At 70.7% G+C, this 57671-nt stretch carries 49 protein-coding genes, 2 rRNA genes and 2 riboswitches (1 of these 53 only partly in view); of the genes, 35 read left to right on the forward strand and 16 right to left on the reverse strand.

The features are described 5' to 3' along the window. From BJY16_RS10540 to BJY16_RS10570, 7 genes are all read left to right on the forward strand, one after another. Positions 1-2223 (forward strand): 23S ribosomal RNA (locus tag BJY16_RS10540) (it extends 851 nt beyond the left edge of the window). A gap of 104 nt (positions 2224-2327) precedes the next feature. Continuing rightward, positions 2328-2444 (forward strand): 5S ribosomal RNA (gene rrf / locus BJY16_RS10545). A gap of 417 nt (positions 2445-2861) precedes the next feature. Beyond that, positions 2862-2952: riboswitch (ZMP/ZTP riboswitch) on the forward strand. A gap of 20 nt (positions 2953-2972) precedes the next feature. Then, complete coding sequence (locus BJY16_RS10550; protein WP_185039148.1) at positions 2973-4397, forward strand: glycine hydroxymethyltransferase; 1425 nt, start codon at positions 2973-2975, stop codon at positions 4395-4397. A gap of 374 nt (positions 4398-4771) precedes the next feature. Beyond that, positions 4772-6961: a discoidin domain-containing protein gene (locus BJY16_RS10555; RefSeq protein WP_185039151.1), complete on the forward strand. Its 2190-nt coding sequence runs from the start codon at positions 4772-4774 to the stop codon at positions 6959-6961. 139 nt (positions 6962-7100) lie between these two features. Next, positions 7101-8123, forward strand: coding sequence for a sugar ABC transporter substrate-binding protein (locus tag BJY16_RS10560; protein ID WP_185039152.1), 1023 nt, complete (start codon positions 7101-7103; stop codon positions 8121-8123). Between the two features lie 3 nt (positions 8124-8126). Continuing rightward, positions 8127-9146: an ABC transporter permease gene (locus BJY16_RS10565; RefSeq protein ID WP_185039154.1), complete on the forward strand. Its 1020-nt coding sequence runs from the start codon at positions 8127-8129 to the stop codon at positions 9144-9146. Beyond that, positions 9143-9973, forward strand: coding sequence for an ATP-binding cassette domain-containing protein (locus tag BJY16_RS10570; protein ID WP_185039157.1), 831 nt, complete (start codon positions 9143-9145; stop codon positions 9971-9973). The genes BJY16_RS10565 and BJY16_RS10570 overlap by 4 nt, the downstream gene beginning before the upstream one ends. Here BJY16_RS10570 and BJY16_RS10575 read toward each other — a convergent pair. Then, the gene (locus BJY16_RS10575) at positions 9965-10636 is read right to left on the reverse strand and encodes a response regulator transcription factor (RefSeq protein ID WP_185039160.1); all 672 of its coding nucleotides are present in this window, start codon (positions 10634-10636) and stop codon (positions 9965-9967) included. The genes BJY16_RS10570 and BJY16_RS10575 overlap by 9 nt on opposite strands. Next, complete coding sequence (locus BJY16_RS10580; protein ID WP_185039163.1) at positions 10633-11751, reverse strand: sensor histidine kinase; 1119 nt, start codon at positions 11749-11751, stop codon at positions 10633-10635. Before BJY16_RS10580 ends, BJY16_RS10575 begins: the two co-directional genes overlap by 4 nt. Before the next feature lie 111 nt (positions 11752-11862). Here BJY16_RS10580 and BJY16_RS10585 point away from each other — a divergent pair, with 111 nt between their 5' ends. Next, complete coding sequence (locus tag BJY16_RS10585) at positions 11863-12555, forward strand: ABC transporter ATP-binding protein (protein WP_185039166.1); 693 nt, start codon at positions 11863-11865, stop codon at positions 12553-12555. Beyond that, positions 12552-13268: an ABC transporter permease gene (locus tag BJY16_RS10590; RefSeq protein WP_185039171.1), complete on the forward strand. Its 717-nt coding sequence runs from the start codon at positions 12552-12554 to the stop codon at positions 13266-13268. The genes BJY16_RS10585 and BJY16_RS10590 overlap by 4 nt, the downstream gene beginning before the upstream one ends. Here BJY16_RS10590 and BJY16_RS10595 read toward each other — a convergent pair. Further along, entirely contained in the window at positions 13261-14406 is a 1146-nt protein-coding gene (locus BJY16_RS10595; protein WP_185039173.1) for a hypothetical protein, read from the reverse strand. The two genes, BJY16_RS10590 and BJY16_RS10595, sit on opposite strands and share 8 nt — an antisense overlap. 112 nt (positions 14407-14518) lie before the next feature. Here BJY16_RS10595 and BJY16_RS10600 point away from each other — a divergent pair, with 112 nt between their 5' ends. Genes BJY16_RS10600 through BJY16_RS10620 form a run of 5 tightly spaced genes read left to right on the forward strand, consistent with a single transcriptional unit; the run spans position 14519 to position 20479 of the window. Beyond that, complete coding sequence (locus tag BJY16_RS10600; protein ID WP_239177836.1) at positions 14519-16444, forward strand: putative bifunctional diguanylate cyclase/phosphodiesterase; 1926 nt, start codon at positions 14519-14521, stop codon at positions 16442-16444. Further along, on the forward strand, positions 16441-17340 hold the full coding sequence (locus BJY16_RS10605; RefSeq protein ID WP_185039178.1) for an ABC transporter substrate-binding protein: 900 nt from the start codon (positions 16441-16443) through the stop codon (positions 17338-17340). The genes BJY16_RS10600 and BJY16_RS10605 overlap by 4 nt, the downstream gene beginning before the upstream one ends. A 54-nt stretch (positions 17341-17394) precedes the next feature. Continuing rightward, positions 17395-18009 (forward strand): TetR/AcrR family transcriptional regulator, encoded by a 615-nt coding sequence (locus BJY16_RS10610; RefSeq protein WP_185039181.1) that lies wholly within the window; start codon positions 17395-17397, stop codon positions 18007-18009. Continuing rightward, on the forward strand, positions 18006-18911 hold the full coding sequence (locus BJY16_RS10615) for an ABC transporter ATP-binding protein (RefSeq protein ID WP_185039184.1): 906 nt from the start codon (positions 18006-18008) through the stop codon (positions 18909-18911). Before BJY16_RS10610 ends, BJY16_RS10615 begins: the two co-directional genes overlap by 4 nt. Next, positions 18908-20479, forward strand: coding sequence for an ABC transporter permease (locus tag BJY16_RS10620; RefSeq protein WP_185039187.1), 1572 nt, complete (start codon positions 18908-18910; stop codon positions 20477-20479). Before BJY16_RS10615 ends, BJY16_RS10620 begins: the two co-directional genes overlap by 4 nt. Positions 20480-20514: 35 nt before the next feature. On the opposite strand, the gene BJY16_RS10625 is transcribed toward BJY16_RS10620, so the two are convergent. The 4 genes from BJY16_RS10625 to BJY16_RS10640 all read right to left on the reverse strand — a co-directional run bounded on the left by BJY16_RS10625 (position 20515) and on the right by BJY16_RS10640 (position 25275). Then, on the reverse strand, positions 20515-22143 hold the full coding sequence (locus BJY16_RS10625; RefSeq protein WP_185039190.1) for a Na+/H+ antiporter: 1629 nt from the start codon (positions 22141-22143) through the stop codon (positions 20515-20517). A 72-nt stretch (positions 22144-22215) separates the two neighbouring features. Continuing rightward, on the reverse strand, positions 22216-22737 hold the full coding sequence (locus BJY16_RS10630; RefSeq protein WP_185039193.1) for a DUF4142 domain-containing protein: 522 nt from the start codon (positions 22735-22737) through the stop codon (positions 22216-22218). A 77-nt stretch (positions 22738-22814) separates the two neighbouring features. Further along, complete coding sequence (gene ahcY / locus BJY16_RS10635; RefSeq protein WP_185039195.1) at positions 22815-24290, reverse strand: adenosylhomocysteinase; 1476 nt, start codon at positions 24288-24290, stop codon at positions 22815-22817. Between the two features lie 130 nt (positions 24291-24420). Further along, on the reverse strand, positions 24421-25275 hold the full coding sequence (locus BJY16_RS10640; protein WP_185039197.1) for a hypothetical protein: 855 nt from the start codon (positions 25273-25275) through the stop codon (positions 24421-24423). A 50-nt stretch (positions 25276-25325) separates the two neighbouring features. On the opposite strand from BJY16_RS10640, the gene BJY16_RS10645 reads away from it, so the two are divergent. The 4 genes from BJY16_RS10645 to BJY16_RS10660 all read left to right on the forward strand — a co-directional run bounded on the left by BJY16_RS10645 (position 25326) and on the right by BJY16_RS10660 (position 29456). Beyond that, positions 25326-26279 carry a LacI family DNA-binding transcriptional regulator gene (locus tag BJY16_RS10645; protein ID WP_185039199.1) on the forward strand — a complete coding sequence of 318 codons (954 nt, stop codon included), beginning with the start codon at positions 25326-25328 and terminating at the stop codon, positions 26277-26279. 49 nt (positions 26280-26328) lie between these two features. Next, complete coding sequence (locus BJY16_RS10650) at positions 26329-26655, forward strand: YciI family protein (protein ID WP_185039201.1); 327 nt, start codon at positions 26329-26331, stop codon at positions 26653-26655. Beyond that, positions 26648-27799 (forward strand): RNA polymerase sigma factor, encoded by a 1152-nt coding sequence (locus tag BJY16_RS10655; protein WP_185039202.1) that lies wholly within the window; start codon positions 26648-26650, stop codon positions 27797-27799. Before BJY16_RS10650 ends, BJY16_RS10655 begins: the two co-directional genes overlap by 8 nt. Positions 27800-27872: 73 nt before the next feature. After that, positions 27873-29456: a methyl-accepting chemotaxis protein gene (locus BJY16_RS10660; RefSeq protein ID WP_185039203.1), complete on the forward strand. Its 1584-nt coding sequence runs from the start codon at positions 27873-27875 to the stop codon at positions 29454-29456. Here the strand turns inward: BJY16_RS10660 and BJY16_RS10665 are convergent. Continuing rightward, positions 29446-30483: a hypothetical protein gene (locus tag BJY16_RS10665; protein ID WP_185039204.1), complete on the reverse strand. Its 1038-nt coding sequence runs from the start codon at positions 30481-30483 to the stop codon at positions 29446-29448. The genes BJY16_RS10660 and BJY16_RS10665 overlap by 11 nt on opposite strands. A gap of 77 nt (positions 30484-30560) precedes the next feature. Here BJY16_RS10665 and BJY16_RS10670 point away from each other — a divergent pair, with 77 nt between their 5' ends. Together BJY16_RS10670 and BJY16_RS10675 are read left to right on the forward strand one after the other, a co-directional pair. Continuing rightward, entirely contained in the window at positions 30561-32546 is a 1986-nt protein-coding gene (locus BJY16_RS10670; protein ID WP_239177837.1) for a glycosyl hydrolase family 28-related protein, read from the forward strand. Positions 32547-32654: 108 nt separating this feature from the next. After that, positions 32655-33542, forward strand: a complete 888-nt coding sequence (locus tag BJY16_RS10675) for an NAD-dependent epimerase/dehydratase family protein (RefSeq protein ID WP_185039206.1) — start codon at positions 32655-32657, stop codon at positions 33540-33542. Positions 33543-33682: 140 nt separating this feature from the next. Here BJY16_RS10675 and BJY16_RS10680 read toward each other — a convergent pair whose 3' ends face one another. Then, entirely contained in the window at positions 33683-35179 is a 1497-nt protein-coding gene (locus BJY16_RS10680) for an MFS transporter (RefSeq protein ID WP_185039207.1), read from the reverse strand. A 67-nt stretch (positions 35180-35246) separates the two neighbouring features. Here BJY16_RS10680 and BJY16_RS10685 point away from each other — a divergent pair, with 67 nt between their 5' ends. Continuing rightward, positions 35247-36317: a Gfo/Idh/MocA family protein gene (locus BJY16_RS10685; protein ID WP_185039208.1), complete on the forward strand. Its 1071-nt coding sequence runs from the start codon at positions 35247-35249 to the stop codon at positions 36315-36317. A gap of 151 nt (positions 36318-36468) precedes the next feature. On the opposite strand, the gene BJY16_RS10690 is transcribed toward BJY16_RS10685, so the two are convergent. Then, entirely contained in the window at positions 36469-38091 is a 1623-nt protein-coding gene (locus BJY16_RS10690) for a rhamnogalacturonan lyase B N-terminal domain-containing protein (RefSeq protein ID WP_185039210.1), read from the reverse strand. A gap of 201 nt (positions 38092-38292) precedes the next feature. Here BJY16_RS10690 and BJY16_RS10695 point away from each other — a divergent pair, with 201 nt between their 5' ends. The 4 genes from BJY16_RS10695 to BJY16_RS10710 are packed head-to-tail and all read left to right on the forward strand — an operon-like array spanning position 38293 to position 41253. Then, positions 38293-38700, forward strand: a complete 408-nt coding sequence (locus BJY16_RS10695) for a TOBE domain-containing protein (protein ID WP_185039212.1) — start codon at positions 38293-38295, stop codon at positions 38698-38700. Continuing rightward, positions 38697-39434: a molybdate ABC transporter substrate-binding protein gene (gene modA, locus BJY16_RS10700; RefSeq protein WP_185039214.1), complete on the forward strand. Its 738-nt coding sequence runs from the start codon at positions 38697-38699 to the stop codon at positions 39432-39434. Before BJY16_RS10695 ends, modA begins: the two co-directional genes overlap by 4 nt. Next, entirely contained in the window at positions 39431-40219 is a 789-nt protein-coding gene (locus BJY16_RS10705) for an ABC transporter permease (RefSeq protein ID WP_185039216.1), read from the forward strand. The genes modA and BJY16_RS10705 overlap by 4 nt, the downstream gene beginning before the upstream one ends. Continuing rightward, complete coding sequence (locus BJY16_RS10710; RefSeq protein WP_185039218.1) at positions 40216-41253, forward strand: ABC transporter ATP-binding protein; 1038 nt, start codon at positions 40216-40218, stop codon at positions 41251-41253. Before BJY16_RS10705 ends, BJY16_RS10710 begins: the two co-directional genes overlap by 4 nt. Here the strand turns inward: BJY16_RS10710 and BJY16_RS10715 are convergent. Further along, positions 41216-41704, reverse strand: coding sequence for a MarR family winged helix-turn-helix transcriptional regulator (locus tag BJY16_RS10715; RefSeq protein ID WP_185039220.1), 489 nt, complete (start codon positions 41702-41704; stop codon positions 41216-41218). The two genes, BJY16_RS10710 and BJY16_RS10715, sit on opposite strands and share 38 nt — an antisense overlap. A gap of 18 nt (positions 41705-41722) precedes the next feature. Here BJY16_RS10715 and BJY16_RS10720 point away from each other — a divergent pair, with 18 nt between their 5' ends. Beyond that, complete coding sequence (locus tag BJY16_RS10720) at positions 41723-43090, forward strand: glycosyltransferase (protein ID WP_185039222.1); 1368 nt, start codon at positions 41723-41725, stop codon at positions 43088-43090. A gap of 186 nt (positions 43091-43276) precedes the next feature. Here BJY16_RS10720 and BJY16_RS10725 read toward each other — a convergent pair whose 3' ends face one another. Further along, positions 43277-43930 carry a biliverdin-producing heme oxygenase gene (locus tag BJY16_RS10725; RefSeq protein ID WP_185039223.1) on the reverse strand — a complete coding sequence of 218 codons (654 nt, stop codon included), beginning with the start codon at positions 43928-43930 and terminating at the stop codon, positions 43277-43279. Between the two features lie 180 nt (positions 43931-44110). Further along, positions 44111-44887: a S1 family peptidase gene (locus BJY16_RS10730; RefSeq protein ID WP_185039224.1), complete on the reverse strand. Its 777-nt coding sequence runs from the start codon at positions 44885-44887 to the stop codon at positions 44111-44113. A gap of 243 nt (positions 44888-45130) precedes the next feature. Here BJY16_RS10730 and BJY16_RS10735 point away from each other — a divergent pair, with 243 nt between their 5' ends. From BJY16_RS10735 to BJY16_RS10770, 8 genes are all read left to right on the forward strand, one after another. Further along, positions 45131-45895, forward strand: coding sequence for a sugar isomerase domain-containing protein (locus tag BJY16_RS10735; RefSeq protein ID WP_275408089.1), 765 nt, complete (start codon positions 45131-45133; stop codon positions 45893-45895). A gap of 137 nt (positions 45896-46032) precedes the next feature. Then, entirely contained in the window at positions 46033-47217 is a 1185-nt protein-coding gene (locus tag BJY16_RS10740; protein ID WP_185039228.1) for a glycosyl hydrolase, read from the forward strand. Positions 47218-47375: 158 nt separating this feature from the next. After that, positions 47376-47759: a YbaB/EbfC family nucleoid-associated protein gene (locus BJY16_RS10745; RefSeq protein ID WP_185039231.1), complete on the forward strand. Its 384-nt coding sequence runs from the start codon at positions 47376-47378 to the stop codon at positions 47757-47759. Beyond that, positions 47756-48061, forward strand: a complete 306-nt coding sequence (locus BJY16_RS10750; protein WP_185039233.1) for a type VII secretion target — start codon at positions 47756-47758, stop codon at positions 48059-48061. The genes BJY16_RS10745 and BJY16_RS10750 overlap by 4 nt, the downstream gene beginning before the upstream one ends. Continuing rightward, positions 48058-49083, forward strand: a complete 1026-nt coding sequence (locus tag BJY16_RS10755) for a hypothetical protein (protein WP_185039235.1) — start codon at positions 48058-48060, stop codon at positions 49081-49083. The genes BJY16_RS10750 and BJY16_RS10755 overlap by 4 nt, the downstream gene beginning before the upstream one ends. Positions 49084-49102: 19 nt before the next feature. After that, positions 49103-49705 (forward strand): DUF6346 domain-containing protein, encoded by a 603-nt coding sequence (locus BJY16_RS10760; RefSeq protein WP_185039237.1) that lies wholly within the window; start codon positions 49103-49105, stop codon positions 49703-49705. A gap of 59 nt (positions 49706-49764) precedes the next feature. After that, positions 49765-49972: riboswitch (cobalamin riboswitch) on the forward strand. A gap of 302 nt (positions 49973-50274) precedes the next feature. Further along, entirely contained in the window at positions 50275-52578 is a 2304-nt protein-coding gene (locus BJY16_RS10765) for a ribonucleoside-diphosphate reductase subunit alpha (protein ID WP_185046386.1), read from the forward strand. Then, on the forward strand, positions 52578-53573 hold the full coding sequence (locus tag BJY16_RS10770; RefSeq protein ID WP_185046387.1) for a ribonucleotide-diphosphate reductase subunit beta: 996 nt from the start codon (positions 52578-52580) through the stop codon (positions 53571-53573). The genes BJY16_RS10765 and BJY16_RS10770 overlap by 1 nt, the downstream gene beginning before the upstream one ends. Positions 53574-53747: 174 nt before the next feature. Here BJY16_RS10770 and BJY16_RS10775 read toward each other — a convergent pair whose 3' ends face one another. From BJY16_RS10775 to deoC, 3 genes are all read right to left on the reverse strand, one after another. Beyond that, complete coding sequence (locus BJY16_RS10775) at positions 53748-54524, reverse strand: peptidase (RefSeq protein ID WP_185039239.1); 777 nt, start codon at positions 54522-54524, stop codon at positions 53748-53750. After that, a complete protein-coding gene (locus BJY16_RS10780; RefSeq protein WP_373873474.1) occupies positions 54524-55819 on the reverse strand; it encodes a VWA domain-containing protein in 1296 nt (431 codons plus the stop codon). The genes BJY16_RS10775 and BJY16_RS10780 overlap by 1 nt, the downstream gene beginning before the upstream one ends. A gap of 137 nt (positions 55820-55956) precedes the next feature. Beyond that, positions 55957-56652 (reverse strand): deoxyribose-phosphate aldolase, encoded by a 696-nt coding sequence (gene deoC, locus BJY16_RS10785; protein WP_185039243.1) that lies wholly within the window; start codon positions 56650-56652, stop codon positions 55957-55959. Positions 56653-56722: 70 nt separating this feature from the next. On the opposite strand from deoC, the gene BJY16_RS10790 reads away from it, so the two are divergent. Beyond that, positions 56723-57442, forward strand: coding sequence for a GntR family transcriptional regulator (locus BJY16_RS10790; RefSeq protein WP_185039245.1), 720 nt, complete (start codon positions 56723-56725; stop codon positions 57440-57442). Positions 57443-57671: the final 229 nt, after the last annotated feature.

A 57671-nucleotide genomic window follows, 5' to 3' on the forward strand; every position in this document is an offset into this window, starting at 1 on the left:
TGTGGTTAGGGGTGAAAGGCCAATCAAACTCCGTGATAGCTGGTTCTCCCCGAAATGCATTTAGGTGCAGCGTCGCGTGTTTCTTGCCGGAGGTAGAGCACTGGATGGTCTAGGGGGCCCACAAGCTTACTGAAATCAGCCAAACTCCGAATGCCGGTAAGTGAGAGCGCGGCAGTGAGACTGCGGGGGATAAGCTTCGTAGTCGAGAGGGAAACAGCCCAGATCGCCAGCTAAGGCCCCTAAGCGTGTGCTAAGTGGAAAAGGATGTGGGATCGCATGGACAACCAGGAGGTTGGCTTAGAAGCAGCCACCCTTTAAAGAGTGCGTAATAGCTCACTGGTCAAGTGGTTCCGCGCCGACAATGTAGCGGGGCTCAAGCACACCGCCGAAGCTGTGGCATTCACACCTAGTGTGGATGGGTAGGGGAGCGTCGTGCAGCGGGTGAAGCGGCGGAGTGATCCAGCCGTGGACGCTGTACGAGTGAGAATGCAGGCATGAGTAGCGAATGAAGGGTGAGAACCCCTTCCGCCGGATGACCAAGGGTTCCAGGGCCAGGCTAATCCGCCCTGGGTGAGTCGGGGCCTAAGGCGAGGCCGAGAGGCGTAGTCGATGGATAACGGGTTGATATTCCCGTACCCGCAAAGAAACGCCCAAGACGAACCTCAATATACTAACTACTTGATCAATTCAATGGCTTCGGCCGGCGATGCGGGAGACTAGGACCTTGTTGGGTAGTAGTTTAGTGATGGGGTGACGCAGGAAGGTAGATGATCCCGGCCGGTGGTTGTGCCGGGGTAAGCGTGTAGGCCGTACCGTAGGCAAATCCGCGGTGCATATAGGCTGAGACGTGATGCCGAGCCGTTCTGGTGAAGTCATTGATCCTATGCTGCCGAGAAAAGCCTCTAGCGATGTTTCGAGCGGCCCGTACCCTAAACCGACACAGGTGGTCAGGTAGAGAATACCGAGGCGACGGGTGAACTGTGGTTAAGGAACTCGGCAAATTGCCCCCGTAACTTAGGGAGAAGGGGGGCCGGACGCGTGAAGCCACTTGCTGGTGGAGCGTGGTATGGCCGCAGAGAGCAGGGGGAAGCGACTGTTTACTAAAAACACAGGTCCATGCCAAGTCGTAAGACGATGTATATGGACTGACGCCTGCCCGGTGCTGGAACGTTAAGGGGACCTGTTAGCTCTTCGGGGCGAAGCGGAGAACTTAAGCGCCAGTAAACGGCGGTGGTAACTATAACCATCCTAAGGTAGCGAAATTCCTTGTCGGGTAAGTTCCGACCTGCACGAATGGCGTAACGACTTCCCCACTGTCTCAACCACAGGCCCGGCGAAATTGCAGTACGAGTAAAGATGCTCGTTACGCGCGGCAGGACGGAAAGACCCCGGGACCTTTACTATAGCTTGACATTGGTATCTGAATTCGATTGTGTAGGATAGGTGGGAGCCGGTGAAGCTCGGACGCCAGTTCGGGTGGAGGCGTTGTTGAAATACCACTCTGTTGGGTTTGGGTATCTAACTTGCGGCCCTGATCGGGTCGAGGGACAGTGTCTGGTGGGTAGTTTAACTGGGGCGGTTGCCTCCTAAAGGGTAACGGAGGCGCCCAAAGGTTCCCTCAGCCTGGTTGGCAATCAGGTGTTGAGTGTAAGTGCACAAGGGAGCTTGACTGTGAGACTGACGGGTCGAGCAGGGACGAAAGTCGGGACTAGTGATCCGGCACTTGCGTGTGGAAGCGGTGTCGCTCAACGGATAAAAGGTACCCCGGGGATAACAGGCTGATCTTCCCCAAGAGTCCATATCGACGGGATGGTTTGGCACCTCGATGTCGGCTCGTCGCATCCTGGGGCTGTAGCAGGTCCCAAGGGTTGGGCTGTTCGCCCATTAAAGCGGTACGCGAGCTGGGTTTAGAACGTCGTGAGACAGTTCGGTCCCTATCCGCCGTGCGCGTTGGATACTTGAGAAGGGCTGTCCCTAGTACGAGAGGACCGGGACGGACGAACCTCTGGTGTGCCAGTTGTTCTGCCAAGGGCACGGCTGGTTGGCTACGTTCGGAAGGGATAACCGCTGAAAGCATCTAAGCGGGAAGCTCGCTTCGAGATGAGGTATCCCACCACCTTGAGTGGGTAAGGCCCCCAAGAGACTATTGGGTTGATAGGCCGGAGATGTAAGCACGGTAACGTGTTGAGTTGACCGGTACTAATAGGCCGAGGGCTTAACCACCCTAAATTTTCTGCTTGCGTCCACTGTGTGATTCACAGCAAACGAACAACCACCCCGGTTGGTGAACAATCACCGGGTTGCTGGTTGGTTCTGCTGATGGCTGTTTCGGTGGTCATAGCGGAGGGGAAACGCCCGGTTACATTCCGAACCCGGTAGCTAAGCCCTCCAGCGCCGATGGTACTGCACTCGGGAGGGTGTGGGAGAGTAGGACGCCGCCGGACTTAACGTCGAGAAACGCCCACCCGGGGTTCCGGGTGGGCGTTTCTTTTTTGCTACCCAAAAACTGTGGGTGCGGTTGTTCGCGTGGGGGACGGTTCGGGCGGGGAGGGCCATTCGAAGGCCGTCAGGCTTGATACCTCCGAATGGCCCTCCCCGCCCGAACCTTGCCTACTCACCGGGACTGCCGCGACATCAAGGGCATCTTTGGGGAGGCCGTCCGGGGTTCGGGTGGTGCGTTGGTGCGTTGGTGCGTTGGTGCGGGTGGTGGTGGGGCCGGCGCATCCACGGGGAGGGGCGGCTTGCGTGGTGAGGGGCTGGGGTTTGAGTAAAGGTGCGGTTGTCTTGGGTCGGGGGTGTGGGGGCCAATTTGGGGGTGGTGGCTTTTGGGGGTTGGGGGTGGGGGGTGGGTGAGTATGCTTGGGGTGGGCCGTGACTGGCGCGTTCGGATGGGTGACCATTGGGGAGCGGCCTCGTCGAGATGACGACTTGCCGTGCGCCTGGGCCTTCTACCTGCGTGATAGGGAGGTCCTATGTCTGAGCTGAATGCTGAATCCACCGCGTTCCGGGCCGCGCTCGATGTGGTGCGGTCTGTTGAGCCGCGTATCGCTGACGCGATCGCGAAGGAGCTGACCGACCAGCGTGAGTCGCTGAAGCTGATCGCGAGTGAGAACTACGCCTCGCCGGCGGTTCTGCTGGCCATGGGTAACTGGTTGTCCGACAAGTACGCCGAGGGCACCATCGGGCGCCGGTTCTACGCCGGCTGCCAGAACGTGGACACTGTCGAGTCGGTGGCCGTGGAGCACGCCAAGGCGTTGTTCGGGGCGCCGTACGCGTACGTCCAGCCGCACTCCGGCATCGACGCGAACCTGGTGGCCTACTGGGCGATCCTGGCCGACCGAGTCGAGGTGCCGTACCTGAAGAAGTTCGAGAAGCGGCAGATCAACGACCTCACCGACGCCGAGTGGGCCGAGCTGCGCCAGGCCTTCGGCAACCAGCGGCTGCTGGGCATGTCGCTGGACGCCGGTGGCCACCTCACCCACGGGTTCCGGCCGAACATCTCCGGCAAGATGTTCGACCAGCGGTCCTACGGCGTCGACCCGGCGACCGGCCAGATCGACTACGCCGCGCTGCGGGAGACCGCCAAGGAGTTCAAGCCGGCGGTGATCGTGGGTGGCTACTCGGCGTACCCGCGCAAGGTGAACTTCGCGAAGATGCGGGAGATCGCCGACGAGGTGGGCGCGACCTTCATGGTCGACATGGCGCACTTCGCCGGTCTGGTCGCCGGTGGCGTGTTCACCGGGGACTACAACCCGATCCCGCACGCGCACATCGTCACCACCACCACGCACAAGAGCCTGCGCGGCCCGCGCGGTGGTGCGGTGCTCTGCCAGCCGGAGCTCTCCTCGCAGGTGGACCGGGGCTGCCCGATGGTGCTCGGTGGCCCGCTGCCGCACGTGATGGCCGCCAAGGCGATCGCGTTCGCCGAGGCCCGCCGGCCGGAGTTCGCCGACTACGCCCAGCAGATCGTGACCAACAGCCAGGCGCTCGCCGAGGGCCTGCGCAAGCGGGGCGTGCAGCTGGTCTCCGGCGGCACCGACAACCACCTGGTGCTGCTCGACGTGCACCCGTTCGGGCTGACCGGCCGGCAGGCCGAGCAGGCCCTGCTGGACAGCGGCATCGTCACCAACCGGAACGCGATCCCGTCCGACCCGAACGGCGCCTGGTACACCTCCGGCATCCGGATCGGCACCCCGGCGCTGACCAGCCGCGGGCTGGGCGTCGCCGAGATGGACCAGATCGCCGAGCTGATCCACACCGTGCTGGCCGGCACCACGCCGGACCCGGCGTCCAAGGCCAAGTTCACCCTGGACCCGGCGCTCGCCGAGGGCGTCTCGAAACAGGCCGCCGACCTGCTCGCCCCGTTCCCGCTCTACCCGTCGGTCAGCCTCGGCTGATCCGCCGGCGTTCCGAAACCCGTCGTGGCCGTGACCCGGCCACGGCGGGTTTTTTCGTTGCCCCGCACGGATGCTCCGGGTTCGTACCGAAAGCCTGTTTTAGCGAGACGAGCCGGAACCGGTTTCGGACAAGCTGTTATCGCCCGCCGTGAATCTCGTCGGTGACCCTCGCGGCAGTGGCCTGACCTGGGCGAACGATGTGGACGGCGGGAACAGGAGATCGATTTCGCGGTTGCTCGTTACCGGTTCCGGAACCTCGCAACATCCTGGACATCGATTGGTAACGACTCTTAGCGTCGTGGCCTGGGTGAGCGCTCTCCCATCTTCTAGTCCCCACGTGCTGTCCCCTCCCGTCCTCCCCCTAGGAGACCCCCATGAGACGCTCCCGCTGGCGGAGCGGCGCGATCGTCGGCGTGACCGCCGCCGTCGTCGCCGGTTATGCCGCGATCACCATGACCGGCGCCTCAGCCGCGGAGACGCTGCTGTCGCAGGGCAAGCCGGCCACCGCCTCGTCCACCGAGGCGCCCGGCGCCTACCTGGCCTCCGAGGCCGTCGACGGCAACGCCGGCAGCCGCTGGTCGTCCGCCTTCTCCGACCCGCAGTGGCTCCAGGTGGACCTGGGCAGCTCGCAGTCGATCAGCCGGGTCGAGCTGTTCTGGGAGACCGCGGCCGCGAAGGCGTTCCAGATCCAGGTGTCGGACAACGCGTCGAGCTGGACGTCGATCTACTCGACCACCACCTCGACCGGCGGCAACCAGAACCTGTCGGTCACCGGCGCCGGCCGCTACGTGCGGATGTACGGCACCCAGCGGACCACCGGCTACGGCTACTCGCTCTACGAGTTCAAGGTCTACGGCGGCGGCACCACCACGCCGACCTCGCCGACCCCGACGCCGACCGGCCCCACCCTGCCCGGTGGCGGCAGCCTCGGCGCCCAGGTGACCGTCTTCGACCCGAGCATGTCGAGCGCGACCATCCAGGCCCAGGCCGACGCGATCTTCAAGCAGCAGGAGACCAACCAGTTCGGCACCCAGCGCAACCTGCTGGCCTTCAAGCCGGGCACCTACAACGGCCTGAACATCCAGGTCGGGTTCAACACCTCGGTGATCGGTCTCGGCCAGAACCCGCAGGACGTGCGGATCAACGGGGACATCACCGTGGACGCCGGCTGGTTCCAGGGCAACGCGACCCAGAACTTCTGGCGGTCGGTGGAGAACATCTCGCTCTACCCGGTCTCCGGCGCCAACCGGTGGGCGGTCTCCCAGGCGGCCCCGTTCCGCCGGATGGACGTGCACGGTGACCTGAACCTGGCGCCGAACGGCTACGGCTGGGCCTCCGGCGGCTACATCGCCGACTCGCGGATCAGCGGTGTCGAGGGTCAGTACTCGCAGCAGCAGTGGTTCACCCGGAACAGCCAGATCGGCTCGAACTCCAACGCGGTCTGGAACCAGACCTTCGTCGGTGTGCAGGGTGCTCCGGCGAACAGCTTCCCGAACCCGCCGTACACCACGATCGGCAGCGCTCCGGTGATCCGGGAGAAGCCGTACCTCTACCTGGCCGGTGCGGACTACGCGGTCTTCGTGCCCAGCCTGCAGACCAACGCGTCCGGCGTGAGCTGGGCGAACGGCAACACGCCGGGTACCAGCATCCCGCTCTCGCAGTTCTACGTGGCCAAGCCGGGCGACAGCGCGGCGACGATCAACCAGGCGCTGGCGCAGGGTCTCAACCTGATCTTCCAGCCGGGCGTCTACCACGTGAACCAGACGATCAACGTGACCCGGGCGAACACCGTGGTGATGGGCCTCGGCTACGCGACCATCATCCCGGACAACGGCGTCACCCCGATGCAGGTGGCCGATGTGGACGGCGTGAAGGTGGCCGGCCTGCTCTTCGACGCGGGCACCACCAACTCGGCGAACCTGCTGGTGATCGGCCCGAACGGGTCGTCGGCGAACCACGCGGCGAACCCGACCACCGTGCAGGACGTGTTCTTCCGGATCGGTGGCTCGATCGCCGGCAAGGCGACCAACAGCCTGCTGGTGAACAGCAACAACACGATCATCGACCACATCTGGGCGTGGCGGGCCGACCACGGCAACGCCGGGACCTACGGCTGGACGATCAACACGGCCGACAGTGGGCTGATCGTCAACGGTCAGAACGTGACCGCGTACGGGCTGTTCGTCGAGCACTACCAGAAGTACGAGGTCATCTGGAACGGCAACGGTGGCCGCACCTACTTCCTGCAGAACGAGCAGCCGTACGACCCGCCGTCGCAGGCGGCCTGGCGCAGCGGGGCGAAGGGGTACGCCGCGTACAAGGTGGCCGACTCGGTGACCAACCACGAGGCGTGGGCGCTGGGCAGCTACTGCTACTTCAACGTGGACCCGAGCATCCACTCGGACCGCGGCTTCGAGGTGCCGGTGAACTCCGGGGTCAAGCTGCACAACCTGCTGACCGTGTCGCTCGGCGGCAACGGCGTGATCGACCACGTGGTGAACAACACCGGCGCCGCGGCGCAGGGCACCGCGACGGTTCCGGTCTACGTCACCAGCTTCAACTGACCGACTGATATCGATCGGGGGTCGCCATCGGCGGCCCCCGATCACTTTATGCAACAAGAACACAACGCCGTGTTGACATCGCCGAAGCCTCGGGCGTCTACTCCAAGGCAACGTTGTCCCTCGATGTAGCGGAGGCGACATGCGCAGGCTGATGGCGGTCGCCGGCTGCGTGACGCTGGTGCTGGCCGGCGCGGCCTGCAACCGCGGCACCGGTGAGCCGGTGGTCGGGTTGATCACCAAGACCGATACCAACCCGTTCTTCGTGACCATGAAGCACGGCGCCGAGCAGGCCGCCGACGAACAGGGCCTGGATCTGCTGACCTTCGCCGGGAAGGTGGACGGCGACAACGAGGCGCAGGTGCAGGCGATCGAGAACCTGATCTCCTACGGCGCCGAGGGCTTCCTGATCACGCCGAACGACTCGAAGGCGATCGTGCCCTCGCTGGACCGGGCGCACAAGGCGGGCATGCTGGTGATCGCGCTGGACACCCCGGTCGACCCGCCGGACGCCGCGGACGCCACCTTCGCGACCGACAACTACCAGGCCGGCAAGCTGATCGGCGAGTGGGCCAAGGCCAAGTTCGCCAAGGACGGCAAGCAGGCGAAGATCGCCATGCTCGACCTCAACCCGAACCAGGTCTCCGTCGACGTCAAACGCGACCAGGGCTTCCTCGAGGGGTTCGGGATCCCGAACGGCGACCCGAACCGGATCGGCGACGAGAACGACCCGCGGATCGCCGGGCACGACGTCACCGACGGCAACGAGGAGGGCGGCCGTACCGCGATGGAGAACCTGCTCCAGAAGGACTCGTCGATCAACCTGGTCTACACGATCAACGAGCCCGCCGCGGCCGGGGCCTACCAGGCGCTCAAGGCGGCCGGCAAGGAGAAGGACGTCACCATCGTCTCGATCGACGGCGGCTGCCCGGGCGTCGACAACGTGGCGAACGGGGTCATCGGGGCCACCTCGATGCAGTTCCCGATCAAGATGGCCCAGCTCGGCATCGAGGCCATCGCGCAGTACGCCAAGGACGGCACCAAACCGCAGAACACCGCCGGCAAGGACTTCGTCGACACCGGCGTCCAGCTGATCACCGACGACCCGCAATCCGGCGTGGAGGCCAAGGACTCCGCGTGGGGCAAGCAGAACTGCTGGGGGTGAGCCTTGAGCACGACGTCCACCGCGGCCGGGTTCGACGTACGCCGGCACGACTCGTTCGGGTTGCGGCTGCAGCACACGCTGCACGGCAACCCGGTCCTCGGGCCGCTCGCCGTACTGATCCTGGCGATCATCGCCTTCTCGATCGTGAACACCCGGTTCTTCGCCGCGGCGAACCTGTCGCTGGTGCTCCTGCAGGTCACCGTGATCGCCACGATCGCGCTGGGGCAGACGATGATCATCTTGACCGCCGGGATCGACCTGTCGGCCGGCGCGATCGCGGTCTTCTCCTCGGTGCTGATGGCCCAGTTCTGCGTCAAGGGCGGGATGCCCGGGGTGCTCGCGCTGCTGCTCGGCTTCGCCTGCGGCACCGCGATGGGCGCGATCAACGGGGCGCTGGTGACCCGGATCAAACTGCCGCCGTTCATCGTCACGCTCGGCACGCTGACCATCTTCTTCTCGCTGAACTCGGTGGTCAGCAACAGCGAGACGGTGCGCGGCTCGGACATGCCCGGCCTGATGACCTGGACCGGTGACGCCATCGCGCTCGGGAGCTTCCAGCTCAGCTACGGCTCGATCATCATGCTGCTGCTGTTCGCCTTCTTCTGGTACGCGCTCGGGCGGACCGCGTGGGGCAAGCACGTCTACGCCACCGGGGACGACGTGGAGGCGGCTCGGCTGGCCGGCATCCGTACCGGACGGGTGCTCTTCTCGGTCTACACGGTGGCCGGACTGCTCTACGCGATCGGCGGCTGGATCCTGATCGGCCGGCTTGCCTCGGCCAGCCCGAACGTCGGCACCGAGTACAACCTGGACTCGATCACCGCGGTGGTGCTCGGCGGGACCAGCCTGTTCGGCGGGCGCGGCGGGGTGATCGGCACGCTGATCGGCGCGCTGATCGTCGGGGTGTTCCGCAACGGCTTGCAGCTGGCCGGCGTCGCGGTGGTCTGGCAGGGCTTCGCGATCGGCCTGCTGGTGCTGATCGCGGTCTCGCTGGACCAGTGGATCAGGAAGGTGAAGGCATGACCCAGCCGGTTCTGCAGGCCAAGGGCCTCACCAAGCGGTACGGGCGGGTCGTCGCGATCGACGGCAGCGACCTGGAGCTGCTGCCCGGCGAGATCCTCGCGGTGATCGGGGACAACGGCGCCGGCAAGTCCAGCCTGATCAAGGCGCTCTCCGGCGCGCTGATCCCGGACAGCGGCGAGATCCGGCTGGACGGCGTGCCGGTCAGCTTCCGCAACCCGATGGAGGCCCGCGAGGCCGGCATCGAGACCGTCTACCAGACCCTGGCCGTCGCGCCCGGCCTGGACATCGCGGACAACCTGTTCCTCGGCCGGGAGGAGCGGCGCTCCGGCCCGCTGGGATCGATCTTCCGGATGCTGGACCGGCGGCACATGCGCGAGGAGGCCGCCCGGCACATGAGCGAGCTGGGCGTGGCCACCCTGCAGAACATCGGGCAGGCCGTCGAGTCGCTCTCCGGTGGTCAGCGGCAGGCGGTCGCGGTGGCCCGGGCCGCCGCGTTCGGCAGCAAGGTGGTGATCCTCGACGAGCCGACCGCGGCGCTCGGCGTCAAGGAGGGCAACCGGGTCCTCCAGCTGATCCGCGACGTCCGGGACCGCGGCCTGCCGGTGATTCTGATCAGCCACAACATGCCGCACGTCTTCGAGGTCGCGGACCGGATCCACATCCAGCGGCTGGGCCGCCGGATCGCGGTGATCACCCCGTCCTCGCACTCGATGTCGGACGCCGTCGCGATCATGACGGGCGCCGCCGCGCCGCCCGGCGCCGACTCGCCGGCCGACGCGGGCACGCCGCCAGAGACCCCGCCCGGCGCGGCGACCCCGTCAGCGTGACCCGCTGGGGCGGATCAGTCCGGCCTCGTACGCGGCGATCACCAGCTGGGCGCGGTCGTGCGCGCCCAGCTTGGTCATCGCGCGGTTGACGTGGGTCTTCACCGTGTGCGGGCTGACCGTCAGGTGCTCGGCGATGTCCTGGTTGGACAACCCGGAGCCGACCAGCAGCAGCACCTCGCGCTCCCGCTCGGTGAGCGCGGCCAGGCGTTCCGGGGCGGGCGCCGCGCCCTGCTCGGGGCGGGCCAGATAGCGCGCGATCAGGCTGCGGGTGGCGGCCGGGGTGAGCAGCGCGTCGCCCCGGTGCACCACCTCGACGGCGTGCAGCAGCTCGGCCGGTTCGGCGCTCTTGCCGAGGAAACCGCTCGCGCCGCAGCGCAGGGCGGCGAAGACGTACTCGTCGATCTCGAACGTGGTCAGGATCAGCACCCGGACGCCGGCCAGTGCCGGGTCGGCGGTGATCAGCCGGGTGGCGGCCAGGCCGTCCAGTTCCGGCATCCGGATGTCCATCAGCAACACGTCGGCGCCGGGGGAGCGGGCCAGCGCGACCGCCTCGTGACCGGTCCGGGCGGTGCCGGCCACGGTCATCCCGGGGGTCGAGGCGATCAGCGTGGCGAAGCTGGCCACCAGCAGCGGCTGGTCGTCCGCGAGACCGACTCTGATCATGCGGCGGCACCGGTGGGCAGGGTGGCGCTGACCCGGAAGCCGCCGATCGCCCGCGGCCCGGCGTGGAACTCGCCGCCCAGGGCGGTGACCCGCTCGCGCATCCCCAGCAGGCCGTGACTACCTGTGGAAACTCGGTTGTCCACAGGGCTGTCCACAGGCGGGCGGTCGTTTTCCACAACCACGGTCAGGGTGCCGGCCTCGTGCCGGAGGGTGAGCCGGACCGCGGTGGGGCCGGCGTGCCGGGCGACGTTGGTCAGCGACTCCTGGACCACCCGGTAGGCGACCACGTCGGCGGCGGGCGGGATCGGCGGCGCGTCCTCCTGCCGGACGAAGGAGATCGTCAACCCGGACCGGCGGAACGCCGTGAGCAGGTCGTCCAGGGCGGCCAGGCCGACCGCCGGCTCGACCGGCGCGGCCGGCTCGCCGGGCCGGCGCAGCAGGCTGACCGCGTCGCGCAGCTCGGCCAGCGCGTCCCGGCTGCCCCGCCGGATCTGCTCGAAGGTGGCCCCGGCCGGATCGCCGGCCGCCAGGTGGGCGGCCACCCCGGCCTGCACGTTGATCAGCGCGAGGTGGTGGCCGACGCTGTCGTGCAGGTCCCGCGCGATCCGCAGGCGCTCGGCGGCCAGCCGCTCCTCGGCCCGCAGCAGCGCCTCGGCCAGGTAGAGCCGGCGGTTGCGGGCGGCCTCGCCGGCGGCCACCGCGACGCCGCCGAGGGCGGCCAGCGCCAGGTTCTCCGGGCCCAGCCAGTGGTCGGCCCGGACCGCGGTGTGGAATGCCCCGATCGCGGCCACCACCAGGCAGGCGATCAGCCACGGGTGCCGCCGGCCGCGGGTCTCCACCACGGTGTAGAGGGCGAGCAGCGGCGCGGCCAAGACCAGCAGCCCGGCGCCGCCGGGCACCCAGCCCAGGTAGCCCTCGGCGGCCACGGTGGCGGCCAGCAGCACCGGGACCGGCCACCGGCGGCGCCAGACCAGCGGCAGGCAGGTGGCGGCGACCAGGGCGAGCGCCACCGGGTTGCGCAGGTGACCGGGGAACGCCGAGGTGATCAGCACGACCAGGGCGATCGTCGCCGCGATGGCGGCGTCCATCACCTGTGGACGGCTGTGGAACCGCATGTCCACACGGTACGGTCCGGCGGGCCGCCGGGGCATACCGCGAGCGCGGTATCCGCAAGATGCCCCGGGCGGGCGACGTGCGCCGGCCGGGAAACCGGGACAGTCGGCGGCATGACCGACATCGAGTTGCGGGGACTGACCAAGAGATTCGGCACGGTCTCCGCCGTACGCGATCTGACCTGCACCATCACCCCCGGCGTCACCGGCTTCCTGGGTCCCAACGGGGCCGGCAAGACCACCACGCTGCGGATGCTGCTCGGCCTGGTCCGGCCGACCGCCGGCAGCGCCGTGATCGGCGGCCGCGCCTACCGCGACCTGGACCGGCCGCGCAGCGTGGTCGGCGCCCTGCTGGAGGCCTCCGGGTTCCATCCCGGCCGGACCGCCCGGCAGCACCTGCTGGCCACCGCCGAGGCGGCCGGCCTGCCCCGGACCCGGGTCGGCCTGGTCCTGGACGAGGTCGGCCTGACCGCCGACGCGGACCGGCGGACCGGCGGCTACTCCCTCGGCATGCGGCAGCGGCTGGGCCTGGCCGGCGCGCTGCTCGGCGACCCGGAGGTGCTGATCCTGGACGAGCCGGCGAACGGGCTGGACCCGGCCGGGGTGGCCTGGCTGCGGACGCTGCTGCGCACCCTGGCCGCCCAGGGCCGGACCGTGCTGATCTCCAGTCACGTGCTGGCCGAGGTGCAGCAGACGGTGGACCGGGTGCTGATCCTCGGCGACGGCACGCTGCGCCACGCCGGGCCGCTCACCGAGCTGGACGGGCTGGAGTCGGCGTTCCTGCGGCTGACCGGGAACGCGTCGTGATCGCCGCGGAGGTCCGCAAGCTGCGGACGGTACGGAGCCCGTGGGTGCTTCTGCTCGCCGCGCAGCTGGTGGTGATCGCCGGGGTGAGCGGCCTGATGCTCGGCCAGGCGGGCGGGCTCACCGCGGACGGCCAGCGGGACGCGATCGCGCACGCCGGCCTGGTCTCGATCTTCGCGCTGGTGCTCGGCATCCTCGCGGTGTCCGGTGAGTACCGGCACCGGACGATCACCGACACCTACCTGACCGAGCCGCGCCGGGAGCGGGTGGTGCTCGCCAAGCTGGCCGTCAACGTCGTCGCCGGCCTGGTCTTCGGCCTGGTCGCGGCGACCGTGGCGGTGGCCGCCACGGCGATCTGGGTGGCCGCGAAGGGCGGCACGATGGCCTGGGGCGCCGACCTGTGGCAGGCGGCCGGCGGCGCGGTCGGCTGGAACGTGGCCTTCGCCGCGCTGGGCGTCGGGGTGGGCGCGCTGGTCACCAACCCGCTCGCCGCGATCGCCGGCGCGCTGGCCTGGATCGCCCTGGTCGAGGGGATCGTCGGCCAGCTGTTCGAGGACGCGCTGAGCTGGCTGCCGTTCCGGCTCGGGCCGGCCCTGGAGGGGCTGGGCGGGCAGGGGTTCCCGTCGGCCTGGTCGGCGGCGCTGGCGCTGAGCGGCTATGTCGTGGCGTTCGTGGCGGCCGCGGTGGCCACCACGATCCGCCGGGACGTCAGTTGAAGGTGGCCACCCGGTGGTGGGTGTCGCCGCCGATCATGGTGAAGTCGCCGCCCGCCGCGATCACGCCCAGGGACGGGCTGGCGGTCAGCGCGCGGACGCCCTGGACGCCGTTGGCCTGCGGGGCCCAGTCGGTCAGGTCGCCGTCGCCGTCGATCGCGGCGAGCTTGACCCGGGACCGGGAGTCGTCCACGCAGTCGCCGAACTTGTCCATGTCCGGGCTGGTGCAGGCCCGGTCGAAGTGGCCGCCGACGTAGGCGGTGCCGTCCAGCGCGGCGACCGCCTGGACGTCGCCGTCGAAGGTGCGGGACCAGCGCGGCCGGCCGTCCAGGGTCCACGACTCGGCCCGGCCGCCGAGGCCGCCCAGCCCGGCGTAGACGCCGTCGCCGTCGACCGCCACCGCGTAGACGACCGCGGCGGGTTGCGGCCGGAAACCCCGGACCAGGGCGCCGCTGCGGGCGTCGACCGCGGACAGCCGCCGGGTGGACGCGACATTGTTCGTACGGTGGAAGCTCCCGCCCAGGTAGACCCGGCGGCCGGCGGTGGCCAGGGCGTAGACCGGCGCGTCCGCGGACGGCGTCCAGTCCTCGTCCAGTTCGCCGTCGCCGAGCCGGAAGGCGGCCAGCCGGGACCGCTCCTCGCCGTCCACCGCGGTGAAGTCGCCACCCAGGAAGAGCCGGCCCTGCGAGATCGCCAGCGCGCGCGGCGAGCCGTCCACCTCGTGCGCGAACTCGTCCAGCTCGCCGGTGCCGGCGTCGAACCGGGCCAGCGCGTCGCGTTCGACTCCGGAGACCGTGCCGAAGTCGCCGGCCGCGTAGACCGCGTCGCCGATGGTGGCCAGCGCGCGTACCGTCCGGTCCGCGGTCGGCGCCCAGTCCAGCAGCTCACCGCTGGTCGCGTCGAAGGCGGCCAGCCGGGCCCGGGCCACCCGCCGCCCGTGCGTGGTGGCCGCGGTGAAGTTCCCGCCGACGTACACCGTGCTGCCCCGGAACGCGACCGCGTAGACCGAGCCGTTGAACGACGGCAGGCTCCGCGACTCGGTGCCGACCTCCGCCGCCCGGGCTGGTGACCAGCCGAGGACCGTGCCGGCCAGGACGAGGCCGGCGGTGAGCGCGACCCGCAACCGCTGTGAGATACGCATGTCGAATCAAACGGCGCGGCGCCCGGCGGGGATGCGGTGAAAGTCTCAGCCGGTACCGTCCGGCGTCGATCAGTCACGCATGCGGTTGCGCCGAGTCCGACGGCGGGCAGGCGTGCGGACCAGTTCCCGCCTGTTCGCCACCTACGCTGCCGCCAGCCTGATCCCGGTGATGGTGCTGGGCGCGGTGATGTGGCAGGGATATCGCCGGGACGCCACCGAGCAGGGCCGGCGGCAGGGGCTGGCGCAGGCCGCGGTGATCGCCGAGATGGCGGTCGCCCCGGCGATGGACGGCGCCGACCTCGAGCACGGGCTGACCACCAGCCAGCTGGAGGGCATGCGGCGGGCCACCGAGCTGGCCGTCTTCCACGGCTCGATCCTGCGGCTGCGGGTGCGCGGGTTCACCGGGCAGGTGGTGTTCTCCGACGACGGGTCGACCAGTGGCGGGCTGCCGGTGGCGGACCCGGACTTCACGGCCGCGGCGGCCGGCGGATCGCGGGTCAAGGTGATCGGCGGGCCCGGCCAGGAGGTGATCCGGGTGGTGCAGCCGCTGGTGGCCAGCGCGTCCGGGCAGGCCATCGGGGTGCTCGAGCTGTATCTGCCCTACCAGGGGATCGCCGCGCAGTCGCGGGCCCAGCTGGCCGGTTTCGCCAAGCGGGTGGCCGGCGGCCTGGCCGCGCTCTACCTGGTGCTGGCCCTGCTGGCCTGGTGGACCACCCGGTCGCTGGGCCGGTACGCGGCCCAGCAGGAGTACCAAGCGACGCACGACATGCTGACCGGGCTGCCGAACCGGTCGGCGTACCGGATCCGGGCCGAGCAGGTGCTCGCGGCCGCCGAACGCGACGGCGGGCACGGCGCCGTGGTGCTGCTCGACCTGAACCGGTTCAAGGAGGTCAACGACACGCTCGGCCACCACGCCGGTGACGAGCTGCTGCGGGTGGTCGCCGAGCGGCTGCGCGCCGGGCTGGGCGACGGCGACCTGCTGGCCCGGCTGGGCGGCGACGAGTTCGCCATGCTGCTGCCCGGCCGGGACGCCGGGCAGGCGGTGGCGCTGCTGGAACGGATCCGTGACCGGGTCGCCGACGAGCTGGTGCTGGACGGCGTGCCGCTGAGCATGGAGGCCAGCTTCGGCATCGCGCTCTACCCGGAGCACGGGACCGGCCTGCAAGATCTGAAGCTGCGCGCGGACGCCGCCATGTACCACGGCAAGCGCGGCACCGAGGACATCGTGGTGTTCGCCGGCGGGACGGCCGGGCACCCGCACCAGTGGCTGAAGATCCAGGCCGAGCTGCGCCACGCGCTGGAGCGGGACGAGCTGGTGCTCTGGTACCAGCCCAAGGTCGGCCTGCCGGACGCCACGATCACCGGGGTCGAGGCGCTGGTCCGCTGGCAGCACCCGGACCGCGGGCTGCTGCCGCCCGGCGAGTTCCTGCCGGCCGCCGAGCACTCCGGGCTGATCGCGCCGCTCACCGAGTGGGTGCTGCGCCGCGCGCTGGCCGACCAGGCCGGCTGGACCGCGACCGGGCAGGACTGGACGCTCTCGGTCAACGTGTCGGCCCGCAACCTGGACTCGCCCGGCTTCGTCGGGTACGTCGCCGCGCTGCTCGCCGAGACCGGCGCCCGCGCCGACCGGCTGATCCTGGAGGTCACCGAGACGGCGCTGGCCGGCGACGTGGACACCGCGGTCCGGGCGGTCAAGGAGCTGGGCGCGCTGGGCGTGGGCGTCTCGGTGGACGACTTCGGCACCGGGTACACCAGCCTGTCGCACCTGCGCGGGCTGCCGATCACCGAGATCAAGATCGACCGGGCGTTCGTCGCCGACGTCGACCGGGATCCGCAGGGCCAGGCCATCGTCCGCTCGGTGATCGAGCTGGCGCACGGCCTGGGCAGCCGGGTCACCGCCGAGGGCGTGGAGACACCGGAGATTCACCGCTGGCTCGTCGAGGCCGGCTGCGACGAGGCGCAGGGCTGGCTGTACGGCCGCCCGGTGCCGTGGCCGCAGGTCGCCGTCGAACCGATCACCGAGAGGACCGCCCGATGAACGTTGTCCGCCGCGCGCTGGCGCTGACCGGGGTGCTGGCCGTCTTCGCGGCCGGCGGCTGCGACGCCGCGATGACCAGCAGCGAGTCCGGCCTGGATGTGACCGGCGCGGTCACCGCCGACGAGACCCTGCGCGCCCAGCTGCCGCAGAGTGTCCGGGACCGCGGGTTCATCCGGCTGGTCACCGACGCCAGCTACGCCCCGATGGAGTACTTCGCCGCGGACGGGCGGACCATCATCGGTTTCGAGCCGGACGTGGCCGCCGCGCTGGGCGCCGTGCTCGGCATCCGGCTGGAGATGGTGGTCGGCGACTTCGCCAGCGCGCTCGACGAGGTGAACAAGGGCACCTACGACGGGGTCTTCTCGTCGATGACGGACAGCGCCGAGCGGGAGAAGAAGGCCGACTTCGTCAACTACTTCAGCACCGGCACGTCGGTCCTGGTGCAGCGCGGGAACCCGGCGCACATCCGGAACCTCAGCGACCTGTGCGGCAAGCCGGTCGCGGTGGAGGCCGGCACCTTCCAGGAGGACATGCTGGCCCGCCGGCAGAAGAGCTGCGGCGCGGAGCCGATCGTGGTCACCGCGCTGAAGACCAACGCGGACGCGCTGGTGCACCTGCGGACCGGCCGGGCGGTGGCCGTGCTCAACGACTTCCCGCCGGCGTCGTACCTGGTCAACGACGCTCGGACGAGCATGTACTACCAGCTCGCCTCGGACATGCAGTACGAGACCGGGCTCTTCGGGATCGCGGTGGCGAAGAGCAACCCGCAGCTGCGGGACGCGCTGCAGGGCGCGCTCGCCCGGCTGATCGCCACCGGCACCTACGGCGAGCTGCTCAAGCGCTGGGGGCTGAGCTCCGGCGCGGTGACCGAGGCGACGGTGAACGCCGGGCGCTGAGCCACCGGGCATCGACACCCTTGCGGCTACACGCTTGTGTATTAGCCTACACATGTGAGTAGCGACAGCGACCTGACCGCGCGGGCCCGGATCCGTGACGCCGCCATCCGGCTCTTCGCCGAGCGAGGCATCGCCGGCGCCACGGTCCGCGACATCGCGCAGGCCGCCGGGGTCTCCTCCGGCCTGCTCCGGCACCACTTCGGCTCCAAGGAGGGGCTGCGCGACGCCTGCGACGAGTGGGCGCTGAGCCGCATCTCCGAGCTGCAGATCCGGTTCGCCGAGACGCAGGTGGTGGGTGCCCTCCCGCCGGACACCATGGCCCTGCAGCGGTTCCTGGTGCGCTCGCTGATGGACGGCTCGCCGACCGGGCGCAAGATGTTCGCCGAGTCCGTCGACCGCGGCGGCTTCTGGCTGGAGAAGACCGGCATCGACAGCGCCGACCCGCGCGCGTTCGTCGCCGTGGTGGCCGCCATGAAGATGGGCATGTTCCTGATGCACGAGCAGCTCAGCGACGTGCTCGGCGAGGACGTCAGCGAGCTGCCCGGCTGGCTGCGGATGGTCCGCGCCTCGGTGGAGGTCTTCGAGCGCCCGCTGCTCACCCCGGAACAGGCCGACCAGGCCAGGAAGGCGCTGGATCGGCTCGCACTCCACGAAGGGGAGCAGCCATGACCGAAGCCATCGATGCCGAGGGACTCGTCAAGCGGTTCGGGAAGGTCACCGCCCTGGACGGGCTGGACCTGCGGGTCCGGACCGGAGAGGTGCACGGCTTCCTCGGGCCGAACGGAGCCGGCAAGACCACCACCATCCGGATCCTGCTCGGGCTGATGCGCCACGACGGCGGCCGGGTCCGGCTGCTCGGCGGCGACCCGTGGGCGGCGGCGACGCGGCTGCACCAGCGGTTGGCGTACGTGCCGGGTGACGTCACCTTCTGGCCCAACCTGACCGGCGGCGAGGTGATCGACCTGCTCGGCCGGCTGCGCGGCGGGCTCGACCCGAAACGCCGGGACGACCTGATCGAGCGGTTCGCGCTGGACCCGCGGAAGAAGGGCCGGACCTATTCGAAGGGCAACCGGCAGAAGGTGGCGCTGATCGCCGCGCTCGCCTCGGACGTCGAGCTGCTGCTGCTCGACGAGCCGACCTCCGGGCTGGACCCGCTGATGGAGGAGGCCTTCCGCGAGGTGATCATGCAGGAGAAACGGCGCGGCGACCGGACCGTGCTGCTCTCCAGCCACATCCTGGCCGAGGTCGAGGCGCTCTGCGACCGGCTGACCATCATCCGCGACGGGCGCGCGGTGGAGACCGGCACCCTGGACGACCTGCGGCACCTGACCCGGACCACGATCCGCGCCGAGCTGACCGGCCCGGTGAACGGGCTGGCCGGCCTGGCCGGGGTGCACGACCTGACCACCGCGGACGGGCGGGTGGCCTTCGACGTGGACGCCGAGGCCCTGGAGCCGGCGCTGCAGTCCCTGGTCGCGGCCGGGGTGCGCAGTCTGGTCAGCCAGCCGCCGTCGCTGGAGGAGTTGTTCCTGCGGCACTACACCCGCGATGCGGCCGGGAGCGCGCGATGACCGGCACCGGCCGGCTGCTCCGGCTGATCCTGCGCCGCGACCGGGTCATCCTGCCGCTCTGGGTGCTGCTGCTCGGCATCCTGCCGCAGGTCTACCTCGCCGGCTTCCAGAAACTGTTCACCACCGACGCCGAGCGGCTGGAGTACGCGCACGTCAGCGCCGCCAACGCCGGGTTCACCGGCCTCTACGGCCCGCTCTCCGGGGACAGCCTGGGCGAGCTGGTGGTCTGGCGGGCCGGGTTCGTCCCGGTGATGATCGCGCTGGCCGCGCTGCTCACCGTGATCCGGCACACCCGGGCCGAGGAGGAGGCCGGGCGCAGCGACCTGATCCGGGCCACCGTGGTCGGCCGGTGGGCCCAGCTGACCGCGGCGCTGCTGGTCACCGCGCTGGCCTGTCTGGTCATCGGCCTGCTCGTGACCGGCTCGATGATCGGGGCCGGCGAGCCGGTGGAGGGCTCGGTGGCGTTCGGCGCGCTGTTCACCCTCAGCGGCTGGCTGTTCGCCGGGGTGGCCGCGATCGCCGCCCAGCTGACCAGCAGCGCCCGGGGCGCCCGGATGATCGCGGTGCTGGTGCTCGGGGTGGCCTACGTGCTGCGGATGGGCGGCGACATCTCGGCCGCCGGGGACGGGCGGCTGGACTGGCTGGCCTGGTTGTCCCCGCTCGGCTGGGTGCAGAAGATCGTGCCGTTCGGCGCCGACGACTGGGCTCCGGCGGTCCTCGCGCTGCTGGTCGCGGTGGCCGCGGTGGCGGTGGCCGGGGTGCTGCTGACCAGGCGGGACCTGGGCGCCGGCCTGCTCGCCTCCCGGCTCGGACCGGCGCACGCCGGGGCCGGCCTGGCCTCGCCGCTCGGGCTGGCCTGGCGGCTGCACCGGGGGCTGCTGCTCGGCTGGACCGCCGGGTTCGCCGCGCTCGGCGTGGTCTTCGGCGGGGTCGGCACCAGCGTGGTGCAGCTGGCCGAGACCAGCAGCGGGGTGGCCGACACGTTCGCCAAGATCGGCGGGACCGGGTCGATCACCGATGCGTACTTCGCCTCGACCACCGGGATCTGCGCGCTGATCGTCGCGATCTACGCGATCCAGGCCGCGCTGCGGATCCGGGACGAGGAGCAGAACGGGCACGCCGAGCTGATCCTGACCACCGCGGTGAGCCGCACCTCGTGGGCCGCGAGCCACCTGCTGTTCGCGCTGCTCGGGCCGGCGCTGGCGATGGTGGCGCAGGGCGCGCTGGCCGGGGCGACCTTCGGCGACCTCGGGCCGGTGCTGGGCGCCGCGGTGGCCCAGCTGCCGGCGGTCTGGGTGCTGGGCGCGGTGACCGTGCTGCTGATCGGCGCCTTGCCGCGCTACGCCGCCCTGTCCTGGGGCACGGTGGCGGTGAGCCTGCTGATCCTGCTGGTCGGGCCGCTGCTGGAGTTTCCGCAGTGGGCGATGGACGTCTCGCCGTTCACGCACGTGCCACAGCTGCCCGCGGCGAGCTTCTCCGCCGTACCGGACATTGTCTTGATCCTGATCGCCCTGGTCATCGGCGGCGCGGGACTGGTGAGCCTCCGTCGCCGGGACATCCCGGCGTGAGAACGGCCGGCGGCTGATGCCGCCGGCCGCACGCCTCAGTGCGTCTTGCCGCGTTTCGGCAGGACCAGCTCCTCGTGGTCCAGCTCGCGGTTGAGGACCCGCAGGTTCTCGTCGTCCAGCCGGCCGGCGTCCCGCCAGCGCAGCAGCTCCTCCCGCTCGGCGTCGATCACCGCCTGCCGCACGGTCAGCGCCGCCTCGTACTGCTCGGACAGCGGCACCTCCGGCGAGTCGACCTGTTCCAGCAGGTCGAGCCGGTGCCGGTAGCGGTCCAGGCGGACCTGGAGCTGCCTGCGCATGGTCTCCATGGCCTCGTCCTCGTGGCTGTCGTGGTGCTCGCCCTGGATGTCGTCGAGCCGATTCAGCGCGGCGCGGACCGCGGCCGAGCGGGCCTCGTTGCGCAGCCGCGCCTTGTCCGTCTCGTTGGCGCGCAGGCCGAGCCAGCGGACCAGCGGCGCGAACGTCAGACCCTGGCCGACCAGCGTCACCAGCACCACCGAGAAGGCGCAGAAGGCCAGCAGGTCGCGGTTGTCGAAGTTCGGCAGGCTGTAGACCGCGGCGAGGGTGATCACGCCACGGGTGCCGGCCCAGCTCAGCGCGGCGGACTCCTTGCCGCTGAGCGACCGTTCCTTGACCGTGCCGGAGTCGTCCTCGCCGCCCAGCCGGGTGTGCAGCGAGCGCGGCAGCAGCTGGGTGAGCACCAGCCAGAGCGGACGCAGGATCAGCACGACGCCGAGGGTGACCGCCAGCGCGATCACGATGGTGCTGGTCTCGTACTGGTCCAGCTCCTGGATCACGGTGCGCATCTGCTGGCCGATCAGCAGGAAGACCACGCCCTCCAGCAGGAAGTCGATCAGCCGCCAGACGGCGCTGGTCTGCAGCCGGCTGGCGCCGGTCGCGTACCGGGGGGTGTCGTGGCCGATGATCAGGCCGGCCACCACCACCGCGAGCACCCCGGAGACGTGCAGGTGCTCGCCGAGCAGATAGGCGGCGAACGGGGTGACCAGCGAGATCGCGTTGGCGGTCAGCGGGTCGGCGCGCAGCACCCGGAGGAACCGGACGGTCCACGCCACGGCCCAGCCGACCAGTACGCCACCGGCCGCGGCCAGGACGAACTCGCCGACCGTGGCCTTGACCGAGAAGTCCTCGTGCCCGGTGGCCACGTCGCTGGCGACCAGCAGGATGGTCAGCGCGGTCGCGTCGTTGAGCAGGCCCTCACCCTGGATCAGGGTGATCAGGTTGGTCGGCAGGCCGGCCTTGCGGCCGACCGCGAGCGCGGCGACCGGATCGGGCGGGGCCACCGCCGCGCCCAGGGCGATCCCGGCGGCCAGGCTGACGCCGGCCACCCAGAGCGAGAGCCCGTACCCGACCAGGAGCGCGGTGGCGATCACCAGGGCCACCGACAGGCTGATCACGGTGCGCATGTTGCGCCGGATGTCGAGCAGCGACGAGTCCAGCGCCGCGTTGTAGAGCAGCGGCGGCAGGATGAAGGTCAGAATGAATTCCGGTTCGAGCTCCACGTTCGGACCGGGCAGGTAGGCGTAGGCGATACCGAAAACAGTCAGCAGGACGGCGGCGGGCAGGCCGGTCTTCCCGGTGATCCAGTGCACCGTCACGATGATCGCGACGGCGCCCAGACCGAAAAGAAGGGTCTCCTCGAGGCTCATCCGCCTATTCTTCGCTACTCCCGATCACGTCGTTGTGGCAGGTCGATGACGTGATCGGGAGAAACCTGCGAATCAGTCGCGGGCGGCCGTCCGCAGGGCGGCCCGGTGGCGCTTGACGATCGGCAGGGCGCCCCGGGCGATCTGCCGGACCTCGGCCTCGTCGCCGTCGGTCAGCTCGGCCCGGATCACCCGCGCGGCCTGCGCGTGCAGGCTCGCCTGGGTGGTCAGGAAGAGCCGGTCGAAGCCGGGCCGGGCGGTGCTCCGGTAGAGCGCGACGCCCTGCTGGACTGTGCTGTTCGGGGCGGTGTCCAGCTCCACGTGCAGGGACGCGGCCACCTGGCGGACCGCCGCGTCGAGGTGCTCGCTGTCCGCGGCGAACCGGGCGCCGAGCCGCCGGATCCGCGGGTCGGCCGCCTTGCGCGCGGCGATCCGGCCGAGCGCGATCTGGGCCAGGTTGCCCTGGTGGGCGGTGCGCAGGAAGGCGGCGTCCGGGTCGAGCCGGCGGGCCGGCGGAGCCATCGCCGAGGCCGCGGTGGCGGGCGCGATCAGCGCGGCGATCAGGCCGACGACCGTCGCGAGGCGTTGGAGTCGCATGAAAAAGTCCCCCTATGTCGGAGACCGCAGGCTAACCGCGATAAACCGACATAGGGGGACGATTCACTGCTTATAACTCAGTAGCGGTAGTGCTCCGGCTTGTACGGGCCCTCGACGTCCACGCCCAGGTACTCCGCCTGCTTCTTGGTCAGCGTGGTGAGCCGGACGCCGAGCGCGTCCAGGTGCAGCCGCGCGACCTTCTCGTCCAGGTGCTTGGGGAGGACGTAGACCTGCTTCGCGTACTCACCCGGCTTGGTCCAGAGCTCGATCTGGGCCATCACCTGGTTGGTGAACGAGTTCGACATCACGAAGCTGGGGTGGCCGGTGGCGTTGCCCAGGTTCATCAGCCGGCCCTCGGACAGGATGATCACCGAGTGCCCGTCCGGGAAGCGCCACTCGTGCACCTGCGGCTTGATCTCCACCTTCTCCACGCCCGGGACCTTGGCCAGGCCGGCCATGTCGATCTCGTCGTCGAAGTGGCCGACGTTGCCGACGATCGCGTTGTGCTTCATCGCCTGCAGGTGCTCGACCCGGATGATGTCGGTGCCGCCGGTGGTGGTGACGAAGATGTCCGCCTCGCCGACCACGTCCTCCAGGCGGACCACCTGCATGCCGTCCATCGCCGCCTGCAGCGCGCAGATCGGGTCGACCTCGGTCACCACGACGCGGGCGCCCTGGCCGCGCAGGGTCTCCGCGGAGCCCTTGCCGACGTCGCCGTAACCGCAGACCACGGCCAGCTTGCCGCCGAGCATCACGTCGGTGGCCCGGTTCAGGCCGTCGACCAGGGAGTGGCGGATGCCGTACTTGTTGTCGAACTTGCTCTTGGTGACCGCGTCGTTGACGTTGATCGCCGGGAAGAGCAGGGTGCCCTCCTTGGCCAGCTTGTAGAGCCGGGCCACACCGGTGGTGGTCTCCTCAGTCACGCCGCGGATCTCGGCGGCGATCCGGGTGAACCGCTGCGGGTCCTCGGCGAGGCTGGCGCGCAGCGTCTCCAGGATGATCGAGTACTCGTGCGAGTCGGCCTCGGTGGCCTGCGGGACCGCGCCGGCCGCCTCGAACTCGACGCCCTTGTGCACCAGCAGGGTGGCGTCACCGCCGTCGTCCAGGATCATGTTCGGACCCTGGCCGTTGCCGAAGTCGAACAGCTGGGTGGTGGCCCACCAGTACTCCTCCAGGGTCTCGCCCTTCCAGGCGAAGACCGGGACGCCGGCCGGGGCGTCGACGGTGCCGGTCGGGCCGACCGCGACCGCGGCGGCCGCCTCGTCCTGGGTGGAGAAGATGTTGCAGGACACCCAGCGCACCTCGGCGCCGAGCGCGACCAGCGTCTCGATCAGGACCGCGGTCTGCACGGTCATGTGCAGCGAGCCGGCGATCCGGGCGCCCGCGAGCGGCTTCGACTCGCCGAACTCGGTGCGCAGCGACATCAGGCCCGGCATCTCGTGCTCGGCGAGGCGGAGCTGGTGCCGGCCGGCCTCGGCCAGGGTGATGTCGGCGATCGCGAAGTCGAGACCGTTGACAGACTTCAATTTCGACGTAGCGGACTCTGTGCTCATGAAAAGAGGGCTCCTCCCTCTCAGGAGGCGCCCTTACGTCAAAGACTCCGCACCCGAGCGTGGCGGACGCCATTGTCCGTTGCAGCGCCTCTCGGATCGGCGTGACTACTTTATCTTCTTCGTCGCTTGATCACATGCGCCTGAGGGTTCCGTCGGTGTCGGTAATGACATAGGTCCCGTCGCCCAGCGGCTCCAGGTCGTCCGGCTCCATGGTCACGATGCCCAGGTCACCGAGGATCTCGCCGGTCCGGGTGCCGACCCGGAAGTGCCGCCACTCCTCGTCTCCGGTGGCGACGACCACGATCGCCGTCTCGTCGTCCAGGTAGCCCCCGCCGAACTCGATCGAGTCCGCGCCGAACTCCTCCGCGGCGAGCCGGAACCGCACCTCGCCGCCGGGGAAGTCGTGGAAGGCGACGTCGTCCTGGCCGTGGTCGATCGTCATGAGCTGGCTCTCGTCCGGCGCGACGCCGATCGGCACCCGGTCGTACCAGTCGAACTCGTGCGGCTCGCCGTCCGGCGCGGCCAGGAAGACCCGGGCGCCGTCCTGGCCCTCGCCCACGTCGAGCAGCATCCGCCCGTCCCGGAGGGCGTGCTGGCCGCCGCCCTGCCCGGCGGTCTCCAGCGGGAACCGGCGGCGCGGCTCGCCGGTGGCCGCGTCCAGCACGATCCACTCGTCCTCGTCGCCCCGGCCGGCCTCGGTCTGCGGCGCGTACACCCAGACCAGGGTGTCGTCGGCGGAGAACACCGCGTCGAGCAGGAAGGAGCCGGCGTGCTCGCCTCGCGGGCCGAGCTCGAAGCGCCAGCGCTCAGCGCCGTCCGGGCCGATCCGGACCACCGCGTCGTCGGTCGCGTAGACCAGCGCGTCGCGGGTCGAGGACACCGACCACGTCCAGACGTCCGGCGGCAGCGGGAAGATCCGGAGCGGCTCGAGGGCCTCGTCGAACACCTGGACGTCGTCGCCGGACCGGCGGGAGATCACGCGCACGCGCGAAGACTACGTCACGCGATGGGACGAGATGAGATCAAAGTCCTTCCATGGGACCTCAGAAGCCCATCATTCTGTACGGCGTGAAGCCCCCGCACCGGATCCAGGAGATCGCCGCGCGCGCCGGCCTGAGCCCGGCCACCGTGGACCGGGTGCTGCACCAGCGCGGCGGCGTCCGGGACAGCACCGCCCGCCGGGTCCACCGGGCGGTCGCCGAGCTGGACCGGGAGTCCGAGCGCGGCCGGGTGCTGACCGTCGACCTGGTGCTGCCCGCGAGCTTCGGCGCGGACGTGCCCGCGGCGCTCGACCCGGACCTGCCGATCCAGGCCCGCACCCACCTCACCGACGACCCGGCCGGCGCGCTCGACCAGGTCGCCCGGTCCCGCTCGGACGGGGTGATCGTGCTGGCTCCGCCGCTGCCCGAGGTGACCGACGCGGTGGCCCGGCTGGACGTGCCGGTGGTGACGCTGAACGTGGACCTGCCGGCCGGGAAGCGGATCGCGCACGTCGGGGTGGACGACTTCGAGGCCGGGGCGACCGCGGCGTACCTGGTCGAGCAGTGGCTGCACGAGCGGGCCGGCGACGTGCTGGTGGTCGGCGGCCGGGCGGCGGAGCGACGGGTGGCCGGGTTCCGGTCGGTGCTCGGCCCGGCCCGGCGGCTGCACCTGCTGACCGGTCCGGATCAGGCGCGGGCCACGCTGGCCGGGACTCCGACAGTCCGCGCGGTCTACGCGCCGGCCGCCGCCGGCTGCGCCGAGGTGGTCGCCGCGTTCGCGGCCGAGCAGCGCAACTACGACGTGTTCGTGGCGCACGGCCTGGACCCGGACACCCTGGCCCTGCTGCGGGCCCAGCAGATCTCCGCGGTGCTGCACCAGGACCTGCGGGCCGACCTGCGGCACGCGTGCCGGGCGATTCTGCGGGCGCACGGGGTGCTGCCCGGGCCGATACGCTCGCACCCGGCGGCCGTCGGAATCTTCACCCCGTTCAACGTTCCGGTGTCCTGATCCGCGGCAGTCGTTCGTCATGCCGGTGAGACCTGAGAAAGGGAGACCGATGAAGTACATGATGTTCGTCTGCACCGACACCGAGCCGGAGACCGACCTGGCGGCCCCGGACATCGAGAAGTGGGTGGCCGAGAACGACGCCAGCGGCCGGCGGGTGCTGGGCAACCAGCTGGTCTCGCCGGAGGCGGCCACCACGGTCCGGGTCCGGGGCGGCGAGCTGCTGCTCACCGACGGCCCGTTCGCCGAGACCAAGGAGGTGATCGTGGGCTTCGACATCCTGGAGTGCGCCGACCTGGACGAGGCGATCGAGGTGGCCCGCGCCCACCCGATGGCCTGGCACGGGCGGGTGGAGCTGCGGCCGTACCACGGTGGATGAGGTCTTCTTCCGCGAGTCGTTCAGCCGGATCGCCGCCACGCTGATCCGGCTGACCGGCGACTGGACGCTGGCCGAGGACTGCGCGATGGACGCCATCGAGGCGGCCCTGCGGCGCTGGCCCCGGGACGGGCGGCCGGACAACCCGGGCGGCTGGCTGATGACCGCCGCCCGGAACCGCGCCATCGACCAGATGCGGCGGGCCGCGATGGCCGACCGGAAACTGCGCGACCTGGCGCTGCTGCGGGACGACGAGCCGGCCCCGGAGGGCGACGACCGGCTCCGGCTGATCTTCACGTGCTGCCATCCGGCGCTCGCCGTCGAGTCCCGGGTGGCGCTCACCCTGCGCACCGTGGCCGGCCTGCCGACCCCGGAGGTGGCCCGGCTCTTCCTGGTCAGCGAGGCGGCGATGGCCCGGCGGCTGTCCCGGGCGAAAGGCAGGATCGCGCAGGCCGGGATCCCGTACCGGGTGCCGTCCGGCGCCACGCTGACCGAGCGCCTGCCCAGCGTGCTCGCGGTGCTCTACCTGCTCTTCACCCGCGGCTACGACGGCGAGCCGGCGCTCGAGGCGGAGGCGATCCGGCTGGCCCGGCTGCTCGCCGCGCTGATGCCGGCCGAGCCCGAGGTGTCCGCGCTGCTGGCGCTCTGCCTGCTGCAGCACTCCCGCCGGGCGGCCCGGCAGGATCCGGCCGGCGACCTGATCACCCTGGAGCACCAGGACCGGTCCCGGTGGGATCACGCCGCGATCGCCGAGGCGGTCGGGCTGCTCGCCGGCCGCCCGGTCACCGGGCCGTACGCCATCCAGGCGCACATCGCCGCCGGGCACGCGACCGCGCCGGACTTCGCGGCGACCGACTGGCCGGCGCTGGCCGGGTGGTACGACCAGTTGGCCCGGGTGCACCCGTCGCCGGTGGTCGAGGTGAACCGGGCGGTGGCGCACGGCTACGCGTTCGGCCCGGCCGCCGGGCTGGCGGTGCTCGCCGGGGTGCGCGACGCCCTCGCCGGGTACGCCCCGGCGCTGGCCGCCGAGGCCGACCTGACCGAGCGGGCCGGTGACACCGCGACGGCCGCCGAGCTGTTCCGCCGGGCCGCGGCGGCGGCCGGCTCGGAGGCGGAACGACGGGCGCTTCTCAAGCGAGTCGGTTGACTCTCGGTTGCAGCGGTCAGCCCGCTCCACCCGGTGCCGAATCAGCGGGTACCGACGAGGAGAGGGAACGACAATGGCCGGAAACCGTGGGCTGGGGCAGTGGTGCCGGGACCGTAAGGTCTCCACCAAAGTGCTCGCGGTCGCCGGCGTGGCGATCGCCGGGACGGTGGTCACCGGGGTTCTCGCGGTGACCGGCATCGGTGACATGACGAGCACGCGGAACGGCGAGATCGGCCGGATGCTGCCCTACGCCACGCACCTGAACGACGCCGCGCTGTCGCTCAAGTCGGCGGCCAACGACGAGCGGGGCTTCCTGCTCACCGCCGACCCGAAGTTCGCCAAGGAGGCCCGGGGCCGGCAGGAGAAGGTGTCCGCGTCGCTGGACGCGGCGCGCGAGCTGGCCGGTCCGGACGCCGGGAAGGTGGACGCGATCCAGGCGGCCACCGAGAAGTGGTTCGCCGCGGTGGAGTCGGAGTTCGCCCTCTACGAGACCAAGCCCAAGGCGGCGACCGCGCTGGCCCTGGGCGAGAACCGGGACCTGCGCAAGGCCTACGAGGGCCTGCTCTCCGAGGAGATCGGCGCGGCCAACGGGCGGCTGCTGGCCGGCAAGGCGTTCGACGACACCGCCGACCGGACCCGCACCCTGGTGATCGTGGCGCTCGGGCTGGCGCTGCTGCTCGGCGTGGGCAGCGCGCTCTTCGTGGCCCGGCTGATCATCGTGCCGCTGCGCAGGGTGAGCGGCATCCTGGACAAGGTCGCCGACGGTGACCTCACCGGCGACCCGGACGTGCACCAGCGCGACGAGCTGGGCCACATGGCCGACTCGCTGCGCGCCGCCACCGCCTCGCTCCGGCAGACCGTCACCGACCTGGCCGCGCACTCCGAGTCGCTGGCCTCCGAGGCCGGCGCGCTCGCCGCCACCAGCAAGCAGAGCACCACCAGCGCCGAGCAGGGCGCGCAGCAGGCCGCGACGGTCGCCGACTCGGCGGCCACCATGTCGCTGAACATCCAGACCGTGGCGGCCGGCTCGGAGGAGATGGGCGCGTCGATCCGGGAGATCAGCGAGAGCGCCACCCAGGCCGTGCAGGTGGCCAACCGGGCGGTCGAGGTCACCCGGAACACCAGCGCGGTGATGGCCAAGCTGGGCGACTCGTCGGCGGAGATCGGCGACGTGATCAAGACGATCACCTCGATCGCCGAGCAGACCAACCTGTTGGCGCTGAACGCGACCATCGAGTCGGCCCGGGCCGGCGAGATGGGCAAGGGCTTCGCGGTGGTGGCCAGCGAGGTCAAGGAGCTGTCCCAGGAGACCGCCCGGGCCACCGAGGACATCGGTCAGCGGGTGGCCGCGATCCAGGCGGACACCGCCGGCGCGGTCGCCGCGATCGAGGAGATCAGCGAGATCATCGGGCGGATCAACGACTTCCAGACCACCATCGCCTCGGCGGTGGAGGAGCAGACGGTCACCACTCAGGAGATGAGCCGCAACGTCACCGAGGCTGCCGAGGCCGGCTCCCGGGTGGCGCACACGATCACCGGCGTGGCCTCGTCGGTGCAGCTCACCACGGTCGGTGTGGCCGAGGCCGACCGGGCCGCCACGCACCTGGCCGGGATGTCCACCGACCTGCGGCACATCGTCGAGCGCTTCAAGCTGTAGTCCGGAAGACCCCGCCGGCCGCGATCACCACCAGGTGGCGATCGCGGCCGGCCGCATGCGACACCCTTTCCGGTACGGCCACCGTCCGCCAGTCGAGGCCGTCCACCGACTCCCACAGCCCGCCCCCGCCGGCCACCACGAAGCGTCCATCACCCCTGATCAACGCCTGCACCCCGGTCGGCGCCCCGCCGAACGTGCCGAGCTCCCGCCAGACCCCGTCGTGCAGCCGCCAGGCGCCGAAGGCGGTCCCGCGCGGCCCGGCCGCCAGCACATCGTCGCCGTCCCGGACCAGCCGCTGCAGCTCGGTGAACCCCTCGGCGGCCGGCGGGTCCAGGCGGTCCCACCGGCGACCGTCCACACTGGTCCAGGCCGCCGCCCGGCCGTTCCGGCTGCCCGCCACCAACCAGCGCCGGTCGGCCAGCTCGACGACGTCGCGGGCCGCGGTGCCCGGCCCGGCCAGCCCCGGCGCGTCCTCGAACAGCGTGACCGTCCGCCCGTCCGGGGCCAGCCAGGCGGCCGCGCCGGACGAGCGGTTGCCGGCGATGGCCAGCCCGTCCGGGCCGGCCGCCAGGTGCGCGACGTCGACCGCGGTGTCCCCGCCGTAGGTCTCGAACGGCGCCGGGTTCTCCGCCATCCGGCCGTCCGGGAGCCGGCTCCAGGAGCTGATCCGCAGGTTGCCGTGCGCTCCGCCGGGCGCGCCGCCGAGCATCGCGACCCGGTCGCCGGCGCAGGCCACCTGGGAGATCACCTGCTGCGGGCCGTACGGGCTGCCGGGCAGCGGGACGAAGTCGACCGGGGTCCAGGTGATGGCGTCCGGGCTGCGCCAGGCGGCCGGCCGGGGGGTGCCCGCGGCGGTGCGGAGGGCGCCGGCGACGTACCAGGAAGCGCCGCACGCGGCGGCGGCCCGCAGCGTCGCGCCGGCCGCGCCTGGAAGATCCACTCTGGTCCAGGCCGGCTCGGCCGGCCGGTCCTTGCAAGCCGCGAGCAACACGGTGACGACCAGGCCGCAAGAAATCCAGGCTCTCATGAAAGATCCAAGCAATTCGCCGGTAAAACGGAACTGACTCTTGTGGAGCAGATCACAGGAATTCTATGGTCGGCGACATGTTCGCTCCGCCCCGCTGGGCCGCTCTCCTGACCACACCGCTGGTCACCCTCGGCGTGGCGATCGGTCTGTCCGATGCCGCCGCTGCCCATCCGTCCTCGATCACACCCGCGGCCACCCGGGCCGCTCTCGATCCGGCCCTGGTCACCGGGCGCGGCGCCACCGTCGCGTTCACCGAGCAGGAGGCCGAGCACGCCGTCACCACCGGCGCCGTGCTCCCGGCCAGCCGGACCGCGTACACGCTCGCCGCCGAAGCCTCCGGCCGCTCCGCGGTCACCCTGGACCCGGGCGAGTACGTCGAGTTCACCCTGCCCAAGGCCGCCAACGCGATCACCGTGCGGTACAGCATCCCGGACGCCCCGACCGGCGGCGGGATCACCGCGCCGCTCTCCGTCGGCACCCCGGGCGGCACCCGCACCATGACGCTGACCTCGCAGTACTCCTGGCTCTACAACCAATACCCGTTCACCAACGACCCGCAGGCCGGGCTGCTGCACCCGGACTGGTGGATCACCGAGTGCGGCTGCGTGCCGGCCGCCACCGAGCCGGCCCCGGAGATCAGCAAGCCGTTCCGGCCGATGCACTTCTACGACGAGCAGCGGCTCGCGCTGGGCCGCACCTACCGGGCCGGCGACAAGATCCGGCTGACCGCGCGCCAGGTGCCGACCACCATCGACCTGCTCGACTCGGAGCTGGTCGGCGCGCCGAAGGTCGACCTGAAGGCGGTCAACGTGCTGCTCTTCGGCGCCGACCCGACCGGCCGGCGGGACTCGGCGACGGCCATCGAGAAGGCGATCGCCTTCGCCAAGAAGGTGCACCGCGCGGTCTACCTGCCGCCCGGCACTTTCCAGGTGAACCGGCACATCATCGTCGACGACGTGACCATCACCGGGGCCGGGAACTGGTACACCACGGTCAAGGGCCGGGAGGTCCCGCTCTCGTCGCCCGCGCCGGACGGCTCGGTGCACACCGGCGTCGGCTTCTACGGCAGGGACGCGGCGGACGGCGGCTCGCGCAACGTGCACCTGGCCGACTTCGCGATCGAGGGCGACGTGCGTGAGCGGATCGACACCGACCAGGTCAACGCGATCGGCGGCGCGATGAGCGACTCGACGATCGAGCGCCTCCACATCCAGCACACCAAGGTCGGCCTCTGGTTCGACGGTCCGATGGCGAACATCAGGATCACCGGCAACGTCATCGTCGACCAGATCGCCGACGGGCTGAACTTCCACACCGGGGTCACCGGGTCGCTGGTGCGGGACAACTTCGTCCGCAACACCGGCGACGACGGGCTGGCCATGTGGTCGGAGAAGGTGGCGAACAGCGGCAACACCTTCGACCGGAACACCGTGCAGACGCCGACCCTGGCCAACGGGATCGCGATCTACGGCGGCACCGACAACACGGTGTCCCGGAACCTGATCGCCGACCCGATCCGGGAGGGCAGCGGGATCCACGCCGGCTCGCGGTTCGGCGCCGAGGCGTTCACCGGGCACCTGTGGATCACCGACAACACCGTGGTGCGGGCCGGGACCTACGAGCTGAACTGGAACATCGGGCTCGGGGCGATCTGGTTCGAGGCGCTCGACTCCAGCATCGACGCGGACATCCGGGTGACCGGCGACCACTACCTGGACAACACCTACAACGCGATCATGCTGGTCTCCGAGTGGGGCGTGAAGGACCTGTACTCGATCACCGGGGTGCACTTCCGGGACATCCGGGTGGACGGGGCCGGGACCAGCGTGGTCAGCGCCCGGACGGCCGGCGGCGCCACCTTCGAGAACGTGGACGCGCGCAACGTCGGCGCGGTCGGGGTGAACAACTGCGGTTCGTTCCACTTCACGCCGAGCGGGTCCGAGTTCACCCTCAGTGACCTTGGGGGTAACGATGGGGAGTGGCTCGGGCCGTACCTGCCCAACGTGATCACGTGCAACGACCGTCCCGCGGTGGTTCCGCCTCCGCCGCCTTCCCCCTGGTGACCTTTCTTTGATCCGCCTGCGGCCGTACCCGAGAATTCGGGTGCGGTCGTTGTGCTTGGTAGCCTTGTCGTCGCATTTGCCGCCGCTGGAGAGAAGTTGGGAACTACGTTGAGTCAAACCCTGCTGGTCACCGGTGGCGCCGGATTCGTCGGTAGTGCCCTGGTCAAGTCGCTGTTGACCGAGTTCCCCGGCGCCGCCGTGGTCTCGCTGGACAACTACTTCACCGGCAGCCCGGAGAACCACGTGCACGACCCCCGGGTGACGTACCTGGAGGGTTCCACCGCGGACCTCGCCAAGATCTGGGCGGACCGCGGGCTCCCCGCGCCGGAGCTGGTCTTCCACCTCGGTGAGTACAGCCGGATCGTGCAGTCGTTCGAGGACCACGACCTGACCTGGGACTTCAACCTGCTGGGCACCAAAGAGGTGGTGAAGTTCGCGGCCGGCAAGGGCGCCAAGCTGATCTACGCCGGCTCCAGCTCGAAGTTCGGCAACGACGGCGACGACGAGAACCTGAACCCGTACGCCTGGACCAAGGCGAAGAACATCGAGTACATCAAGAACTACTCGAACTGGTACGGGCTGGACTACGCGATCACGTACTTCTACAACGTCTACGGGCCGGGCCAGATCGGCAACGGCAAGTACGCCACCGTGATCGGCATCTTCGAGCGGCAGTACCTGGCGGGCGAGCCGCTGACCGTGGTGTCGCCCGGCACGCAGACCCGCGACTTCACCCACATCGACGACATCGTGCGCGGCATCGTGCTGGTCGCCCGGGGCGGGGCCGGCGACGGCTACCTGCTCGGCACCGGCCGTGAGTGGCAGCTGGCCGACGTGGCGAAGATGTTCGGCGCCGAGATCAGGATGATCCCGGCGCTGCCCGGTGAGCGGGTGCGCGGTCAGGCCGACCTGACCAAGGCGGGCAGCCTGGGCTGGCACCCGCAGACCCAGCTCGACGACTACATCGCGAAGTTCGTGGCGGCCCACCCGCGCTGATCGCGGCTCGTCGGTGACCACCCACGGACAATGAAGGGGTCGGCGATCGCCCTGGACGCGCCAGCGGCCAGATCGCCGACCCCGGCCCGCGCGGGAGCATGCGATCTGCACCCGCGCGGACCTGCGTATATGAAGATTTTCTAGCCGGTCGCTCGCGGCCGTGAGGTGACCGCCGAGAGCGGCGTCGCGACGTCTTCGAGAGACTTCCCCTCCGCGTCGACGCCCAGGAAGATCTCGACGATGCCGCCGATGGCCATCACCGCCGCGCCGATCAGATAGCCGATGAACAGCTTGCCCGGGTCCTCGCCCTCGCCGATCAAGGCTCCGTAGAACACCGGCCCGATCGCGCCGAAGCACTGGGCGATCGCGAAGAACACCGCGATGGCCTGCGCCCGGATCTCCAGCGGGAAGATCTCGCTCACCGTCAGGTACGCCGAGCTGGCGCCGGCCGACGCGAAGAAGAAGATGATGCACCAGGCGATGGTCTGGGTGATCGCGTTGAGCATCCCGGCGTTGAACATGAACGCGCTGATCGCCAGCAGCACACCGGAGAGCAGATAGGTCCCGGCGATCATCTTGCGCCGGCCGATCACGTCGAACAGGTGCCCGATGGTCAGCGGGCCGATCAGGTTGCCGGCCGCGAAAGCGATCAGGTAGAGCGGCGCGTTCTTCTCGTCCACCCCGTAGAAGTTGGTCAGCACCAGCGTGTAGGTGAAGAAGATCGCGTTGTAGAGGAACGACTGCGTGATCATCAGGGTGGCGCCGAGGATCGACCGTTGGGGCAGCTGTTTGAACAGCACCCGCAGCAGCGACAGGTAACCGTGGTCCTGGGTCGGCCGGATGTCGATCGCCTTGGACTCGTCGACCGGCGCGAGGGTCTGCCCGGACGACTCCACGGCCTGCTCGATCTGCCGGATGTTGTCCTCCGCCTCGGCCTCCCGGCCGTGCATGATCAGCCACCGCGGGCTCTCCGGCAGGTGCTTGCGCAGACCCCAGATGCAGGCGCCGATGATCGGCCCGATCAGGAAGCCGAGCCGCCAGCCCCAGTTCAGGTCCATCTGGTTGAGCAGCACGAACGTGCCCAGGGTGCCGAGGATCGCGCCACCCCAGTAGGTGCCGTTGACGCCGATGTCCACCCGGCCGCGATACTTCGCCGGCATCATCTCGTCGATCGCCGAGTTGATCGCGGCGTATTCGCCGCCGATGCCGGCGCCGGCGATGAATCTGGTGAGATACAGGAAGATGATCGCGACCACACCGTTGCCCCAGGTCAACGCGGTCAGAGCGTTGCCGACCAGGTAGACGCCGAGGGTCACGATGAAGAGGTTCTTGCGGCCGAGTTTGTCCGAGAGCCGGCCGAAGAACAGCGCGCCGAACACCTCGCCGAGCAGGTAGACGGTCGCGATCGCACCGACCTGGGTGCTGCTCAGCGCGAGGGTTTCCTTTTCGGTCAGCACCGGACCGATCGCGCTGGCGATGGTGATCTCCAGGCCGTCGAGCACCCACGCGGTGCCGAGCGCCAGGATCATTCGGGTGTGGAACGGGGACCAGCTCAGCCGGTCGATACGTGCGGGGATCAGGCTCCGGATCGTTCCTGCGTCGCCGGCCGGGGCGGGAGATCCCAGACTCTGCGCCATGGGGTGGACCTCCAGTGTCGTGATGTAGCTCACGCATTACCCACCGTGCCGCCTACCATGCACAGACATGGATTCGATCGGGGTGGGCGTCGTCGGTCTGGGTTGGATGGGACGGGTGCACACCCAGGCGTATTCCCGTTTGCCGCAGCACTACCCGGGGTTGCCGGCGCCGCGTCTGGTGGCCGGCGCCGACGAGGTGCCGGGCCAGGCGGCCGGCTTCGGGTTCGAGTCGGTCACCACCGACTGGCGCGAGCTGCTCGACGACCCGCGGATCGACGCGGTCAGCATCACCGCGCCGAACTTCCTGCACCGCGAGATGGGCGCGGCGTTCGCCGCGACCGGGCGGCACATCTGGATCGAGAAGCCGGTCGGGCTGAGCGCCGCCGACGCGCGGGCCATCGTCGGAACCGGTCAGGTCAGCGTCGGCTTCAACTACCGGCACGCGCCGGCCGTGCAGCGGGCCCGGGCGATCCTGCGGGCCGGCGGGATCGGCCCGGTCACGCACGCCCGGTTCCGCTTCTTCAGCGACGACGCGGCGGCCCCGGACGCCGCGCTGACCTGGCGCTTCGAGCGGGAACGCGGCGGCAACGGGGTGCTCGGCGACCTCGGCGGGCACGCCGTCGACCTGGTGCGGCACCTGCTCGGCGAGATCGACACGGTGGTTGCGGCGGACCGCGCGATCTTCATCGCGGAACGGCCGGCGCCGAGCGGCGCCACCACCGGGCACCAGCGCGGCACCGGGCCGCTGCGACCGGTGCAGAACGACGACTGGTTCGCCGCGCTGCTGCGGACCGCCGGCGGCGCCCGGGTGGTGGTCGAGGCGAGCCGGGTCGCGGCCGGGGAGCAGAACCACTACGGCTTCACCATCCATGGCACGCGGGGCCTGCTGAGCTGGGACTCCCGGCGGATGGGGGAGCTGGTGACGGATCGGCGGACGATCTTCGCGGGTCCCGGGGACGGGGAGTACGCGGCGTTCCAGCCGGGGCCGGGGATCGCGATGAGCTACGACGACCTGAAGGTGATCGAGGCGGGGTTGTTCCTGCGCTCGATCGTCGAGGGCGTCCCACACGGCGCCACCATGCCCGACGCGATCCGCGCCGCCGAGGTCCTGGAGCAGATCGAGGCGTTCGGCGGCTGAGCCGGCGCGGGCAGCCCGGCCGGCCGCGGTGCCGGCCAAGGTCACCGGCGACGACGGTTACACCGAAAGGGTCGTCTCGTCACCTTCACGAAGTAGCGGCAAAACCGGACAGGGCGCGGCCGATCAGTCGCACTCTGTCCGGTTTTGATCCCTAGGCCGGGTCGAGGGCCAGCGCGTCGAAGATGAAGTTCGGGCTGAGGAACGTGGCGCCGCTGCTGCCCGAGATCGTGGAGATCGACAGGGTGTTGCCGCCGGTCCTCAGGGCGCTCGCCGGGATGGTGAACGTGTACGTGGTGTTGACGCCGCGCCAGGTGCCCCGGGTGACGTTGCGGCTGTCCAGGTTGGCCGGTGCCGGGGACGCGGCGGACGGCGACGAGTAACCGCCGATGCTGACCGCGGGACGGCCGCCGGCGAAGCTGGACGTGGTGCCGATCCGCAGCCTGACGCCGCCGGCCGGGACCGAGGCCAGGGTGAAGCCCAGCGCCACCGGCGAGTTGACCGACTTGAACTCGGCCATCGGGAAGCTCGCCGCGCCACCGGAGACGGTGTACGGGCCGCCGGTCCAGGACGACATCCGGCTGTCCGACGGGTGCATCGTCTCGATCTTGTCGGCGTTCCGGAAGCCGGCCGGGGTGCCGTCGAACGTGCCGAGCTGGAAGAGCGTGCCGGCGGCCGGGACGCTGCCGGTCATCGCCAGGCCGGTGGTCGCGCCGGCCGTCACGGTGATCGTCTTGGTGCTGCCGACGGCCAGCTCACCGGCGTAGAGCGTGGCGGTGTAGGTGCCCGGCTTGACATGCCCGATGACGAACCGGCCGGACTTGACCTGACCCCAGTACTGGCCGGTCGGGCCGGCCAGCGCGACCGTCGCCCGCAGGCCGTTCCAGCGGCCGCCCGCGGTGCCGCTCACGCCGCCGCGCTGGGCGTTGGAGAGCATCCCGGGGAGGTAGGCGCTGAGGAAGTCCATGCTGTGCACGGTGGGCGCCGCGCCGTCGGTGACCGCCAGCGCGTACGGGCCGTGCAGACCCAGCCGCAGCGGCTCGGTCTGCTGGTGCCCGCTGAACATGTAGTGGGTGATGTTGACCGCGGTCCCGGTGTCGTTCACCTCGATGTCCCGGAAGAACGGGCCACCCGAGGTCATGTCGTTGGTGCCGGGGATGAGGAAGGCGCCGTGCCCGTTCCCGCCGGCGCCGAACGGGGTCTGCGCGATCAGCCGCTGCGAGCTGTAGAACTTCGACGCGGTCTGCCCGTTGGCGAAGGCGAACACGTCGGAGCCCTCGACCGTCGCCGTGGTGCCGGCCGTCCGCGCCGCCACCGGGGACGTGGTCAGCAGCGAGCTCTTCAGCCGGGTGATGAACCGGGCCTCACCCGGGTTCAGCGCCTTGGTGATGTTCGTGGCCAGGTAGACCACGTTGTCGCCCTTGCGGGCGAAGTAGTACTGGGTCACCCCGATTGCCGGGTTCGTGGCGCTGACCAGGATCGAGCTGCCGCCGTTGAAGGTCTGGCCGGTGACCGTGGCGGACGACCAGCCCGACTCGAACTGCCCGGCCGCCTGACCGGAAGCGGCCAGCTCGGTGCCGTTGTGCTTCAGCGACGTCATGGTGCCGTTGGTGGTGTTGAACGCCAGCGTCAGGCCGGTGCCGGTGTCGAAGGTGATGCTCGCCGCGGCGTTCGCCCAGGGCTGGCCGCCGAGCAGACCGGCGCCGGCCAGCACCGCGACCGTGGCGATGCCGGCGGCGAGGAGCTTGCGGCGCTGTCGGATGGGGGTGGGGGTCATGCGAGGTGGTGTCCGCCAGGGCCGGAAAGGTTGCTCCCGGCCGCGACTGATTTCGGTCAGGCAGGGTGAGCACCGGCCGGGCCCGGGTGGTGCCGGGTTCCGCGGAGGCGCAGGTGCGAGCGGTTCCCGGTCGACCGGACCGGATCTGCTGGTGACGAACGGCATCGTGGCTTGCAGGTGCGAAGGAATAGGGTGGACGGCATGACGGTGTTCCCGATCGGCGAGGCGGCCGAGTTGCTCGGGGTCAGCCCGGACACGGTGCGCCGCTGGGTCGACGCCGGGCGGCTCGCCGCGACCCGGGACGAGCACGGGCGCCGGGTGATCGACGGGGTGGACCTGGCGGCATTCGTCCGGGCCCAGGCCGCCGAGCCGGACGAGCGCGCCGACACCTCGTCGGCCCGCAACCGGCTGCGCGGGATCGTCACCGCGGTGGTCAAGGACACCGTGATGGCTCAGGTGGACATCCAGGCCGGACCGTTCCGGGTGGTGTCGCTGATGAGCCGGGAGGCCGTCGACGAGCTGGATCTGCGGGTCGGCTCGGTCGCGGTGGCCGTCATCAAGTCCACCACCGTCGTGGTGGAGCGGGCCAGTCGGGGGAGGACCGGGTGAGACGAGCGGGGATCGCGGCGCTGGCGCTGGCGTTCGGGCTGGCCGGCTGTGGTGCGCCGGCCGCGGGGGAGAGCAGCACGATCACGGTCTTCGCGGCGGCCTCGCTCACCGAGTCGTTTACCTCGCTCGGCAAGCAGTTCGAGGACGCGCACCGGGGCACCACGGTGAAGTTCAACTTCGCCGGCAGCTCGGCCCTGGCCACCCAGATCAACCAGGGCGCCCCGGCCGACGTGTTCGCCTCCGCCGCGCCGACGAACATGGCCGCCGTCACCAGCGCGGTGTCACCGGTGACCTTCGTGAAGAATCAGCTGGTGATCGCCACCGCCAAGGGCAACCCGAAGCAGATCACCGGCCTGGCCGACCTCACCCGGCCGGGCCTCAAGGTCGCGCTCTGCGCCCCGGAGGTGCCGTGCGGCGCGGCCGCCGGGACCGCCGTCGAGGCCGCCGGTGTCGAGCTCACCCCGGTCACCCTGGAGCAGGACGTGAAGGCGGCGCTCGCCAAGGTCAAGCTCGGCGAGGTGGACGCGGCCCTGGTCTACCGCACCGACGCCGCGGCCGCCGCGGCCGCTCTGGACGCCGTCGAGTTCCCGGAGTCGGCCACGGCGATCAACGAGTACCCGATCGCCGTGCTCAAGGGCGCCGCCAACCCGGCCGGCGCGCAGGAGTTCGTCGACTACGTGCGCTCGGCCGACGGCCTCCGGGTGCTGACCGCGGCGGGGTTCCAGGCGCCGTGACGCGACAGCGGGTCCCGGTCGCGCTGCTGGTGCCGGCGATCGGCGGGCTGATCTTCCTGATCCTGCCGCTGGCCGGGCTCCTCTGGCGGACCCCGTGGTCCACGCTGCTGCAGCGGCTCACCGAGCCGGCGGTGGCCGCGGCGCTGAAACTGTCGCTGCTCACCGCGAGCCTGGCCACCCTGCTCTGCCTGGTCCTCGGCGTCCCGCTGGCCTGGCTGCTGGCCCGGGTGGTGTTCCCCGGCCGGCGCCTGGTCCGGGCGCTGATCACGGTGCCGCTGGTGCTGCCGCCGGTGGTCGGCGGCATCGCGCTGTTGCTCGCCCTGGGCCGGCGCGGCCTGCTGGGTGGCTGGCTGGACGAGACGTTCGGGGTGAGCCTGCCGTTCACCACGGCCGGGGTGGTGGTCGCCGAGGCGTTCGTGGCGCTGCCCTTCCTGGTCATCTCGGTGGAGGGCGCGCTGCGTGGCGCCGACACCCGCTACGAGGAGGCCGCCGCCACCCTCGGGGCGAGCCGCTGGACCACCTTCACCCACGTGACGCTGCCGCTGGTGGCGCCCGGGATCGCGGCCGGCGGGGTGCTGTGCTGGGCGCGGGCGCTCGGCGAGTTCGGCGCGACGATCACCTTCGCCGGGAACTATCCGGGGATCACCCAGACCATGCCGCTCGCCGTCTACCAGACCATGGAGAGCGGCGACCTGGACGGCGCGGTGGTGCTCAGCCTGATCCTGCTGGCCGTCTCGGTCACCATCCTGGCCGCGCTGCGCGACCGCTGGCTGGCGGCGCCGTGAGCCTGGACGCGCGCCTGGTCGTCCGGCGCGGCGACTTCCGGCTGGACATCGCGCTGTCGATCGGCGCCGGCGAGACGGTCGCGCTGCTCGGGCCGAACGGAGCCGGCAAGACCACCGCGCTGCGGGCCCTGGCCGGGCTCACCCCGCTCACCGACGGGTTCGTGACCATCGACGGCCGGGACCTGTCGGCCGTCCCGCCCGAGGACCGCCGGGTCGGCGTGGTGTTCCAGGACTACTTGCTCTTCCCGCACCTCAACGCCCGGGACAACGTGGCGTTCGGGCCGCGCCGGCAAGGCGTCGACCGGCGCGCCGCGCACGCCGTCGCGGAGCGCTGGCTGGACCGGGTCGGGCTGGCCGGGCTCGGCCGGCGCAAACCCCGGGACCTGTCCGGCGGGCAGGCGCAGCGGGTCGCGCTGGCCCGGGCGCTCGCCGTCGAGCCGGCGCTGCTGCTGCTCGACGAGCCGCTGGCCGCACTGGACGCGCGGACCCGGCTGGAGACCCGGGCCGAGCTGCACCGGCACCTGGCCGCGCATCCGGGGGCGACGCTCCTGGTCACCCACGATCCGCTGGACGCGCTGGTGCTGGCCGACCGACTGGTGATCGTCGAGGACGGGCGGGTGGTGCAGGAGGGCGACGCGGCGACGGTCACCGCCCGGCCGCGCACCGACTACGTCGCGCAGCTGGTCGGGCTCAACCTGTTCCGGGGGCACGGCGACGGTCACGCCGTACGGGTGACCGATGATCTCGTCCTGACCGCGACCGACATCGTGCACGGTGACGCGTTCGTCGCCTTCCCCCCGGCGGCCGTCGCGGTGCACCCGCGGCAGCCGGACGGCAGCCCGCGGAACACCTGGCCCGCGGTGCTCACCGACATCCAGCGGCACGGCGACAACCTGCGGGTCCGGCTGGCCGGGCCGATCGTGGTGGCCGCCGACATCACCCCGGCCGCGGCGGCGCAGCTGGACCTGCGGCCGGGACGGGAGCTGTGGGCGGCGGTCAAAGCGAGCGAGACCCGGGCCTACCCAGCGGCTTGAGGATCCGCGCGGTCAGCCGGCACCAGTCGTCCAGCTCGTCCGGGGTGAGCCCGGCGAACCATTCGGCGATCGCGGCCTCGTCCCCGGCGTCCCGGGACGCCCAGTAGCGCGCCCCGGCCTCGGTCGGGACCAGGCGCCGGCGACGCCGGTCGGCCGGGTCCGGCTCGATCCGCAGCATGCCCTTGCGCTCCAGCGCGCCGACCAGCTGCGCCACGTTCTGATGGGTGCTGCCGAGCGCCGCCGCGGCCTCGGTCACGGTCGGCCCGTCCAGCGCGTGCACCGCGGTGAGCAGCGCGGCCTGCTGGGTGGTGAGCCCGTCGGCGCGCAGCCGGTCGTCCATCAGGTAGCGCAGCCGCTGGGCCAGGACCAGGGAGAACCGGAACGCCCGCACCGGCGGGGCGAGCCGCGAATCCGGGCCCAGATCGAAGAGGGTCTGTTCCGGCTCTGACATTCGCAATATATTACACACATGGTCCGCAATATATTGCCTAGTTCCGGGATCTGCCTGCTGCCGCACTGCGCCTACCTCTCCCAGACGTCGCGCATGATCGAGATCTACCGGGCGCTGCGGGACCGCGGCGTCATCCCGCGCGTGGCCACCCACGGCGGCACCCACGAGTCCGCGCTGCGCGCGGCCGGCATCGACTACGACCTGGTCGGGCCGCGGATGGACGACGAGCGGTGCGCCCGTTTCCTGCGCGAGCAGCCGAGCACCGGGCCGGTCGGGCAGAGCGCCTACAGCGACGCCGAGCTGCGGGCCTACGTGCTGGCCGAGGCGGACTACTTCACCGCCCACCGGATCCACACCGCGGTCACCGGCTTCACCCTGACCACCACGCTCTCCACCCGGCTGGCCGGTGTCCGCCTGGTCAGCGAGCACTCGGCGAGCTGGGTCCCGCCGATCTTCGAGCGCGGCCTGCTCCCGGCCCCGTCCCAGCCGCTCCTGGGGATCCGCTCGGCCTGGTTGGCGAACCGGATGCCGCCCCGGGTCAGGTTCTACTGTGGCGGGTTCAACCGGCTCGCCCGGGAGCTGGGCGTTCCCGGGATCCCCAGCGTCGCCGCGCTGGTCCTCGGTGACCTCACCCTGGTCACCGAGGACCCGGTGGTGCTCGGTGTCAGCCGCCGCGACATCGAGGCGTGGCGTCCCGGGCGCGGCTACCGCCCGGAGACCCGGCTGCGGGTGACCGGGCCGCTCTTCGCCCACCTGCCGATCCCGTTGCCCGCCGAGATCGCGGAGTTCCTGGACGTCCCGGTCCCGGCCGGCGCCCACGGCTCTCCCGGACCCGTCGAGACAACGGTGAGCGCCGGCCTTGCGCACGCCGACCAGCCGGGTCGCTCACGGCGGAGTCGCCGGCCGGTGATCTATGTCGCGATCACCTCCAGCCCGCCGTCGCTGGTCCGCGCGGTGGTGCGGGCGCTGCGGCCGCTCGGCGCCCGGATCCTGGTCGCCGCGACCGTGCACGACCTCGCCGACCTCGCCGACGACCAGGTCATGGTCGGCGGCGTGCTGCCCAGCCACCTGGTGATGCCGCGGGTCGATCTCGCGGTGACCGCCGGCGGGCAGGGAAGTGTGCAGACCGCGATGGCCGCCGGGGTGCCGCTGCTCGGCATTCCGCTGCAGCTGGAGCAGGACCTCAACGTGACGCTGCTGGAGCGGCGCGGGGCGGCCCGGTGGGTGGCGCCGCGGCAGGCCGGGTCGTCGCGCCTGACGGCGCTGGCGAGCGAGCTGCTCACCGACGGTCGATACCGGCGCGCGGCGGAGGCGATCCGCGAGGTCTATGCCGCGACCGACGGCCCGGCCAACGCCGCGGAGCAGATTCTTTCGGTACGCCCATAGCGGGGCCGCCGGTGGCCGAGCCGCATCGCTGTCCCGCCCGTGACCGGGCCCCGTGAACGGCCCGCGCCGGGCCGCTGCCGCCCGAGGTCGCGGCGCGCCTCCGGGTTCCCCGGCTGGCGCGTACGGGTCCTTCCGGGCTCGCGAGACACCGCTCAGCACCAGCCGGGGCCTGCACCCGCGGTGTTCTCAGGCGGCCGGGACCAGGTCTCCCGGGTAGGTCGTGCCCAGCTCCTGGAAGACGGCGGCGTTCAGCGCGAACGCGTGCCGCGCCTCGGCGACCAGGGTGTCCAGCTCGGTGGGTGGCAGGGCGAGGGCGTCCAGGCGGGCGCGGTAGGCGGCCTTGTAGACCTTCGGGTCCGGGATCCGGTCGAAGCGGTAGAACGCCGTCCCGGCCCGGCCGAGGCCGTAGACGGTGGCGACCCGGCTGCCGACCAGCTGGCCGCCGGAGAGGTCGCCCAGGTAGCGCACGTAATGGTGGGCCACGAAGTGGGCCGGCGAGGTGGAGCAGCGCTCGCGCAGCCGGGCGGTGTACGCCCGGGTGGCCTCGATCGGCTCGGCGGCGGACGGCCAGTCCGGGCCGTACAGGTGGGCCAGATCGGACTCCAGGGCGGCGACCCGGGCGAGGGCGGGATCGGCGAAGCCGCCGGCCACCGGGTCCTCCAGCATGGCCGTGGCGGCGCTCTCCAGCTCCCGGTAGATGAACAGATATTGCGCGGTCAGGGCGGCGAAACCGGCCGGCGGGACGGCCCCGCCGAGCAGCCGGGTGACGAAGCCGCGGGTCTCGGCGTCGCGATGCCCGGCCATGGTGGCCCTGCGGAGGCGTGCGGCGAATCCGGTCATCTGGCGGCTCGTCCTTCCTCGGGGTTGCCGGTCCGACGGTAGTGATCCTTACGATGGGGGTGAGCCGGCCGGGAATCGTTGCGGAATTCCCGGCCGGTTCGTCCTCACGCGCAAGCATCGCGGCGGTCAGGCGAAGGTAGCTCGCCTGACCGCCGGGACCAGCCTTGCCGTTCTTCCCGCTCAGCCTCCCAGGCTCGTCGCGGCCGCCGCGATCGACGAGGCGAAGTAGCTGACCTGGGTGTAGACGCCCGGCTTGTTCGGCCGCGCGCACCCGTCGCCCCAGCTCACGATGCCGACCTGGACCCAGGCGTCGGACGCGTTCCGGCGGAACATCGGGCCGCCCGAGTCGCCCTGGCAGGTGTCCACCCCGCCGGAGGTGTAGCCGGCGCAGATCTCGTCGGTCGCGATGATCTCGCCGTTGTACATCGAGCGGGAGTTGCAGGTGGCGTCACTGACGAACGGGACGGTCGCCTTGAGCAGGTAGCGCTGCTGCGAGCCGCCCTCGGTGGCGGCGCCCCAGCCGGCGATGGTGAAGGTGCCCGAGTCGTACGCGGTGGTGGTCGTGATCGGCAGCGTGGCCACGCCGTTGACCGGGCTGGACAGCCGGATCAGCGCCCAGTCCTTGCCGCTGCCGGTGTAGCCGGGCGCCCGGTAGACGTAGTTCGACTTCCGGGTGATCCGGCTGGACGAGTTCAGGTCGACCACGCCGAGGGTCGCGGTGATCGAGCTGTTCGCGCCGGTCCGGCCGACGCAGTGCGCCGCGGTGAGCACCAGGTTGGGGCTGTACAGGGCGCCGCCGCAGCCCATCGACAGCCGGACCATGAACGGGAACTCGCCCTGTGCCGCCCGGGTGCCGCCGACCACGTTCGCGTCGGCGTGGGCGGCTCCGGGGGCGGCCAGGACGCCCATCGTCGCTGCGGTGAGGAAGGCGGCCAGGAGGGTCAGCCATCTGCGCATCTTCGGTTCTCCTCGGTCCCGGGGGTGCGCCCGGGTGGGGCGCTGAGGAGAGAATTTCATTCACATCTATGAATGCGGCTATCTCAAACCGGTCATACCGTCGGGTAGCCGCCCGCGCCCTCTCCGCGCCGCCGATCTCCTGCCCCATGTCGCTGATCGAAGCATGGAAATTTCTTGTTGACTAGGCTTCGTCATAGTCGTAATTTTCATCGGCAACAGCCGTCGATGAAAAGGATGTCCGACGTGACCGGAGAGAGCGGTGTCACCAGCAGTGACTTCCTGCACCGGATCCGGACCGTGGTGGACCGGGTCGGCGCCGGTCAGAGCGAGGAGAAGCGGCGGGCCGCCGAGCTGCTCACCACAACGGTCCGTAGTGGCGGGGTGATCCAGGCCTTCGGCTGCGGCCACTCCGAGGCGTTCGCCATGGAGATAGCCGGCCGGGCCGGCGGGCTGGTGCCGACCAACCGGATCGCGCTGCGCGACATCGTGCTCTACGGCGGCGACCCGCTCGACGCGCTGGCCGACCCGATGGTGGAGCGCGACACCGCGATCGCCCACCGGCTCTACCAGCTCGCCCCGATCAAGCCGGACGACGCCTTCGTGATCGCCTCGAACTCCGGGATCAACGGCGCGGTCGTCGAGATGGCGCTGCTGGTCAAGGAGCGTGGGCACCCGCTGGTGGCGATCACCTCGGCGGACCACTCGGCCGGCGTCGCGTCCCGGCACCCGAGCGGGCGCAAACTCGGCGAGATCGCCGACGTGGTGCTGGACAACGGGGCGCCGTACGGCGACGCGGTCCTGCCGCTCCCGGGCGGCGGCGCGGTCGGCGCGGTCTCCTCGATCACCGCGGCGCTGCTGGCCCAGCAACTGGTCACCGACGTGGTCGCCAACCTGCTCGACGCCGGGGAGACCCCGCCGGTCTACCTGTCGGACAACGTGCCCGGCGGCAAGGAACACAACGCGCGACTGGAAGCGCGGTACGCCGGGCGCATCCGGCGTACCGCCTAGGGATCTCGATCCCGACCCGGACCCGGTACGTCCTGGCGCAGGGTCTGGCCGCCCTGCCGGTCAGCCAGGGCTACCGCTTTCCACCGGTACCTCCGCACCGGAATGACCACCGGCGCGGTCTTCGATTGGAGTCCCCCGTGCTTGCTAAGAGATTCGCCGGGATAGCCGCGGCCGTGCTGGCCGCCTCGGGCATCGTCGCCCTGAGCTCCGGCGCCCCCGCCTCGGCGGCCGACTGCGGTTACCTGTTCGACGACTTCCACTACAGCTCGTCCTCAGACGCGGCGCTGACCGCGAACGGCTGGACGCCGCGCAGCTACCAGGGCGGGCCCGGTGTGGCCGGGGCGAACTGGTCGCCGGCCAACATCACCTTCCCCACCTCGAACGGCGACAAGGTCGCCCAGCTCACCGCGTACACCGACGGCACCGCGGCCGGGACCGGGCACGCCGAGCTCTACTCCACCCAGAAGCGGTACCTGGAGGGCACCTACGCCAGCCGGGTCCGGTTCAGCGACACACCCGTGTCCGGCAACGACGGCGACCACATCAACGAGACGTTCTTCACCATCAGCCCGCTGAACGGGGATCTCGACCCGACCTACAGCGAGCTGGACATCTCCGAGTACCTGCCGAACGGCGGCTGGGGCGAGACCGGGCCGATCAACTACCAGACGACCTGGTACACGTACCGGAACGAGCCCTGGTACGCGGACAACCTGCACTCCTCGCAGCGGTCCAGTCTGGACGGCTGGCACGACCTGGTCGCCCAGGTGGCGAACGGGCACGTCGTCTACTGGATCGACGGGGTACAGGTCGGCGACCACGGCGGGAAGTACTTCCCGCGGCAGACCATGACGATCAACTGGAACCTGTGGTTCATCGACCTGGCCACCCACACCGGCGGGAAGAGCACGTACAACCAGCAGGTCGACTGGGTGCTGTTCGCCAAGAACCAGGTGCTGTCGCCGGCCCAGGCCACCGCGCAGGCGGCCGGTTACCGCTCCGGCGGGACGGCGTTCCTGGACACCGTCGCCTCCAGCGGCACCTGCTCCAACCCCAGCACGCCGCCGGTGACCCCGTCCTCGACGCCGCCCTCGTCCCCGCCCACCTCGCAGCCGCCGGCCACCGGCTGCTCGAACGCGCCGGAGTGGCAGTTCAGCAGCGTCTACCTGGGCGGCAACCTGGTCAAGCACGAGAAGAGCAAGTACGGCGACCCGAACGGCCCGGCCTCCGGCCAGGGCAAGCACCTGTGGAAGGCGCGGTACTGGACGCAGGGCTCGGAGCCTGGCTGGACCGAGCAGTGGCAGGACCTCGGCCCCTGCTGATCCTCGTCGGAACCGGCGGGGCGCTTCTCCGGAGGCGCCCCGCCGTGCCGTGCCCGCGTGCCAACGTGCGGAGCACGGCGCCCGGGTTGAACCGATCGCGGCCGTCCGGCGTGGGCTGAGTCAGGGAGTCCAGTCCCACGCGGCGGGAGGTGAGGACCGTGCGGTTCGACCCGGAGGACGATCTGCGTGCCTTTCAGGCGCAGGTCGAGGAGCGTACCCAGCAGACACTCCGGTTCAGCGCCGAGCTCGAGGCGACCGAGGTGACCGAGCACGCCCCCGGCGGCGAGATGACCGTGCGGATCAACTCGGCCGGTGGGCTGGCGGGTCTGGAGTTCCACCCCGAGGCCGATCGCGTGTCCCGGCAGGAGCTGGCTCGCCTGGTGCTCGAGACGTCCCGGCGGGCGCAGGGGCGGCTCGCCGAGCGGGTCGGTGAGATGGTGCGGGCGGTCTACGGTTCGGACTCCGGGACGGCAGCGCTGATCAACGACGCGTACGCGCAGCGGTACCCGAGTGCCGCCGAGGACGAGGAGCGGCGCCGGTGAGCCTCGACATCCCGCCGGACGACGTGCGCCGGCACGCCCGCGACGTCGACGAGGTCGGCCGGATGCTCGACGAGGTGCGGGCGGCGGGCGCGCAGATCCGGACGTCGACCAGCGCTTATGGATACCTGATCGGGCCGCTGTTCACGACGCGGTACCTGAATCCGCACGGCGACGAGGCGATCGACGCGATGCGCAAGGCGGTCGACGGCATGCAGGCCCTCGCCGACGAACTGCGGGCCATGGCTGCCGTGTTCGAGGGGACCGACCGGGACGCGGCTACGCACCTGCGAGGGACACGATGAGTGACGCGGTCGCGATGTCGCGGGCCCCGCTGGCCGCGTCGGCGACGGACACCAAGTGGTTCGAGGGAGCCGGCGTCCTCGAGGCCGCGATGAGTGCCAAGGATGGCTTCACTCAGCGCGATTACCTCACCGGATTCGGCAATCTCGGTGTGGTCGGACTGAGCGCGCTCGGTGCCGTCATCGACCCGTTCCAGGCAGTCTTCGCGGCGGGCGTCGGCTGGCTCATGGAGCATCTCGACGTTCTGCGCCAGCCGTTGGACTGGCTGGCCGGCGACCCGAAGGAGATCGAGGGGCACGCCGCCAGTTGGCGCAACATGCAGGAGCGGGTCTATCAGACCGTGGACTTCTTCGCGCGTCAGGTGACCTCGAACACCGCGCCCTGGCAGGCGGAGGCCGTGACCGCCTACCGGGCGAAGGCGGCTGGTATGGCCGATGCGGTTCTCGCCATGGGTGAGGTAGCCAGCGCCATGGCGGAGGCGACGCTGATCGCCGGCGCGATCGTCGGCGTGGTGCGTAATACAGTCCGCGATCTCATTGCTGAAGTCGTGGGCGCGTCGATCTCGAAGGCCCTGCAGGCGCTGATGGTCGTGACGATTCCCAAGGTGATAGCCGAGGTGGCGCTGTTGGTCGCCGAATACACCGGCAGGATTACCAAGGTCCTGCAGCGGCTCACCGATGCCGTCGCCGAACTGGGCGGCCGGTTTTCCCGGGTGCTGGCGGCATGCGACCGGTTCAACAAATTCGTCGATGAGGCCATCTTCAGTTCGGTGTTCCTGAACTCGGCGAAGGTGGCTGAGGCCGACGGCTACATCGCGGACAGCGAAGGTGCGCGGGCTGCGTTCAAGGCGGCGTATCGAACCTTCGCTCAGACGGATGATGTCGTCTACGGTACGAAAGCGAGGATCGCGGTGGATGCGCTGCGCGAAGGCCTCCGGGGCAACAGCATCCAGAACGGTGGTGCTGCTGGAGACGCCCTGCGAAAAGGCGGACCCACACCGCCGGACATCGAGATTCCGCAATGATCGCGTGCAGAGGTGTGCGATGACAGAGGATCGGGCGGCTTATCGGAAACGTCGTCTGGCCGAGCTGATGGCTGAGGCCGAGGCTCGTCGCGCCAAGTCGCGGGCGGCGAGGGAGGGCGGCGACCGGAACGGTCCGGTCGTAGAGGTGCGGCGCGGTGCATGGGCCGGTGACCTTGTCGTCCTCGTGGTTCTTCTGTTCGTCTTGTTCGTCCTGCTCACCACAGCGATGACCGTCGAGCGTTTCAGCGGGCACGACTTCGCCGAGGCGAGACGGACGGGGGATGCGACCGTTGTGAGTTGTGCGCGCCGTGGGCCAGTCACCTTTAAGGGGTTCGGTTATTACGATGCGTGCACGGTATCGGTCAACTGGGGCTGGAACGGAACCCGATTGACGATCGACCAGCCAGGTTTCTTCAAGGGGGAGAAGCCCGGGGACACGTTCACGATCGGTGAGAACCAGAGCAGCAGGGGAACCATCGGCTTCTCGCGTCCCGTAGTCCCCTCTCGCGGTTGGGTCACCGCCGTCGCCATGGTCATCGCCTGCGTCGCCCTCATTCCGTTCTTCCTGCTGGTGCTGCTGCTGCGCGAATGGGGCCGGAGGCTGTTCGGCCGGCGTGGTTGACGGCAGTAGGGGCGCGCGACACACCATCTGGCGTTGCGTGGACGGTGTCGTGCCCATATATAGTCTCGATCGCAGCTGGTTCGGCCGCTCCCCGGGAGCGTCCGAGGCAAGAGGGAATCCGGTGTGAGACCGGGACTGCCCCGCAGCGGTGAGTGGGAACGACCGCCGTCATCGAGCACTGGACCGTGAGGTCTGGGAAGCGACGGCCAGTAGGTTCTTTCGAGAGCGCCCACGAGTCCGAAGACCTGCCAGCGCGCCGCACGCGACCGTGTGCGGCGGTCGAAGGCCGCGTGGGACGGCCGACGCCTTCGTTGCCGCCGTGCGCCCACGCGCCCGGCGGGCAGTGTGGTGTCTTCCCGCGCGCCGACTCGCGAGGGAAGAGGGCCATGACGCTCACGCCGGAGAGAAGCCCGGAAAAGAGCCCGGAGAACAGTCCGGAGAAGGGCCCGGAGAACAGTCCGGAAAAGAGCCCGGAGAGTAGCCCGGTAAAGAATCCGGAGAACAGCCCGGGAACGGGCCTGGACGCGAGCCCGCAGACGACAACCGTCCCGGGGCAGCGCCGGCAGGTCATGCGGGTGCGCAAGCGCAACGGCGAGCTGACGCCGGTCGACGTCAACCGGATCGTCGCGGCCGTGGAGCGCTGGATCACCGGGCTGGACGAGGTCGATCCGCTGCGCGTGGCGACCCGGACGATCAGCGGGCTCTACGACGGTGCCACCACCGAGGAGCTGGACAAACTCTCGATTCAGACGGCCGCTGAGCTGATCGGCGAGGAGCCGCAGTACTCCAGGCTGGCCGCCCGGCTGCTGATCGACCTGGTCACCCAGGAGGTCCGCGAGCACGGCGTCACCCGCTTCAGCGAGTCGATCGCGCTCGGCCACGAGCAGGGCCTGATCAGCGACGACACGCTGGCCTTCGTCACCAGGTTCCGGTCCGAACTGGACGCCGCGATCGATCCGGCCAACGACCTCCGGTTCGAGTATTTCGGCCTCCGCACGGTGGCCGACCGCTACCTCCTCAAGCACCCGACGAAGCGCACCCCGCTGGAGACCCCGCAGTACTGGCTGCTCCGCGTCGCCTGCGGCCTGTCCCGCACCCCGGACGAGGCGATCGGCTTCTATCGGCTGATCTCCAGCCTGGCCTATCTGCCCAGCTCACCGACCCTGTTCAACTCCGGCACCCGGCACACGCAGATGTCCTCGTGCTTCCTGGTCGACTCGCCCAAGGACGAGCTGGACTCGATCTACGAGCGGTACCACCAGGTCGCCAAGCTGTCGAAGTTCTCCGGGGGCATCGGCATCGCCTGGTCCCGGGTCCGCGGCCGGGGCGCGCTGATCCGCGGCACCAACGGCCGGTCGAACGGCATCGTCCCGTTCCTGAAGACGCTGGACGCCGGGGTCGCCGCGGTCAACCAGGGCGGCCGGCGCAAGGGTGCGGCCTGCGTCTACCTGGAGCCGTGGCACCCGGACATCGAGGAGTTCCTGGAGCTGCGCGACAACACCGGCGAGGACTCCCGGCGTACCCATAATCTGAATCTGGCCAACTGGATCCCGGACGAGTTCATGCGCCGGGTGGAGGCCGACGAGGACTGGCATCTCATCGACCCTTCGGACGCGCCGGAGCTGCCCGACCTGTTCGGCGAGGAGTTCACGGAGGCGTACCGGAAAGCCTCGGTGAAAGCGGTTAAAACGGTCAAGGCCCGGGACCTCTACGGGCGGATGATGCGGACGCTGGCGCAGACCGGCAACGGCTGGATGACCTTCAAGGACCGGTCGAACGCGCTCTCCAACCAGACCGGCGCGCCCGGCAACACCATCCACCTGTCCAACCTGTGCACCGAGATCCTCGAGGTGAACAGCGACGACGAGACGGCCGTCTGCAACCTCGGCTCGATCAACCTGGGCGCGCACACCACGGCCGACGGGGTGGACTGGGAGCGGCTGCGGGCGACCGTGCGCACCGCGGTGGTCTTCCTGGACCGGGTGATCGACATCAACTACTACCCGTCGGTGCAGGCCGCCGCGTCGAACCCGCGGTGGCGCCCGGTCGGGCTGGGGCTGATGGGGCTGCAGGACGCGTTCTTCACGCTGAAGCTGCCGTTCGACTCGGCCGCGGCCAAGGAGCTGTCCACCCGGGTGCAGGAGGAGATCCTGCTGACCGCGCTGGAGACGTCGGCCGGGCTGGCCGCCGAGTTCGGGCCGCACCCGGCGTACCCGCAGACCCGGGCCGCGGCCGGTCGCCTGCACCCCGAGCTGTGGGGCGCGCCGCTCGGCCAGCCGACCCGCTGGGCCGCGGTGAAGGAGCGGATCGCGGCGCACGGTCTCCGCAACTCGCTGCTGGTCGCGATCGCGCCGACCGCCACGATCGCGTCGATCGCCGGCTGCTACGAGTGCATCGAGCCGCAGGTCTCCAACCTGTTCAAGCGGGAAACCATGTCCGGCGAGTTCCTCCAGGTCAACACCTATCTGGTGGCCGAGCTGAAGGCGCGCGGCCGGTGGACGCCCGAGATCCGGGAGGCGATCAAACGGGCCGAGGGTTCGGTCCAGGACATCGCCGGCCTGCCGGCCGAGATCAAGGACCTTTTCCGTACGGCCTGGGAGCTGCCGCAGCGTGCGCTGATCGACCTGGCCGCCGCCCGGGCGCCGTTCATCGACCAGTCACAGTCGCTGAACCTGTTCCTGGCCGCGCCGACCATCGGCAAACTGTCGTCGATGTACCTCTACGCCTGGAAGTCCGGGCTGAAGACCAGCTATTACCTCCGCTCCCGCCCGGCGACGCGGATCCAGCAGGCCACCGTCTCGGTGATCCCGGCGCTCACCCCGGCCGAGGTCTGCTCCCTGGAAAACCCCGAATCGTGTGAGGCGTGCCAGTAATGTTGCTCGATCCCGGAATGGACCTGACCCTGCGGCCGATGAAGTATCCGCACTTCTTCGACCGGTTCAAGGACGCCATCAAGAACACCTGGACGGTCGAGGAGGTCGACCTGCACGGTGACCTGGCCGACCTGGCCACCCTGTCGGACGCGGAGAAGCACCTGGTCAGCCGGCTGGTGGCGTTCTTCGCCACCGGCGACACGATCGTCGCGAACAACCTGGTGCTCAACCTCTATCAGCACGTCAACTCCCCGGAGGGCCGGCTCTATCTGTCCCGGCAGCTGTTCGAGGAGGCGGTGCACGTCCAGTTCTACTTGAATCTGCTGGACACCTATGTGCCGGATCTGGACGAGCGCGCGGCCGCTTTCGCCGCCGTCGACAACATTCCGTCGATCGCGCGCAAGGCGGAGTTCTGTTTCAAATGGATCGACTCGATCTTCGAGCTGCGAGCCCTGTCCTCCAAGGCGGACCGGCGGGCGTTCCTGCTCAACGTGATCTGCTTCGCGGCGTGCATCGAGGGGCTGTTCTTCTACGGCGCCTTCGCCTACGTCTATTTCCTGCGGTCCCGCGGTTTGCTGCAGGGTCTGGCGTCCGGCACCAACTGGGTGTTCCGTGACGAGAGCATGCACATGGCGTTCGCTTTCGACGTGGTCGACCAGGTGCGCCGCGAGGAGCCGGACCTGTTCGACGCGGACATGGAGCAGCAGGTCCGGGAGATGCTCGCCGAGGCCGTGGAGTGCGAGGTGCAGTTCGCCGCCGACCTGCTGGAACAGGGGGTGAGCGGGATGTCGCTGGGCGACATGCGGGAGTACCTGCAGCACGTCGCCGACCGGCGCCTCCAGGCGCTGGGCATCGCGCCGGTCTACGGCAGCAAGAATCCGTTCGCGTTCATGGAGCTGCAGGACGTCCAGGAATTGTCGAACTTCTTCGAGCGCCGCGTCTCCGCCTACCAGGTGGGAGTTTCCGGCAGCGTCACCTTCGACGACGATTTTTAAATTCAGGACCTTCATATACGCAGGCCCAGCGGGGTGCGGATCGCATGCTCCCGCGCGGGCCGAGGGCGGAGATCTGGCCGCTGCGCGTCCACAACGATCTCCGCCCTCTTCATTGTCCGCGGGTGGTTGCGGAAAAGGAAAACCCGGGACCGGTCTCCGGTCCCGGGCTTCTTCTCAGGCGCGGCGGCGGCGCCGGGTCAGGGAGAAACCGAACAGGCCGGTCAGGGCGGCGAGGATGCCGCCGCCGGCGGTCCAGAACCAGCGGCCGGAGAAGTCCGGCAGCCAGTCCATGCTGAAGCTGCTCTCCTCGACCTCCGCGGACGGCGACGCCGACGGCGCCGGACCGGTCAGCACCGTGCCGGGCTGGTTGTTCGGAACCAGCGGCTTGGCCAGTTCGCCCTGGTCGGCGTCGAGGTCACCCTTCTCGGCGGTCAGCGTCAGGCGCACCTTGAGCGGCAGGCCGAGGTCCGCCTCCGGCACCTTGGTGCTGGACAGCCGCACGTAGTAGGTGCCCGGCAGCGGATCGCCGTCCTGCGGCTCGGCCCACGACCGGACCTGCCGGATCCGGCAGCCGAGCGTCACCTGCGCCGCGTCCCGGGCCGCCACCGGGCTCTGCTCGCCGGCCACGCAGGCCTGCCGGCGGCGCAACCCGTCGAAGACCTCGATGATCCACGACTCGTCGCCGGTGCGGCCGTCGGCGGGCAGGGTGACCGACGCGGCCAGGTCCGGGCGCTGGCCGGCCTCCGCGGTGAACTGCCAGTACAGGTAGTCGCCGGTGACCGCGCCGACCTCGACCGGCTGGTTCGCGGTGATCGCCACGGCGGTCAGGAACGAGGTCCCGGCGGTCTTCACCGGGGCGATCGGCTGCGGGTCGTCGGCGAACGCCGGCGCCGGCACGGCCGCGATGCCGAAGATCGCGGCACCGGCCAGCGCGAGGTGCTTGATCCTCATCAGTTCTCCCTCCAGGTGGCCACCCAGTACCGGGTGATCCAGCCGGCCAGCACGCCGGCGACCAGCCCGGCGATCGCCAGGACCAGCAGGAACAGGAAGCCGCGGCCGAGGCCGGGGGCGTCCGGCGCGTGCGACGCGTCGACCAGGTCGATGCTCAGCTCGACCGGCATGCCCGGCCCGGCCGCGGTCACGGCCGCCGCGAAGGAGTTGCTGACGATCAGGCACAGCTCGGTGGCGGAGTCGGCCGGCTCGTCCGCGTCGTCCGCGTCCGCCGCGTCGGCCGACGCCTTGGCGTCCGCCTTCTGCTCGTCGGCCGACCAGCGCAGACCTGCGGACAGCACGTCCGCGCGCCCGCTGCCCGCGTCCACGCCGCGGACCAGCTCCCGGCCGTCCCTGCTCGCGGCTTTCAGGAGCACCCCGTAGTCCGGGTTCAGCGCCCGGTCGAGCGAGATGCTCACCGAGGCCCGCAGCTCCTGGCCGGGCTGCACGGCCACCCGGTAGAAGCGGTGCTCGCTGATCTTCTCCCGGTCGGTGTAGACGCCCGGGGCGAGCAGCGGCGCGTTGGTGCAGTCGGCGGTGCCGGTGACCACGGCCGGCTGCACCGGCGGCGGCACCGCGGCCCGGTCGACCAGTTGCTGCACCCGGTCGGTCAGCTCCTCCTCGCTCTTCGCCGCGGCGTAGGTGCCGCCGGTCGCGGTGGAGATGCAGACCAGCTGCTTGCGGGTCTTCTCGTCAGGGGTCAGGCCGAGCGTGTCGACGACCAGGTGGGTGCCCTGTGCGGCCAGCTCGCGGGCCACCTCGCACGGGTCCGGCGGGGTGCAGGTGTCCTCGCCGTCGGTGATCAGGACGATCCGCCGTACCGAGCCGGTGTCGCCGAGGTCCTCGGCGGCCTTCTTCAGCGCCAGGCCGATCGGGGTGTACCCGGTCGGCTTCAGGGTGGCGATCGCGTTCTTGGCCTGGACCGCGTTGACCGGCCCGACCGGGACGATCTGCTGGGTGTCCTTGCAGGCGATCTTCTTGTTCTTGCCGGGATAGGTGGCGCCGAGCACCCGGATGCCGAGCTGCGTGTTCTCCGGCAGCGCGTCGACCACCTTGTTGAAGGCGCGCTTGGCCACCGCGATCCGGGTCTCGCCGTCGATGTCGGCGGCGCGCATCGAGCCGCTGACGTCGAGGACCAGCTCAACGCGGGGTGGTTCGGAGGTTTCGGTCTCGTCGGCGTACGCCGGGGCGGCGCCGAACAGGGTGGCGGCACCGATCAATCCAGTCGCCACCACTATGGACAGACTTTTGTGGATCACGCGCCAAGATCATAAACGTACGGGTCATCCATGATCGTCGGTGGGGGGACCGCCGGACCGGACCCTTGTGGGGCCCGGCCCGGGGACTTCAGCGCTTGTGGCGCGTGGTCATCGGCGCCCTGTGCCGCCGTGGCTCAGGCGCGACGGGCGTACGTGGTCACCTGTCGCCGGGCCAGGTCGTCCAGGATCTCGGCGGTGGCCGACGAGCCGAACCGGGTCACGCCGACCGCGGCCATCGCCAGCAGGGTGTCCAGGCTGCGGATCCCGCCGGACGCCTTGACCTGCACCTTTGGCGACACCGCCGAGCGCATCAGGGCCAGGTCGTCGATCGTCGCGCCGGTCGGAGCGAAGCCGGTCGAGGTCTTCACGAACGCCGCCCCGGCCCGCTCGGCCGCCCAGCACGCCGCCAGCTTCTCCTCGTCGGTCAGGTACGCCGTCTCCAGGATCACCTTGACGTGCGCCTCGCCGGCCGCCCGCACGATCTCCTTGATCTCGGTCTCCACCGCCGCGATGTCGCCCGAGCGCAGCCAGCCGATGTTGATCACCATGTCGATCTCGCTGGCGCCGCGGGCCACCGCCTGCTCGGTCTCGGCCACCTTCACCTCGGTGCTGGTGTCCCCGTGCGGGAAGCCGATCACGGTGCCCACCCGGACCTCGGTGCCGCGCAGCAGCTCGACCGCGTACGGCACGTCGGACGGGCGCACGCACACCGAGGCGACCTGGTATTTCGCCGCGACAGCACAGCCCGACCGCACGTCCTCGACGGTGAACTGCGGCTGGAGGATCGAGTGGTCGATCATGCGGGCGATCTGCGAGACGGTGAAGTCCATGGCACCGAACCGTACCTGTCTAGACAGCCACCTGTCTAGACAGGTTGGTGGGGTCGGTAGGGTGTGCGTCATGTCCGCCGGACCAGACTTCGCGCCGCGCTACTTCCGCATCGAGCAGGAACTCCGAGCGCGGATCGCCAAGGCGCGGCCACACGATCCGCTGCCCTCCGAGCCGGAGCTGGCCCGCGAGTTCGGGGTGAGCCGGATGACCGCCCGGGCCGCGGTCACCCAGCTGGTGAACGACGGGTTGGCGTACCGAGCGCCCGGCCGCGGCACGTTCGTGGCGGTGCCCACCGGGCCGCGCCGCGCGGACAACCTGATCCGGCTCAGCGAGGAGATCCGCAAGCAGGGCAAGGTCCCGTCGTCCCGGGTGGTCAGCGCCGAGCTGCGGCCGGCCACCGTGATCGAGGCCACCCGGCTGCGGCAGCGGGCCGGCGACGTGGTGGCGATCTACCGGGTCCGGCAGGCCGACGGCGACCCGTTCGCCTTCGAGCACGCCTGCTATCCGGGGGTGCTCAGCGCGCTGCTCGACTTCGACCTCTCCGGGTCGGTGCACGAGGCGCTGGTCGCGCTCGGCCGGGTGCCGACCCGCGGCACCTCGACGATCACCGCGCAGCCGGCGAACGAGGAGGACGCCAAGGAGCTGGGCGTGCCGGTCGGCAGCGCGCTGCTGGTCGAGGAGCGGCTGATCCTGGACCAGGAGGGCCGTCCGCTGGAGCTGAGCGAGTCCCGTTACGACGGCACCAAGTACCGCCTGGACGTCGCCTTCGGCGTCGAGCCCCACCAGTAAACCGGTCGGCCGCCCGACGTGGCCTGACCCGGCCCGACCCGGCCCGACGCCGCGCGGCCTGACCCGGCCCGGCGCGGCCTGACCCGGCCCGGCCCGACGCGGCGCGGCCTGACCCGGCCCGGCCCGACGCGGCCTGACCCGGCCCGACGCGGCGCGGCCTGACCCGGCCCGGCCCGACGCGGCGCGGCCTGGCCTGGCTCGGCGCGGCCTGGCTCGACCCGGTCCGGGT

The organism is Actinoplanes octamycinicus (assembly GCF_014205225.1).
Lineage (GTDB): Bacteria > Actinomycetota > Actinomycetes > Mycobacteriales > Micromonosporaceae > Actinoplanes > Actinoplanes octamycinicus.

Excerpts from the sequence above, each read along its gene's own strand:
- deoC (WP_185039243.1), bottom strand. The coding sequence starts at position 56,652 with ATGGACTTCACCGTCTCGCAGATCGCCCGCATGATCGACCACTCGATC.
- BJY16_RS10645 (WP_185039199.1), top strand. The coding sequence starts at position 25,326 with ATGGGACCTCAGAAGCCCATCATTCTGTACGGCGTGAAGCCCCCGCAC.
- BJY16_RS10715 (WP_185039220.1), bottom strand. The coding sequence starts at position 41,704 with ATGTCAGAGCCGGAACAGACCCTCTTCGATCTGGGCCCGGATTCGCGG.
- BJY16_RS10550 (WP_185039148.1), top strand. The coding sequence starts at position 2,973 with ATGTCTGAGCTGAATGCTGAATCCACCGCGTTCCGGGCCGCGCTCGAT.
- BJY16_RS10585 (WP_185039166.1), top strand. The coding sequence starts at position 11,863 with ATGACCGACATCGAGTTGCGGGGACTGACCAAGAGATTCGGCACGGTC.
- BJY16_RS10725 (WP_185039223.1), bottom strand. The coding sequence starts at position 43,930 with ATGACCGGATTCGCCGCACGCCTCCGCAGGGCCACCATGGCCGGGCAT.
- BJY16_RS10670 (WP_239177837.1), top strand. The coding sequence starts at position 30,561 with ATGTTCGCTCCGCCCCGCTGGGCCGCTCTCCTGACCACACCGCTGGTC.
- BJY16_RS10555 (WP_185039151.1), top strand. The coding sequence starts at position 4,772 with ATGAGACGCTCCCGCTGGCGGAGCGGCGCGATCGTCGGCGTGACCGCC.
- BJY16_RS10650 (WP_185039201.1), top strand. The coding sequence starts at position 26,329 with ATGAAGTACATGATGTTCGTCTGCACCGACACCGAGCCGGAGACCGAC.
- BJY16_RS10570 (WP_185039157.1), top strand. The coding sequence starts at position 9,143 with ATGACCCAGCCGGTTCTGCAGGCCAAGGGCCTCACCAAGCGGTACGGG.
- BJY16_RS10575 (WP_185039160.1), bottom strand. The coding sequence starts at position 10,636 with ATGATCAGAGTCGGTCTCGCGGACGACCAGCCGCTGCTGGTGGCCAGC.
- BJY16_RS10685 (WP_185039208.1), top strand. The coding sequence starts at position 35,247 with ATGGATTCGATCGGGGTGGGCGTCGTCGGTCTGGGTTGGATGGGACGG.
- BJY16_RS10660 (WP_185039203.1), top strand. The coding sequence starts at position 27,873 with ATGGCCGGAAACCGTGGGCTGGGGCAGTGGTGCCGGGACCGTAAGGTC.
- BJY16_RS10615 (WP_185039184.1), top strand. The coding sequence starts at position 18,006 with ATGACCGAAGCCATCGATGCCGAGGGACTCGTCAAGCGGTTCGGGAAG.
- BJY16_RS10770 (WP_185046387.1), top strand. The coding sequence starts at position 52,578 with ATGTTGCTCGATCCCGGAATGGACCTGACCCTGCGGCCGATGAAGTAT.
- BJY16_RS10755 (WP_185039235.1), top strand. The coding sequence starts at position 48,058 with ATGAGTGACGCGGTCGCGATGTCGCGGGCCCCGCTGGCCGCGTCGGCG.
- BJY16_RS10730 (WP_185039224.1), bottom strand. The coding sequence starts at position 44,887 with ATGCGCAGATGGCTGACCCTCCTGGCCGCCTTCCTCACCGCAGCGACG.
- BJY16_RS10620 (WP_185039187.1), top strand. The coding sequence starts at position 18,908 with ATGACCGGCACCGGCCGGCTGCTCCGGCTGATCCTGCGCCGCGACCGG.
- BJY16_RS10560 (WP_185039152.1), top strand. The coding sequence starts at position 7,101 with ATGCGCAGGCTGATGGCGGTCGCCGGCTGCGTGACGCTGGTGCTGGCC.
- BJY16_RS10690 (WP_185039210.1), bottom strand. The coding sequence starts at position 38,091 with ATGACCCCCACCCCCATCCGACAGCGCCGCAAGCTCCTCGCCGCCGGC.
- BJY16_RS10790 (WP_185039245.1), top strand. The coding sequence starts at position 56,723 with ATGTCCGCCGGACCAGACTTCGCGCCGCGCTACTTCCGCATCGAGCAG.
- BJY16_RS10595 (WP_185039173.1), bottom strand. The coding sequence starts at position 14,406 with ATGCGTATCTCACAGCGGTTGCGGGTCGCGCTCACCGCCGGCCTCGTC.
- BJY16_RS10580 (WP_185039163.1), bottom strand. The coding sequence starts at position 11,751 with ATGCGGTTCCACAGCCGTCCACAGGTGATGGACGCCGCCATCGCGGCG.
- BJY16_RS10605 (WP_185039178.1), top strand. The coding sequence starts at position 16,441 with ATGAACGTTGTCCGCCGCGCGCTGGCGCTGACCGGGGTGCTGGCCGTC.
- BJY16_RS10720 (WP_185039222.1), top strand. The coding sequence starts at position 41,723 with ATGGTCCGCAATATATTGCCTAGTTCCGGGATCTGCCTGCTGCCGCAC.
- ahcY (WP_185039195.1), bottom strand. The coding sequence starts at position 24,290 with ATGAGCACAGAGTCCGCTACGTCGAAATTGAAGTCTGTCAACGGTCTC.
- BJY16_RS10665 (WP_185039204.1), bottom strand. The coding sequence starts at position 30,483 with ATGAGAGCCTGGATTTCTTGCGGCCTGGTCGTCACCGTGTTGCTCGCG.
- BJY16_RS10680 (WP_185039207.1), bottom strand. The coding sequence starts at position 35,179 with ATGGCGCAGAGTCTGGGATCTCCCGCCCCGGCCGGCGACGCAGGAACG.
- BJY16_RS10765 (WP_185046386.1), top strand. The coding sequence starts at position 50,275 with ATGCGGGTGCGCAAGCGCAACGGCGAGCTGACGCCGGTCGACGTCAAC.
- BJY16_RS10695 (WP_185039212.1), top strand. The coding sequence starts at position 38,293 with ATGACGGTGTTCCCGATCGGCGAGGCGGCCGAGTTGCTCGGGGTCAGC.
- BJY16_RS10625 (WP_185039190.1), bottom strand. The coding sequence starts at position 22,143 with ATGAGCCTCGAGGAGACCCTTCTTTTCGGTCTGGGCGCCGTCGCGATC.
- BJY16_RS10775 (WP_185039239.1), bottom strand. The coding sequence starts at position 54,524 with ATGAGGATCAAGCACCTCGCGCTGGCCGGTGCCGCGATCTTCGGCATC.
- BJY16_RS10630 (WP_185039193.1), bottom strand. The coding sequence starts at position 22,737 with ATGCGACTCCAACGCCTCGCGACGGTCGTCGGCCTGATCGCCGCGCTG.
- BJY16_RS10760 (WP_185039237.1), top strand. The coding sequence starts at position 49,103 with ATGACAGAGGATCGGGCGGCTTATCGGAAACGTCGTCTGGCCGAGCTG.